The sequence below is a fragment of the Microtetraspora malaysiensis genome (genome assembly GCF_050947145.1).
GTDB classification, from domain to species: Bacteria; Actinomycetota; Actinomycetes; order Streptosporangiales; family Streptosporangiaceae; genus Microtetraspora_A; species Microtetraspora_A malaysiensis.
The window spans coordinates 5,136,618-5,192,664 of the sequence record NZ_CP191998.1 but is presented as its reverse complement, the minus strand read 5'-3'; the positions used below and the strand labels follow the sequence as shown (position 1 = coordinate 5,192,664).

Sequence of the window (56,047 nt, the reverse complement as noted above, 5' to 3'; positions counted from 1 at the left end):
TGCTCTGCCGATGGTCGAGCTCGCCGGCCACCAGGACGGCGAGGTTGAGGAGGTCATGGTGGCCGGCGACGCCCGCGTCAAGCCGGGAGATCTCCAGCAGGTTGCCCACCAATTCCTGCAGCCGCTCGACGGACTCCAGCAGCCTGTCGGCGGTTTCCGCCCAGTCGGTCTCCTCCCGCCCTACGAGCGAATCCTCGATCTCGGCACGCATCGCCGCGAGCGGGTTGCGCAGGTCATGGGATGTGTCCGAGGCGAATCTCAACTGCTCCTGGATCGCCGCCTGAGCCCGCTCCAACGCCTGGTTGGTGGCTCGTGCGAGCTCCTTGAACTCGTCGTCATGGCTCGGCAGCGGAACCCGCTCGCTCAGATTGGAAGGCTGGATCGTGGCGAGTTTCCCGCTGATGTCACGTACCGGCTGCAGGGTCTTGCTCATCATCCGATACGTCACGAGTGCGGTGGCCGCGATCAGCAGGAGTGAACCACCGATGAATCCAGCCAGTACGGGGGCGCTGCCGTAGAGCGGAGGCGGGGGAGCGGCCATCAGGAGCATCAGGCTGGCGAAGACGCAGACCAGCGCCATGACGGTGCTCGCCACGGTGGTCACACGGGTTTTGGCGGAGCAGTTCCGCCACGCTCTCAGGCTGATCATCCCGGAAACGCCCCGGATGTAGCGGTAGAAGGCCTAGCCAGCTGAACAGTAGATGGAGTTCGCTCTATCTCCACGTGCGACCACCTCGGTGACTCAAGATGACGCGTCCGTGTCATTCATCATCGCAGGTCCGCGTACGTGCCTTGCGGCAGCTCCCCGGGTCCGGAGCGACATCGCCGACCTGGTCATACGCCGATGAGAGGGGCGCGGCGGCGGCCTCCACGAGGTCGAACTGCGCGGATGGCGTTGCGGCAGGCACGCCGCTCCAGGCCGCCGGTTCCGGCGTACAGGAGGCCGTGGTCACCCTGACCTGCACCTAATGGCTGGAATCACAAGAATTCAGGGCAAATGTGATCCTAATGTCATAAAGATCAGCCATTGTAGAGGAGTGCGAACGTGGCTCAGTGATCAGGTTAAGCGACGGCTGGGCACGTTTGGCCTGCTCGTACCCTCTATCGCGCAGTGTTCCGTGGGTGCCGCGCTGGCCTGGATCGTCGCCGTTCACCTGCTTGGCCACGACCACCCGCTCTTCGCGCCCATCTCCGTGATGATCTGCGTGGGCGTGGGGCTCGGGCAGCGGCTGCGCAGGGTGGTCGAGCTGGTGCTCGGCGTCAGCCTGGGCGTGGGCATCGGCGACCTCCTGGTGTCCTGGATCGGCTCGGGCCCCTGGCAGATGGCGCTCGTGATCGCGTTGGCGATGACCGTCTCGGGGCTGCTGAACAGCGGCGAGCTGTTCGTGTCGCAGGTGGGGTCGTCCGCGGTGCTGGTCACCATGCTGGTGCCGGGCGCGGACTCCGGCGGGCTGGACCGGATGGCCGACGCGCTCACCGGCGGCATCATCGGCATCGTCGCGGTCGCGCTGCTGCCCGCCAGCCCGGTCACCATCGCGGGCAAGCATCTGTCCGGCGTGCTGGACGCCCTCTCCACTCTGCTGGAGCAGGCCGCGGAGGCGATCGAGAAGGGCGATATGGACCTGGCCGCCGAGGCCCTGGAGTGCGGACGCAGGACCCAGACGGCGGTCGAGGAGTTCGCGGCGGCGCTGGAGAACAGCAGGGAGATCATCAAGATCTCACCGCTGCGCTGGCATCACCGGGCCAGACTGGCCAGGTACGAGACCGCCGCCGTACCGGTGGACCTGGCGCTGCGCAACGCGCGGGTGCTGGCCCGCCGCACGCTCGCGGCGCTGGGGGAGGCCAGCCCGCCGCCGGCCGCGCTGGCCGAGTCGCTGCGCGAGGTCTCGGAGGCGGCGCTGCTGCTCCAGCTCGAACTGGGGGCCGGGCGCGAGCCGATGCTGGCCCGGCAGGCGTTGCTCGCCGTCGCCGCGCGGGAGCGGCCCAAGAACCTGGGCTTCTCCGCGAACGTCGCTCTCGCGCAGCTGCGCTCCATCGCCGTCGATCTGCTCGAGGCGACCGGGATGGATCACGACGCGGCCTCGGCCGCCCTGAGGCCGCTGGACGAGCCGAGCGGCGAGAGCGTGCGCGGCTGAGCCGAGCAGCTGTCGCCACGTCTCGGGTTGGGGTGCCTCTGTGCGCGTGAGGCGTACGGCTGACGGGACGGGCATGGGGTAAGTAGTTGCATGGGTCTTCCGGGGAGGAGGGAAGGCGAATGCAGAGCAAGGCCGAACAGATGCTGGGCGGCCTGCTGCGCGCCAGCCATTTGACGACGATAGAAGACCTGCCTGACCTGCTCGCCGAGCACGCGGCGCTCGTCGGCTTCTCCCAGACCATGATCTATGTGCCTGACCTGCAGCAGGAGTTCCTGTTGCCGCTGCCGGGCCAACTGGACGTACGCGGCAGGCCGCTCGACCCCCTTCGCATCGACGCCACGGTGGCAGGGCGCGCTTTTCGCGATCTCGACGTCGTCGCGGCCCCGCAGGTTCCCGACCTGATCGCCGGCGGGCAGGTGATCGCGGCCGTCGCCCCGGAACAGCGGCGGCTGTGGGTGCCCATGTTGGACGGCGCCGAGCGGATCGGCGTGCTCGGGGTCACCGTGCCCACGGACAACGAGACGAACCGGTGGCGGGCCAAGCGGCTGGGCACCCTGATGGCGCTGTTCGTGGTGACGAAACGCGACCGCAGCGACGCGTACGCGTGCCTGGTGCGCGCCCGTCCGATGGCTCTGTCGGCCGAGGTGCTGTGGAACCTGATGCCCGCCTCGACCTTCGCGAACGACCGGGTGGTGATCAGTGCCTCCCTGGAGCCGGCCTATGACGTGGGTGGCGACACCTTCGACTACGCCATGAGAGGAGACCTCGCGTACCTGTCCATCTTCGATGCCATGGGTCATGACACCGCGGCCGGATTGACCGCGAGTATCGCCGTGGGCTCGTACCGCAACGGCCGCCGGCGTGGTCTCGGCCTGCTCGAGACCAGCGAGTTGATCGACGAAGCCATCGACGACCAGTTCGGCGGCGACCGCTTCGCCACCGGCGTCCTCGCCTTGCTGGACACCAGGACCGGCTGGCTCGCCTGGATCAACCGGGGGCACCCCCCACCCCTGGTCCTGAGGAAGGGGCGGCAGGTCGCCACTTTGGGCGAGGCCCCGCCGTTGCCGCCGATGGGCCTGCAGCTGGGCGTGTCCGGCGGGATCAACCGCTACCACCTTGAGCCCGGCGACCGGCTGTTGTTCTACACCGACGGCATCATCGAGGCCCGTAGCCCCGAAGGGGAACCGTTCGGTATCGACCGCTTCACCAACTTCGTCCTTCGCTGGGAGGCTGACGGCGTGTCGGCCCCGGAGACCGGGCGACGGCTCATTCGTAGCGTTCTGGACCACCAGCACGGCGTGCTTCAGGATGACGCGACAGTGATGCTCGTCGAGTGGCGCACCGAGCGGCACCAGAAGTTCGCGCTGTGACCGTACGAGAAGCCCGGACGGCGGCGCGTTCAGCCGTGACTTCTGGCCAGGGCGTCGCGGAGCAACGTCCTGGCAGGCGTGCACGATCCGCGTGGGCGGGAGCAGTCGGGCGTTCGGGGCGACATGACGTTCGGAGCGACAGTGGGACCGTCGGATCCTGGCTAGGATCAGATCATCTTTGCCTGCTCTGATGGGGGATGGTGACCGAGCACACGCGGCCGGAAGGCCGCCCGCGCAGTTCACTGGCGGCGGCTGCGGTGACGCTGTCCCAGCTGGGGCGGCTGCGCGACCTGCCGGTGATCCTCATGCTGGCATGGATCGGCTGGCTGGCCATCCCGTGGCCGTTCGGCGGCCCCGGCCAGGCTCGTGGTACGGCCGACCAGCGCCTCAGCGCGGGAGATCAGCGCCTCGACGCGGGAACATCCCCAGATCGTACGAGCGGTGCCGACGCCGATGCTGATCCGGTCGCCGATCCTGGTGCGCCGGCCGGTGACGGCCCGGGCGCCGCTGTCGCGACGGGCTGGTCGCTGCCCGCGCCGCCCGCTCAGCTGCGGATCCTGGTCAAGCCGGAACGGCGTCCCGCGGTTTCGGCCGCGCCGAAGGCGAACCTGTCGAATGCACGGGAACCGGACCCGCAGGAGCCGAGCGCGGCGCGACTGATCGCCAGGGAGCGGGCACGCATCGCGGCGGAGGTGCACGATGTCGCCGGGCACGGTCTCGCCACCATCGCCATGCAGGCCGGGGTGGCCCTGCTCATGCTGGACGAGCGGCCGGACCAGGTCCGCGAGTCCCTTGAGGCGATCCGTGCCACCAGCACGAGGGCCCTCGACCAGCTGCGTTCCGCGCTCGACCTCATCGATCCCGTCGCGCCGGATCACGACCTGCCCCGACTGATCGACGAGATGCGGACGGCGGGGCTGCCCGTGGAGCTGCGACCGGTGGAGCCGGAGGTTCCCGCCCACCTTCAGGACACCGTCTACCGGGTCGTACGCGAGTCGTTGACCAACGTCGTGCGGCACGCCGGACCGACCACGGCCCTGGTCAGCGCCGCCACGGAACCGGGCGAGTTCGTCCTGGAGATCGCCGACGGCGGGCGCGGTCCGCTCGGAACGGCCGAGGGCCGAGGGCTGGCCGGGATGCGGGTACGCGTGACCGACGCCGGCGGCGTGTTCGGCGCGGGCCCCGGTGACGGCGGCGGCTTCCGTGTCGTGGCCCGTTTCCCCTTGCCTGCGGAGACCGTGTCCGCGGAGACCCTGCCTGCGGAGACCGTGTGACCACGGGAACGCCGCATGGCGCGGCCGCACCGTCCGTCGACGGCAGCCGTGTGGGCCCGTCGGCGGATCGGGTCAAGGTGGCGCTGGCCGATGATCAGGCGGTCGTGCGCATGGGGTTGCGGGCGCTCATCGACCGCGAGCCCGACCTGGAGTTCGCCGGTGAGGCGGCGGACGGTGCGGCGGCGCTCCGGCTGCTGCGCGAGACCCGTCCCGACGTCCTGCTGCTCGACATCCGCATGACCGGCATGGACGGCATCGCCACGCTGCGCGCGATCGCCGCCGACCCCGACCTCAACGGCACCCGGGTGGTCGTGGTCACCACCTTCGAGATCGACGAGTACGTGTTCGCCGCGTTGCAGGCCGGGGCCAGCGGGTTCCTGCTGAAGGACAGCGCCCCGGAGGAGCTCGCCCACGCGATCAGGGTCGTCGCCTCGGGCGAGGCGCTGCTCTCCCCGTCCGTCACCAAGAAGGTCATCGGCCGGTTCGGCCGCCACGACGCCGCTCCGGTCGAGGGCTTGGACATGCTCACGCCGAGGGAACGCGAGATGGTCGCGTGGGTCGCCACCGGCCGATCGAACGCGGAGATCGCCAAAGAGCTGGTCATCAGCCCCGACACGGTGCGCACCCACGTCAGCCGGGCCATGGTGAAGCTCCGTGCCCGAGACCGCGCCCAGCTGGTCGTCTTCGCGGTCAGGTCCGGGCTGACGGTTCCTTGAGAAAGCCCGCGTACGCGCGCTGCTCCACCTGTGCCTCGATCTGCTTCACCGTGTCCAGCCCCACTCCGACCATGATGAGGATGGTCGTCCCGCCGAACGGGAAGCTCTGCTGAGTCGCCGGATCGCGTAGCAGCACGAACGCGATGATCGGGATCAGTGCCAGTGCGCCGAGATAGAGCGCGCCCGGCGCGGTCAGCCGCGAGAGCGTGTACCGCAGATACTCGGCCGTGGGCCGGCCGGGCCGTACGCCGGGGACGAAGCCGCCGTATCGCTTCATGCTGTCGGCCACCTCCATCGGGTCGAAGGTGATCGACACGTAGAAGTAGGTGAATCCCACGATCAGCAGAAGATACGTCGTCACGTAGATCGGGTGGTCGCCCGAGACGAGATAGCGCGCGATCCACTCGGACACCGGCCCGGTGCCGCCGGTCACCTGGGTCGCCAGCTGCGGGAGGAAGAGCATCGACGAGGTGAAGATGACGGGCACGATCCCGGCCTGGTTGACCTTCAGCGGGAGGTAGGTCGAGGTGCCGCCGTACATCCTGCGCCCGACCATCCGCTTGGCGTACTGGACCGGGATCCGCCGCTGTGCCTGCTCCATGAACACCACCGCCGCCACCAGGAAGACACCCGCGACCAGCATCACGGACAGCGCGAAGGGGTTGAGCCGGAAAATGTTCGAAACGTAGGAGGGGAACGCGGCCACCACCTGGGTGAAAATCAGGATGGACATGCCGTTCCCGATGCCCCTGTCGGTGATCAGCTCGCCCAGCCACATGATCACGGCGGTCCCCGCCACCATGGTGGCCACGATCACCACAACCATCAACGGGCCCTGGTCGTGCAGCAGACGACGGTTGCAGGTCGGGAAGATGCCGCCCGAGCGGGCCAGGGACACGACCGTGGCCGCCTGGAGGAGCGCCAGCGCCATCGTCAGGTAACGGGTGTACTGGGTGACCTTCGCCTGGCCTTGTCGTCCCTCCTTCTTGAGCGCCTCCAGGCGCGGGATCATCACGGCGAGCAGCTGCATGACGATGCCCGCGGTGATGTACGGCACGATCCCGAGGGCGAACACCGACAGTTTCAACATCGCCCCGCCGCTGAAAAGTTGCAGCATGTCGACGATCCCGCCCCGGCTGCGGCCGAGGCACTCCTGCACCGCGAGGACGTTCACGCCGGGCGCCGGGAGGATCTGCCCGAACCGGAACAACACGATCAGCGCGAGGGTAAAAAAGATCTTCTTCCGGACGTCGGGAACCCGGAAGGCACGGATGAGCACGGTCAGCATGCGCCGAGTGTGGCCGCGGGGACGGCGGCGGGGCATCCGCTCACCGGCGGCTTCGTCCTACGCGGATCCGCGTACGTGTCGAGCCTCCGGGTAGGCGCCATTGGTGGGTACCGCCGACCTCCGTTCGCTGTCCGCCGACGTCCAGGCGCTTCCGCTGCTCACCTTCGGCCACGGTACGGCCTCCCGGGCCCAGATCGCCGACCTCCTCCACGGCGTCGACGCGGAGGCCGTCGTGGACGTGCGTACCGCGCCGGGGAGCCGCCGCGTCCCCGACGTGGGCAGGCAGGAGCTCTCCGCCTGGCTGCCGGAGGAGGGCATCGGCTACCGGTGGGAGAGCCGGCTCGGCGGGTTCCGCCGGCCGGCTCCGGACTCGCCCGACACGTTCTGGCGGAACGACTCCTTCCGGGGGTACGCCGGCTACAGCCGCGGACCGGAGTTCCACGCCGCACTGAAGGACCTCCTGGACCAGGCGGCGGCCGGCCGTACCGCGATCATGTGCAGCGAGGCCGTCTGGTGGCGCTGCCACCGGCGGATCATCGCCGACTACGCCGTGCTGGTCCACCACGTCCCCGTCCTGCACCTGGCCCATGACGGGCGGCTCGCCGAGCACCGGCCGACCGAGGGCGCGCGCCTTCTCGACGACGGGCTGCTCGTCTACGACGCCGCCTGACCCACGGCCGCCGTACGGCCCGCGGTGGCGCGCAGCGTGTCTGCGGGCAGGTCGCACGGCCATCCTCCGAACGGGGGATGCCGGACGACGTGATGGGCGATGCCGCGCGACTCGCCCCGGCGCGAACCTTGAGGCATGGAAGCCATCGAGGTGACAGACCTGCACAAAACGTACGGAAACACACGTGCCGTGGACGGGGTGACGTTCACGGTCCGGGCCGGTGAGACGTTCGGCCTCGTCGGCCACAACGGCGCCGGCAAGACGACGACCGTCGAGTGCCTGATCGGGCTCAAGCGACCCGACACGGGCACGGTGCGGGTGCTCGGTGAGGACCCGGCACGCAGGCGGCAGGCCCTGGCCCAGCGGATCGGGGCGCAACTGCAGGAGAGCTCGCTGCCCGAGCGGATCAAGGTTGCCGAGGCGCTGCGCATGTTCGGCACCTTCTACCGCAAGGGGGCCGACTGGCGGCAGGTGATGGAGCGCTGGAGCCTGGGGCCGCTGGCGAGGAAAGCGTTCGGCGACCTGTCCGGCGGACAGAAGCAGCGGCTGATGCTCGCGCTCGCGCTGGTCGGCGACCCCGAGGTGGTCGTGCTCGACGAGCTGACCACGGGTCTGGACCCGATCGCCCGCCGCGAGACCTGGCGACTGGTCGGTGACCTGAAGGCGGTGGGCACCACCGTCGTACTGGTCAGCCACTACTTCGACGAGACCGAGGCGCTCTGCGACAGGGTCGCCGTTTTCGCCCGTGGCCGCGTGGTGGCCATGGGCACGCCGGACGACATCATCGCCCGAACCGGGACCGCCTCGCTGGAAGAGGCCTACTTCGCCCTGGAGGGTGCGGACCGATGAAAGCGTTCACCGCTCTGGCGGCCACCGAGCTCAGGCTGCTGTTCCGCGACCCCGCCTCGCTGTTCTTCATGATGGCCTTCCCGCTCATGCTGCTGGTGCTCAAGCGCGGCGACAGCGGCGCGGTCCCCGGGTACCTCGCGATGATCGTCGCCATCGGGGGGATGGGCGCGTTGCCGGGCATCGTGGCGTCCTATCGCGAGCGCAAGGTGCTCAAGCGGCTGGCCGCCACGCCGATCTCTCCCGTCCTGCTGCTCGGCGCCCAACTGGTGGCGCAGGTCGCCGCGGGCCTGGCGGGATCGGTGCTGCTGGTGGTCGCGGCGATCGCGGTTTTCGGCGCGGAGGCACCCGGCAACGTCCTCCTGCTGGCCGCCGCCTTCCTGCTCTGCTCGGTGATGGTCTGCTCACTCGGCTTCGTGATCGCGGCCGTCGTACGCAACACCAGAGGCGCGAGCCTGATCGGCATGCTGGTCATGTTCCCGATGATCTTCTTGGCGGGCGCGGCCGTGCCCAGGACGGCCCTGCCCGACTCACTGCGCCGGATCGGCGACTTCCTGCCTCTGACCCCGGGTGTGGAAGCCCTCGGCGACGCCTGGTCCGGCTCCGCCGCGGTCTTCCCCCTGCTGATCCTGACCGGGATAATCGTGGCGGCCACGGCGGTCGCCGCCGCGCTCTTCCGATGGGAGTGAGAGCGTGAACATCTGGGAGGCGCGCTGGTTGCGCGCCTTCCATCTGCTTTATTACGCCTGCCTGGCGCTCGGACTGATCCTTTCGTTCGAGGAGAACACGGCCCCCGACCCGCTGGCGGTGGGGATCCTCGCGTTGATGGCCGGCTGGCACGGCTTCTTCGTCGTCCGGCGGCCGCATCTGCTTGGGCGGCTCAACCCGATGGCGGTCCACCTTGTGGTGATCTGCGCGCTCTATGTCGCGCTGGTGGTGCGGGATCGGTCCTTCGATGTGGTGATCTTCGGGCTGATGCCCCAGCCGTACCTGATGCTGGCCAGGCCCTGGTCCTACGTGGGGGCGGTGGCGACAGTTCTCAGCACGTTCGCCGCCCGAGGCCATCTGGGTGAGCCCAACGCCTTCTGGCAGCTCGTCGGGAGTTCCGGTCTGGTGGTGGCGATCGGGGCGTTCGTGGACTACGTGTCCAGGCAGAGCGCGCAGAACAGAATGCTCGGGGTCCTGGAGGAGCGGGCGAGGCTGGCCAGGGAGATCCACGACACCCTCGCGCAGGGGTTGAGCGGGATCATCACCCAGCTGGAGGCGGCCGAGCAGGCGATGCCCGATCCGCACGCCGTACGGAAGAGGGTCGCGCTGGCCAAGGAGCTGGCGCGCGAGAACCTGCAGGAGGCGCGGCGCTCGGTCGACGCGCTGCGGCCGGGCCCTCTCGCCGACGCGGGGCTCGACGCGGCACTCGCGGATGTGGCCGGACGGTGGTCGCGGACATCGGGGGTGACGGCGACCGTGTCCGTGGAAGGCACCCCCCGGCCGCTGTCCGGCGAGGTGGGAACAACCCTGTTGCGGGCGGCGCAGGAAGGGTTGTCGAACGCGGCCAAGCACGCTCGGGCGGGCAGGGTGGCGATCACGCTGACCTACATGGACGACGAGGTGACGCTGGACGTGTTCGACGACGGATCGGGCTTCGACCCCGCGGCGCGGAGCGCGGGTTACGGGCTGGCGGCCATGCGTGAGCGGGCCGGCAGCGTGGGGGGCACGCTGACGGTGGAGTCCTCCCCGGGAGAAGGGACGGCCTTATGCCTGCGCATCCCCTCAGACTGATGATCGTCGATGATCACCCGGTGGTCCGTGACGGGCTGCGCGGCATGTTCGACCACGTGGCGGACATCGAGGTGGTGGCGGAGGCGTCCGACGGGTTCGAGGCGTTGGTCATGGCCAGGCGGGCGCGGCCGCACGTGGTGCTGATGGATCTCCGCATGCCCGGTCTGGACGGTGTCGGCGCGATCCAGCGGCTCCGGGTGGACCACCCGGAGATCAAAGTGATCGTGTTGACCACGTACGACACGGACGCGGACGTGACGCGGGCCATGGCCGCCGGGGTGGCGGGCTACCTGCTGAAGGACGCGCCACGGGAGGAACTGCACAGGGCGGTCCGTACGGCCGCCGCCGGCGGAGCGGTCCTGGCCCCGTCGATCGCGTCCGCCCTCATCGGCAGGCCCTCGACCCCGGAGCCGAGCCGACGCGAGCTGGAGGTGCTGCGCCTGGTGGCGCGGGGCTCGGCGAACAAGGAGATCGCCAGAGCCCTGCTGATCAGCGAGACGACGGTGAAGACGCATCTGAAGCACGTCTTCGCCAAGCTCGGTGTCGACAGCAGGGCCGCGGCGGTCGTCGTGGCCATGGAGCGAGGACTCATTTAGACGCTCGCGGCGGTTGAACACCGTGAGCCGGACGGTGGGGAGTCAGCCGGTGCTCGGCAGAGCCCGGGCGGCTCGCCTCCCGACCAGCAACAACAAGCCGACGGTGGCGAGCATGCCGACGGCGATGACCGGCACCAGGGCCGGGAAGCCGAACTCGCCGGCCAGCAGGCCGAACAGCGGCGGGCCGAGCAGTGACCCGAGGCTGCCCGCCTGGGCGATCACGCCGTTGCCGACGTCCGCGTGGTCGAGTCGTTCCAGCATCAGGGGGAGGGCGGCGAACGCGAGAGCGCCCACATATCCGTTCACCAGGGAGATGGCCCCCGCGCCGGTCAGCGCGGCGGCCGGCGGGGCGTCGCCGCCGAACAGGAGCCAGCCGGCCGGTACGGCGAGCAGGCCGAACAGCGCCAAGACGCCGACCGGCGCGCCCCGGCGCAGCAGCACTCCCACGGCCAGCCCGCCGAGCGCGCTGAGCAGCGAGATCACCGAGGTCATGGCGCCCGCGGCGGCGGCCGAGCGTCCCTGCTGGTCGATGAGGAGCGTGGGCAGCAGCACGATCACCGGAATGGTCACCAGCGCGGTGAGGCAAAAGGACGCGGCGAGCACCGACGGCCAGGTCAGCGCCCGCGCCCGGGGGACCGGCCCGGCCGCGGCCTGCCGCCCGGCCCCGCGCGGCAGCCGCGTCCAGACGAGCGGCGCCATCACGAACGTCAGGCCGGCGAGCACCGCGATCCAGCCGCGCCAGCCCAGAACCGAGCCGAGCGCGCCCCCGCCGAGCGTGCTCGCTCCGAGGCCCACCGGGACGAAGGTGGCCCAGATCGACAGGGCCGTGCCGCGGTCCCGCTCCCCGGCGAGACGGAGGATCAGCACCGGGCAGGAGATGGTGACCAGGAGGTATCCGATGCCTTCGGCGCCCCGGACGGCCAGCATCCAGGCGAAGTCGCCGGCCGCCGTGCTCACCGCGCTCGCCGCCGCGATCAGGACCAACCCGGCGACCAGTGATCGATCGGCGCCGAAGCGGCGGACCAGGTATCCGGCAGGCAGGCCCGCGACGGCTCCCACGCCGGTGACAGCCGAGATCACCCAGCCCAGTTGCGACAGCGACAGCCCGAGCTGCTCCGCCACCACCGGCCCGACCGAGGCGAACTTGCCGAAGCTCATCGCCGCGACGACCCCGCCGAGGTAGACGATGACGATGGTCACCCACTGCGAGCGCTGCCGGATGCGCTCGCCCGGCTCCGTTGGGTCTGACGCCGGCCGAGGATCCACAGGCTCTCCTTCGCACATGACGTCGCGACGGCTCGGGCGGGGTGGCCGGACCCGGGTTTCCCGGCCGCGGGGAACGGCCGATGCCCAGGGCGCCGGATGTCTGCCCAGCGTCCACTAAATCAGGCTTCGGCGTATTTTTCTGGAGCTTTCCAAGGTTCGAATATCGCGGCGCCTTCGGCGATGGTCAACCCGGTTTGCCGACGGATGTCGGCAGCTGCGCCCGGATGGCCGCGAGCCGATCTCCGGCAGCCGATCGTCTTCGTTCCGGCAGTCCACTCGCCGGCTTGCGGCTCACCTCGTGGAGTTTCCGCGACCAGGGCGTTCCGTGCGCCAGGGACACTGCTCGGACCATGACTCGCGTTCCTGGCCTGAGCTGAGCGGCGATCATTCGTTGGGCGGCCATCGCCGGTATGGCCCGTCGCCCTACCCGAGGAGGCCCCGCCCAACGCCGGCCGCGCTACGTCTGCAGCTGACTGATCATCATCCGCCTAAAGGCTGGATCGCCTGGCCTGCCAACCCTTTAGATGAAGTCGGTGATCGGCTGGAACTGGTGAGGTGTGGCAAGGGGGCCGGTGAAGTAGACGGAGTCGATGTCTCCGGTCATGGCGGCAAATAGGAACTGGCTGCAGGAAAGGGAGTGACTCTCCCATTCGGGGCCGCGTCCTTCGTTCAGCATGACGGTCCAGTCGTCCGGGGCCTGGCCAGGATGGACGAGCCAGTAGAGGAAGTGGCCGCTCCCTTCGCAGAAGGCCCAGGGCAGGACGCGTGCCCCGTCGTCGTCGAGTTCTGTGGGCTTGGGCTCGAGCTTCCAGAGGTAGGCCAGTACCTCGTCGCACTCCTTGATCACGAACGCCAAGTCCAGGTCGCGGTCGTGGTGGCACCCAGGTTCGAGGAGCCAGAAAGTCTCATCGAAGACTCCAGCGCCGTACATGTCAGCGAGTTGCTTGTAGTCATTGGGCAGCGGTGTGCCGAGCTCGTTCTCTACAGCCTCCCAGTTCCGAGACTGTGGCGTGGCTCGCCGGGAGATGAGCTCGGTGATCTGGGAGACAGCGGAAGGCATGAGAACACTCCTGCAATGAGGCAGATCGGCAGGTAAACACCGCCGGGAAAAACCAGATCGCACCATGATACGAGGGGTAACGACGAGGCCACGGCACCCGACCGCCCTGGCGACAAATCGGACCACCGTCGTGCTACCACGCCGATCAGCAAACTGTCTTCTCAAAAACGTTCTAAGGGCTGATTGGCAAATTCCGCGATCGCATGCCGCAGATCGGATGGAGCCCGCCCGAAAGCGCCTCCCACTCCTGCTGTTCGCAGAGATGAGCACCGAATCAGACGTTGGGACCGGTGCAGCCCGCGCCGGTCCTGCGGCTTCCGGTTCGGCTCCAGCCGAACCGGGGATCGCAGGCACCACCCGGCGCCCGTTCGCCAATTCGAGGTCAGGGTCACTCGCCGGCCGGGATGGCTGGAGGTGCAGCCATGTCCCGGCGTCCCTGCCTCGACTGCGGCACGCCGACCTGCGCCTGCACGAACTGCGCCGAGCACGAGGGCCGGGTGTGCGGATGGTCCGGCACACCCGACAACCCCAGCGCCGCCGGGCACATCATCCCGAGGTCGAAGGGCGGCACGAACGACCCCGCGACCTACCGGCCCGAGTGCCGCCGCTGCAACAGTGCGAAGGGCGCCCGATGGCGAGGAGGAGGGGTAAAGATCTTGAGGATATTCCAGGAACAACGTGCGCGCGGTAATCGATTTCACCGCCGGAACAGGAAAACCGGCGGGAGTGCGACCTGTGTCAGGAGCGGGACTTTCGGCGTGACCGTATCACCCGCTGCCGAGCAGTCGCGATCGCGAATATAGCTGCTGAACGTGGCGATAAAAGGGTGCGGCGGGCGTGAATGATCCCCATAAGTGCCCTCCAATATGGTGCGTTCGCAGGTCAGCGAGCCTTCCGCGGCTCCGATAAATCCCGTGAAAGGTAGTGGACAGTTCTAAATCGTGGCGCTATTGAATTGATGAGGGCGCCCACCCCCGCGCTCTCGATGCGATTTTTACGCAGCCCATATCCGGGCTTCCCCCACCCCCCACAAAGGAGTCACGAGAGTGAATCCCAAAGTCAGGCCGGGCGTCGTCGCCGTACTGGCGGCGGCCATGGCCGCCACCTCGCTCGCGACCAGCCCCGGGGCCTCGGCCGCGCGGACATCGTCGGCCACGAACGGATGGAGCCCGGTCGGACCCACGTCGACCTCTTCCGCCCTCGACCCCACGCCGGCCTTCAACCCGCCGAGCTCCGACGAGCGCAAGCGGGCGATCAGCAGCGCGGGCGGCGCGCTCCTCACCGACGCGGCGGCGCTGCACACCTCCTCCGACGACACGTTCCAGCTCGAACGCTCGGTCGCCGGCAGCCAGGGCCTCCAGTACCTGACCTACCGGAGGACACACCGGGGCCTGCCGGTGTACGGCGGCGACGTCGTGGTGGCGACCGACAAGTCGGGCCAGATCGTCCAGGCGGTCACGACCGGCCAGCGCTCCACCCTCAAGATCGACCCCACGACCTCGGTCACCGCGAGCGAGGCCGCGACCAAGGCCAGGGCCAAGCTGTCCGTCGTCGAAAGCGTCGGCGAGCCCACCCTCCTCGTGCACGCGGTCGGCGAGCGGCCCCGCCTCGCCTGGGAGGTCGTGGTCACCGGCGCCACCGGCAAGGGCCCGAGCGTGCAGCACGTCTACGTGGACGCAGGGGACGGCTCGGTCTTCGACGCCTGGGACGAGGTGAAGGGCGGCACCGGCAACAGCAACTACAACGGCCCGGTGACGTTCAACACGTCCGGGTCCGGCTCGTCGTACTCGATGACCGACCCGACGCGGCCCGGGCTCCGGTGCGGCGGCCAGAGCGGCACCGCGTACACCAAGGCTTCCGACGCCTGGGGCAACGGGTCGGGCACCGACCTGGAGACCGCCTGCGTCGACGCGATGTTCGCGGCGCAGAAGGAATGGGACATGTTGCGCGACTGGCTCGGGCGCAACGGTTTCAACGGCTCCGGCGGCGCCTTCCCGGCCCGGGTCGGGCTCAGCGACGTCAACGCGTACTGGAACGGCAGCTACACGAATTTCGGCCGCAACTCGTCGAACACCAGGCAGGCGACCGCGATCGACGTGGTCGCCCACGAGTACGGCCACGCCATCTTCAAGTACTCCGGCAGCTCCCAGCAGAGCAGCGACCCCGAGGAGGCCGGGTTGACCGAGTCGACCGGCGACATCTTCGGCGCGCTGACCGAGCACTACGCGAACGAGCTCGCGCCGTACGACACGCCGGACTATCTGGTCGGCGAGGAAGTCAACATCGTCGGCAGCGGGCCGATCCGCAACATGTACGACCCGAGCGCCCTCGGCGACCCCAACTGCTACGGACCCTGGATCAGGATGATTCCGAATCCGTCCATGGCGGCCGCCCCGCAGAACCACTGGTTCTACCTCCTCGCCGAGGGCAGCAACCCGGGCGGCGGCAAGCCGGCCAGCCCGACCTGTAACAGCTCTACGGTGACGGGCATCGGCATCCAGAAGGCCGGCAAGATCTTCCAGGCCGGCCTGAACATGAAGACGATCCCGTGGACATACGCCAAGGCGCGGGTGGCCACGCTGAAAGCCGCCAAGCCGCTCTTCCCGGGAAGCTGCGTCGAGTTCAACGCGACCAAGGCCGCCTGGACGGCGGTCAGCGTGCCCGCGCAAGCCGGTGAACCGATCTGCACGGTCGCCCCGCGGTAACGACGTCACGGTTCACGTGAGCGGTGGCCGGCGACAAGGAGCCGACCATCGCTCATTCGTGCAAGGCGAGAAGTCACGCTCCACGTGAGATGCGTCGTCCTTTGTCGCGACGACGTCCCGGCGCGGGTGCATCTCCGGCCATCCGCCCTTGGCCGGCACGGGGGAGCGGCGGCGCGGCAGGGGCCGGGGTTCATTCCTGCGTTCAGCGACCGGAGCGGTCAGTGAGCCAGCGGGCGGCGAACAGACCGGAGGCCGCGGTGAGGACCGCGGCGGCGACGACGGTGGCGTTGAGGCCGAGCGCGTCGGCGAGGACGCCTGCGACGAGGGCGCCCGCCGCGTAGCCGATGTCGCGCCAGAACCGGTACGTGCCCAGCGCGTTGGCCCGCCAGGAGGGGTGGGCATGGTCGGAGACGGAAGCGATGAGGGCGGGATAGACCATGGCGGTCCCGATGCCGAGGGCGACGGCGGAGAGGATCCCGGCGAGCAGCGGATGGTCCAGCAAGGCGAGGGCGAGGACGAAACCGGCGGCCTGGACGAGCATGCCGGCCACGATGAGCGGCTTGCGGCCGACGCGGTCGGCGAGGTGGCCGGTGTAAATCTGCCCGAAGCCCCACAGCAGGGGGTAGAGGCCCTTGATCAGGCCGACGGCGGCCAGGCCCAGGCCGTGGTCGGTGAACAGCAGGGGGAAGACGCCCCAGGTCAGACCGTCATTGAGGTTGTTGACCAGTCCGGCCTGGCAGGCGCCGCGCAGGGATCGGTCGCGCCAGGAGGTCCGGGCGAAGGTCTGTCCCAGTCCGGCGCCCCGGCCGCCGGGCGGGGGCGTGGGGTGCTGCGCGAGTTCGAGTGCCATGTGGGCGGCGGTGTCCCGGACGACGACGGAGAGAGCGAGGCCCGCGGCGACGAAGAGGACGCCGACGAGTTCGGGGGCGGGGCGCAGGCCGTAGCCGGTGGCGAGGTAGCCGGTGAGCAGAGCGGTGCCGCCCACGGAGACGTATCCGGCGGCCTCGTTCAGGCCGGTGGCGAGCCCCCGACGGGCGGGGCCGACGAGGTCGATCTTCATGTTGACGGTCATCGACCAGGTCAGGCCCTGGTTGATGCCGAGCAGGACGTTCGCGGCGACGATCCAGCCCCAGCCCGGCGCCCAGGCGAGGGCGAAGGGGACCGGAACGCCGATCAGCCACCCCGCCATGAGGAGCTGTTTACGGCGGAATCGGGCCGTCAGGGCGCCCGCGGCCAGGTTGGTGAACGCCTTGGTGAGGCCGAACGCGATGATGAAGGAGAAGACGGCCAGGTCGCTGGTCACCCCGAAGACCTCGGTGCCGATGAGCGGGACCGTGGTGCGCTCCAGGCCGACCAAGCCGCCGACGCAGGCGTTGACGATCACGAGCAGGGTGAACTGCAGCCAGTTCTCGCGCAGGCCCAGCCGGACGGGCCGGGGCGGCGCCGACGTACGAGATGTGCTGCTCATGAGTGCGTGGTCTCCGTGTCGTAGGCGAGGTTCGGCGATATTCCATGGATTTATGGAGTACCATATTCCATGGAATAGTGGAGAATGGCACCGCCTGGGTGTGCGGACTGAGTGAAGGGTCCGCGTTCATGACGGTCGCGCCCCGCAGGGATTGGTTGGGAGTGGAGGAGGCCATGCCGGACACGGCTGCGAAGGCCCGGTTGTACGACGCGTTCGCGGCCAGCGGGAAGGCGCTGGCCAATGGAAAGCGTCTGGAACTGCTCGACCTGCTCGCCCAGGGCGAGCGCACGGTCGACGCGCTGGCGAAGGCGGCCGGGCTGAATCTCACAACGGCGTCGGCCCATCTGCAGACACTCAAGCAGGCCGGGTTCGTCGCCACCCGCCGCGAGGGCGCGCGTGTCTACTACCGCCTCGCGGGCGACGACGTGGCTCAGCTCCTCGCCCTGCTACGCAAGGTCGCCGACCGTCACCAGGCCGCCGTCCCGGCCGCCCGGGACGCATACCTCGGCCACGACGGCGGCCGCGAGGTCAGCCGCGAAGAGCTGCGCGCCCGCGTGGAAGCGGGGGAGGCCATGCTCCTGGATGTGCGCCCGGTGGAGGAATATCTGGCCGGTCACATCCCCGGAGCCGTCTCCATCCCCGTCGAGGAGCTCGCCGACCGCATCGGCGAGCTCTCCGAGGACACCGAGATCGTCGTCTACTGCCGAGGTGAGTACTGCGTGTTCGCCTACGACGCCGTCCGCCTGCTGAGAGACCGTGGCCGACGCGCGATCCGCCTCAACGACGGCATGCTGGAGTGGCGGCTGGCGGCCCTCCCCGTGGCCATCGAGGAGTCGGCATGACGCACAACACGCCGTCGCATGCCGGGCTGACCGGCGGACCGGTCTACCTGGACTACAACGCCACCACACCGGTCGATCCCCGCGTCGCCGAGGCGATGCTGCCCCACCTGACGCGGTTTTTCGGCAACCCCTCCAGCGACCACCGCTACAGTGTCGAGCCCCGCTCCGCGCTGGCCCACGCCCGCGCTCAGGTGGCCGCGCTGATCGGGGCGCGCGCGGACGAGATCGTGTTCACCGCCTCCGGATCCGAGGCCGATCTGCTCGCGCTTCGCGGTGCGGTCCTGGCCTCCGGCCGGCGCCGGCCACATGTGATCACCCAGGTCACCGAGCATCCGGCCGTGCTCGAGTCCTGCCGCGCCCTGCAACGGCTGCACAATGCCCGAGTGACGCTGCTGCCCGTCGACGGCGACGGCCTGGTCGACCCGGCCGCGCTCACCGAAGCCCTCGATGAGGACACCGTGCTGGTGTCGGTCATGGCCGCGAACAACGAGACCGGCGCCCTGCAGCCCATCGGCGAACTCGCCGCCCGCACCCGCGCGCACGGGGCGCTGTTCCATTGCGACGCCGCTCAGACAGCCGGGAAGATCCCCCTCGACGTCACGGCGTTGGGGGTAGATCTCCTCACCCTCGTGGGGCACAAGATGTACGCCCCGAAGGGAGTCGCCGCCCTGTACGTGCGCGACGGCGTACGCCTGGAGCCGGTCGTCTACGGCGGCGGGCAGGAACGCGGGCTCCGGGCCGGGACCGAGAATGTCGCCTTCGCCGTCGCGCTCGGCGCGGCAGCCCAACTGGCGGCCGACGAGCTCGCCGACGGCGCCGCGGTCCGGATCGAAGCGCTGCGCGACGATCTGCACCGCCGGCTGGCCGAAGGACTGCCCGGCCGCGTACGGCTCAACGGGCCGCGGCAGGAACGCCTGCCGAACACGCTCAACATCAGCATCGACGGCGTCGCCGGACACCGACTCCTCGCCGCCGCCCCCGGCGTCGCCGCGTCCACCGGCTCGGCCTGCCACAGCGGGGCCCACACCCCGTCACCTGTGCTGACCGCCATGGGCCTGGACGCCGGCCGGGCTCTCGGGGCGGTGCGGCTGTCCCTGGGCCGCTGGACCACAGGCGACGACATCGCGAAGGCGGCCACCGCGCTGACCGACGCGGCCTCGGCCCGCGCTGGGGCCACCGCGAGCGCCCGGGACTCCACCCCGCGCGACGCCGACATCACCGTCGACGGCACCGGCCTTCTCTGCGTCACCCTTCTGCTGAAGCTGCGCGACCGCATCCAGGGCGCCGCGCCCGGGACCGTGGTGCACATCATCGCCACCGACCCGGTGGCCCCGCTCGACCTGCCCGCATGGTGCCACATGACCGGCCACCACTACCTCGGCCCCGTTCCCGGCGACGATCGTCCGGTTTACGCCGTCCGTCTCGCCTCGTCAGAACGGCGGACCCGGCCTGACCGGCCGTGGCATCGGCACGAGTCCGGCGGATGACCGGGGGCCGGCCGGCCCCCTGAAGTCACTCGTACGATCCGGGCCACGGTTCGGACGCCCGCATACGGTCAGGCGCTCGGCCGGGTCATGGGCGGCGCCCGCTCGTCCCCGGGCGCCGCGCGACTGCGCCCCGCCTTCCCGGCCGACCGTCGGCGAATCGCCGTTCGTGGTCTAGCGGGAGGGCGGGGCGCTCTCTTGCCTGTCCTGGTGGGCCAGGGCCGCATGCCGGGTCGGGCAGTAGGCCCGGGGCGGGTTAGGTGAGGTTGAGGTCGATGACCTGGTAGAAGGCGTTGCCGGTATCGGCGACCTCCCAGACCGCCAGGAGCACGTGGTAGCCCTTGCGGTCGTTCGGCAGTGTGACCTGGTGGACGGTCGGGTTGTCCGGCATGAGGCTGTCACTCGCCCAGTACGGCTGGCCCGTGTTCAGGATCGTCATGATCGGGTCGGGGTCGAACTGTGCCCGCGCCAGGGGCTTCTTCGGATCCCAGCTGCTGCTGGTGAAGAAGTAGTTCCAGCGGCGGGTCTTGTGCGGCGCGTGCATATGCCAGGTGACTTCCAGTTGCTGGCCCGCGCGCACCGGGTGCTTCGTCCAGTCATCCCGCGGCTCGTCGAGCGAGGCGGCGAAGTCGAGTCCAGCGCTCGCGATCTTGCCGTCGACCGGGGGCGTGTTGTTGGGGACGTCGTCCGGGGCGTCGGGGTCGCGGAGGCCGCCCTGCAGAGCCGGGAAGAACTTCCCCGCCTCCAGGGCGGCGGCCTGCCAGGGTTCGAGATGGATACCGGCCCTGGACGGCGGGCTGGTCACGTTTCCGTGCCGTGCTGATTGTCCTCCGGGCATGCTTCCCCCTGAGTGGTGGGCAGAGTGTCTCTCGAGATCCGCTACCCACAGTAGTTGTACGATTACCCAGACTTTTGGGCAAGAAAGTCGGCCTCGCCGCTGTAACGGGATGCTCTGGTCGCTGCGATGGGGCCGTGGCCCTGCCGGCCGGTCCGCGACGACGGGCATGCTCGTGCTGCTGGAGCGGCGGACGCCGGCCGAACGGGTGGAGTACCGCCTCTGGATACGGTGTGCCCGCTTGCGGACTGCAAGTGGTTTCGAGATCGGGGAGAGCGCATGTCGAGGAACACGCAGACCGTCGAGGCCTACCTGGACGGCTTCCGCAAGGGCGATCACGCGCAGATCCTGTCCTGCCTCACCGACGACATCGAATGGACCGTCTTCGGCGCCTTCCACCTTACGGGCAAGCAGGCGTACGACGAGGCCATCGAGGGGCCCGGCTTCGCCGGACCGCCCACGCTCGAGGTGGTCCGCATGGTGGAGCAGGGCGACGTGGTCATGGCGGAGCTCACCGGTTCCGCGGTGCGCGACACGGGCGAGGTCATGCGGATGTCGATGGCCGAGGTGTTCGTCATGCGGGACGGAAAGATCGCCGAGCGCCGGGCCTGGGTGATCGAGCTGAAGGAGAACGACTACCGCTGAGCCGCATCGGAGCCGTACGGGCGCGGCGCGCGGTTCTCGGCGACGGCCTTCGGACGTCGTCGGCTCCGCCCCGCGTCGACGCCCGTCGCCGCCATGGAGAGGTCGCCGCATGTTCCTCCCGCCGTCCGGCGGCCTAGGGCGGCGCCGGGGAGGTGCCTCTCTGCCTTACCTCGGGGGTAATCGACGTGCCGTGCCCGAGTCCGGAAGGCTTGCGGGATGAGTACCCGTGACGTCGTGGAAGAGTTGCTGCGCCGGATCGCCGAGGGCGATCACGACCGCACGGCGGAGCTGTTCGCCGAGCCGATCGACTGGCGGCTCTCCTGGCCCGCCGAGGGGCATCCAGCGGTTCCGTGGATCCGGCCCCGGTCCAGCCGGGCGGATGTGGCCGACCATTTCCGGTCGCTGGAGGCCCACCACGTGCCCGAGCTGAACGGCACGTCCGTGACGCGGATCCTGGTCGACGGGGCGCACGCCGTCGTGCTCGGAGAGCTCGCGCAGACGGTGCGGGGTGGCGACATCGCGTACACCTCGCCGTTCGCGCTGCACCTCACCGTCGAAGACGGGTTCGTCACCCGCTATCACATTTACGAGGACAGTCTTACGGTCGCACGAGTCCACAGCGCGCACACGTGATCGCGGTCCGGAGCGTCGGCGTCGGCGAGGAGCCTCGCCGGACCTGCGCGGATGCGGCGCACAGGACTCGGCGGTGGGATCCCACCGCACGGTGGCGGCGGGAACGCGGGTGGGCGGTTCACCTCACATTGCGAAGACCAGCCGGGCGGGGATCTGGCCGGAGAGGATCTCCTCGACGGCCTGGTTGATCCCTTCCAGGTCGCGGGTCTCGTACTTGACCGTCGTGCGGCCGGCCGCGTGCAGCCGGAAGACCTCGGCGAGGTCGGCGCGGGTGCCGACGATGGACCCGATCACGCTGATGCCGCCGAGCACCGTCTCGAAGACGGGCAGGGGCATCACGTTGTCCTGGGGCAGGGAGACCAGCACGAGGCGGCCGCCCCGGCGTAGGGACGCGTGCGCCTGCTGCAGGACCCGGGGGTCGGCGGCGAGGACGACGGCCACGTCCGCGCCGCCGAGGTCGCGGATCGCGGCGACCGGGTCGGAGGTCTTGGCGTTGACGACGTGGGTGGCGCCGAGCTCGCGGGCGAGGTGGAGCTTGTCGTCGGTGACGTCGACCGCGATGGTGTCGGCGCCGAAGATCTGCGCGTACTGCTGGGCCAGATGCCCCAGTCCGCCGATGCCGAAGATCGCCGCGCGTTCCGTGGGGCGCAGCCCGGAGACCTTGACGGCCTTGTACGTGGTCACACCGGCGCAGGTCAGGGGAGCGGCGTCGAACGAGTTGACCTCCGGAGGCACGGGGACCACGTGGCTCGCGTAGGCCGCGACGTATTCGGCATGGCAGCCGTTGACGCTGTAGCCGGTGTTCAGCTGCGACTCGCAGAGGGTCTCCCGCCCGCTCAGGCAGTAGTCGCACATGCCGCACGCATAGCCCAGCCACGGGACCGCCACCCGCTCGCCGACGGCGCGGCCGGTGACGGCGGCTCCGACCCGCTCGATCACGCCGACGCCCTCATGGCCGGGTGTGAACGGCAGGGTGGGCTTGATCGGCCAGTCACCGTGTGCGGCGTGGATGTCGGTGTGGCACAGTCCGCTGGCCTCGAGCCGGACCAGCACCTGGCCGGGCTGGAGCTCTGGAATCGGAAGATCGCGGATCTCGATCGGACGGTCGAACCCGGTGACCAATGACGCACGCATTGTCCAACCTCCTCGCGTCGGGCTTTCAGCATCCAGCCTGCGATGTACCCGCGGGGAGGGGCCTATGGGCCCCGTCGGCGGGCCGAAGGGCCCACCCGGATCCGCGACCCACGATCCCGCGCCACCCGGCTCATATGTCTGTGGTCTCGATCGGCGACCGAACGCCGGGTGGACGCTGCGACGGTGCCGTTCGGCCAGGTGGGGAGCGCCTCCTCGGGCCCGCCCCGGGCCGTCTCACGGCCAGGCGCGGAGCGCGATCTCGGCGACCCGATCAAGTTCGGCGCGCGTGACACCGTCGCGCGCGGCCTGGGCGAGCCCGGTGAGAGCGGACATGGTGTAGCGGCCGAGAGCGCGCGGGTCGATGCCGGCGGGGAGGCGGCCGGCGGCGATGTCGGTGCGGATCTTGACCGAGAACGCGTCGACCTTGCTGTCGCGTATCCGCCTGAGGTGCTCGATGACCTCAGTGCTGGTGGTGCCGGCGTCCCCGCTGACGATGAGGCATCCGGTCGGGAGATCGCGGCGGGTGTAGCGTTCCGGCGCCTCGGCGAACACCCGAGCCGCGGCGCCCTTGGCGGTGGGTTCGTCGGCGAGGGCGCGGTCGATGAATCCGCCGTACCTCTCGTCGTAGACCCGCAGCGCCTCCGTGAACAGCTGCTGCTTGTCGCCGAAGGCGCTGTAGAGGCTGGGGGCGCCGATGCCGAGCTCATCGGTGAGGTCCCGCACCGAGGTGGCCTCGTAGCCGCGTCGCCAGAACAGCCGGATGGCCTTGTCCAGTGCCGCGTCCCGGTCGAACGAGCGGGGACGTCCCCGTGCCGCTGTCACCATGACCCAATTTTATAGCGATCGATAGAAAAGGTGCTATGTTCATTTCTGTAATGATCGCTAGAAAAATGGGGTTCTGTCATGGGTTCGTTGGCGGGGAAGACCGCGTTGGTGACCGGCGCGGGGAGGGGGATCGGCCGGGCGATCGCGTTGCGGTTGGCGCGCGACGGTGCCCGGGTGGGGGCGCACTACGGCAGCAGTGCCGACGGTGCGGCCCAGACGGTCGCCGCGATCACGGATACGGGCGGTGACGCGTTCGCGATCCAGACCGCCCTCGGGACGCCGGGGGACGCGGCGGCGTTGTGGGCCGCCTTCGACGAGCACGCCGACGGGGTGGACATCCTGGTCAACAACGCCGGGATCCTCGGCGGACGCATGCCGTACGCCGATGTGGACGAGGCGATCTACGACCAGATCTTCGCGATCAACACCAAGGCGCCGTTCTTTGTGATCCGGCACGGTCTGTCGCGGCTGCGGGACGGGGGGCGGATCGTCAACATCTCGACCCGGTTCACCCACGGTGCCCGGAACCCGGAGCTGGCGGCGTACGCGATGTCGAAGGCCGCGCTCGACTCGCTCACGGCGACGCTGGCCAAGGAGCTCGGCCCGCGCGGGATCACCGTGAACGCGGTCGGGCCGGGCGCGACCGACACGGACATGAACGCCGCCCGGTTGTCGACCGAGGAAGGCCGGGCCGCGATCGCCGCGCTGTCGCCGCTGAACCGGGTGGCCCAGGCCGCCGACATCGCCGACATCGTGGCGTTCCTGGCGTCCGATGACGCCCGCTGGGTGACCGGGCAGTGGATCGATGGCAGTGGCGGGTCGATGCTCTGATGCCGATCGCCGTCATCATCATCGGTTTCGCGATCTTCGCGCAGGGCGCCAGCGAGCTGATGCTCGCCGGGCTGCTGCCCGAGATCGCCTCCGACCTGGGCATCACCATCCCGCAGGCCGGCCTGCTGATCTCCGCGTTCGCGCTCGGCATGCTGGTCGGAGCACCGGTGCTCGCGGTCGTCACACTGCGTTGGCCGCGTCGCCGCGCCATGCTGGCGTTCCTTGCGATCTTCATCCTCGCCCACGTGGCGGGGGCGGTGACCGCGAGTTACGCCATGTTGTTCGCCAGCCGGTTCATCGGCGCCTTCGTCTACGCCGGCTTCTGGGCGGTCGGCGGCAGCACCGCGATGGCGCTGGTGCCGGAGAACCGCCGGGGCCGGGCGATGAGCGTCGTCGCCGGAGGACTGACCGTCGCCACGGTGATCGGCCTCCCGGCGGGGACCTGGATCGGACAACATCTGGGATGGCGGGGAGCGTTCTGGGCTGTCGTCGTGCTGTCCGTCCTGGCCATGGCCGCCGTCCTCGTCAAGGTTCCCGACCTGCGGCCCGACCGGCCGCCGCGGGTCCGCGACGAACTGCGCGGACTGGCCACGCCGCGGCTGTGGCTGTCGTACGCGATGACGGCGGCCTCGACCGCCGCGCTGCTGGGCACCTTCTCCTACCTCGGCGCCATGCTGATCGAGGTCACCGGACTGGACGCGCGCTGGGTGCCGGCGGTGCTGCTCACCTATGGTGTCGGAGCCCTGATCGGGGTCGTGATCGGAGGACGCGCCGCCGACGCCCGGCCGTTGGGGGTGCTGGCTGTCGGTTTCACGGGGGTGCTGGCGACGTCGATTCTCATGGCGTTGACCGCGCGTCACATCGTCCCGGTGGTGATCGTGGTGTTCCTGCTCGGGCTCGCCGGGTTCGGCGCCAACCCGGCTCTCAATTCGCGCGTCTTCGGGCTCGCCCCGGCGGCGCCGACCCTGGCGGTGGCCGGGAACACCGCCGCCTTCAACGTGGGCGTCAGCGTCGGCCCGTGGCTCGGCGGGATCGCGCTCACGGCGGGGCTCGGCTACCCCGCCGTGCCCTGGATCGGCGCCGGCCTCGCCGTACTGGCCCTGGCGCTCCTCGGGGTCGAGGCGATGGTCGGTCTGCGCGGTTCCATGGCGCGTCGTGAAGATCCACGATGCTCGGCCGCCGCCTGACCGCGTGTCCACGGGCGGGTTTCCAGCGCCGTCGGGGCGCTGTGGGCGCAAGGTGCCCCAAAACGGGCAGCGTCAGCGTTGCGACCGAGGCATTCACTGGCCCTGCCGCGCGGGCGCCCCACCCTCGCCCGCCGTCAACTCGTGGAGCCGGCAGCGATGACGCCGACGCCGATGACCCCGACACCAGAGACGCCGACCTTTGCGCACCCTCTCCGGTCACGAATGCCCGCCAAACGGAATATTGCTCACGATGCTCACAAATAGTGCAAGTGCGACTACTTAGAGTTGTATATCGAACGCGTGAACTATATCCTCGCAGAAGGTCGGCCGTCAGACCGGGAGGGGAGGTGCGCAGAGATGATGCTTTCGGGTGGCGTACTGCTGTCGCGCCGACCGGAGGACGCTCCTCAGCCTCTACCGTTCGACGCGCCTTCCACGTCCTCACGTCGGCGGCGCGGGCCCAGGCGGCACACGCCGTTCATCGGATCGGATCGCTTCTCCGGTGACTCCTACGGGGCGGTGCTCCTCGACCGCGCTCGCAGTGCCGGGCTCCTCGATCACGTTGGCGGCTCCGGCAGCCGCGAAGGAGCCGCTCATCCCGCCCCACACGACCCGGCGCGCCCCGAGGGGCGAACTGCGCGACGCGGTCAGCCGGACGCCACGGTGCGCTCTGACGGGCGAGGTGGGCGACGCGGTGAGCCGGAGACGGCGCACTCCTGGGCTCGGCGGCTGCTCGGCCTTCCGGACGCGGCAGAAGAGCAGAAGCCTGACGGCGGGGAGGGGTCGCAGCGCCTCGGCAGCGATGGCGGTGCCCTTTCCGGTCGGGACGAGCTACCGCGGCCCGGGTGCGACCGTGGTGACCTGTCGGCCTGGGATGGGATCTGGCAGGGCCGCCGCCCCACCCTCCACGAGTCATCGTCGAACGGATCCCAGCGTGCAGGTCGGGACGATCGGCAGCGGAACGTGGGTCGGCGTGGTGGTGACCGGTGGGCCGGTGGCGATGCCGCCGCCGATGGCTGGGGCGCTGATGGCCGGGGTGTCGGTGATGCTGGCCCGGCCGCTGGTCGGGATGGCCAGGACGCTGTTGGCCGAGGCGCTGCCACCAACCGCCGAAAGGCTGGTGCAGGCAGCGCTGGCAGTGATGGCCAGGACGGTGCGGGCCCGGATGCTGCTGGTGGTGATAGCCGGGTAGCGGACTGGCCCGATCTGAATCTGGCCGGACGCGACGTCATCGAGTTGCTGGCTCGTGCCGAGCGGCTGGCCGCGGCTGCGGGAAAGGTGCTGGGCCGAACCGAGACCGAGGCTGGAGCCGAGGCCGAGGCTGGAGCTGGGGCCGGTGCCGGTGTTGGCGCAGGGGCCGAGACCCGGGCTGGAGCCGGTGTTAACGCCGGTGCTGGGGCAGGGGCTGGCGCAGTGACTGGGACCGGTGCCGAGACTGGTGCCGAGGTTGAGGTGGTGATGGCGGAGATCGTCGCGTTGGCGCGGGCGATCGATCTGGCCGAAGCCGCGATCGCCGCCCGTCTTCCGATAGCCGAAGCCGGGAAGGGCCACCACCTGTTCGGGCGGCGGTCGATCGGAGCATGGCTGGCAGCAGCCACCGGCTCTCGCACCGCCCGCGCCGGGGAACGCGTCACACTCTCCCGGCAACTCCCGCGCCTGCCCCGCACCGCCCGCTTGTTCGCGTCGGGTCGTCTGTCGTTCGGGTATGCGGCGACGATCGCGTCCGCCACCCGCCACCTGGACGACGCGGAAACCGAACTGGCGGAACCGATCCTGGTCCAGTTGGCACAAGCGTCGGCGTCCACGGTGGAGGACGTGGCCCGCGCCGGCCACACCATCATCGAGACGATCGACCCGGACGGGAGGCTGGCGCGGGCGGCGGCCAAGACCGAACGCCAGCACCTGACGATCTCCGACACCGCCGATGGGATGGGCCGCCTGCGCGGGCTGCTCGACCCAGAGCTGAAGATGCAGCTGAAAACCTGGCTGGAACCGCTGGCGGTGAAGACCGACAGCACCGACCTGCGCAACCACGGCCGCCGCATGGCCGACGCCCTCGCCATCCGACTGTCGCAGGGCGGCAGGCGCACCGTGATGCACGTATCGGTCACCGAGCAGACCCTGACCGGCCAATCAGAAGACCCAGCGTATTTGGAAGACGGCACGGCTATCCCGGCCGAGGATGCGCGCAGGATGGCCTACACCGCCGAACTACGGCGAGTGCTCCGCGACGCCGACGGCATCGTGAAGGATTTCGGGCGGGCACGCCGGCTGGCCTCGGCCGACCAGCGGGAAGCGATCCTGGCCATGTATCGGACCTGCTGCCGCGAAGGCTGTGACGTCCCCGCCTACCTGGCCGAGATCGACCACATCGAACCCTGGTACCCGACCGGCCGCACCGACCTAGACAACCTCGCACCGCTGTGCGCGGCGGACAACAAGTGGAAGTCCCGCCACCCCGACCGGGTAGAAGTGATCAATCAAGGCGACGGGACCGTCTCGATGCGCTTCCACCGGTATTCCAAGCTCCGCCCCCGACGCTGGACCGACAGACAGTGACCAACCACCACTGAACAACAATTCCCGCGATCCGTGGTCAGTGACCCGCGACCCGCGACCGGCGAGCCGCGAACAGCGAGCCATGACCCGCCTGCCGCGATCCGCGATCCGCGATCCGTGAACGGCGCTTCCGTAACCCCCGATCCGTGATCGGTATTTGGCGATCATGGCGCTGGCGGCGGTGCCGATGGTGGTCTATGAGCGCGTGAAGCGGTGGAGTTCGCGGCCGGGGCGCCAAAGGTCGATGACCATGACAGATCCTTCGGTCCGCGTCAATGCGACCTCACGGATGTCGGCCGTGAAGAAATGTGAATCACAGAAAGCGTCGGGACCGAAGCCGCGCGCGGCCAACATCGGCGTGAGCTGGTCCCGGTCGGTCACCTCGACCGCGTAGCCGGACAGTTTCGTGTCACCTGGCGAGGCGGCGGAATCGTCGGCGTTGAGGAGAACAGGAGGACCGTGCAGAGCAAATCGTGGATCACGCCGCAGGTCGCGGGCCTTCAATGCGCCGGGCATCGATCCGAACCACAGTTCGTCACCGATGATGTAGGCCTCGATGCCGCTGACTCGCGGTGCGCCGTTCCTGCGCAGGGTCGCGATGGTCTTGTGCTTGTGCGCCTCGAACGAGTCCCGGACGCGGGCGGCGAACTCCGGCGCCGACTCGGTGACTTCACGCCAGTTGGCCATACGACCTCCCGTTACACGATCTTGGGCAACCTGCCCAGCCTGTCACCCGGGACCGACAAAACGGAGTCACTCCCTGGCGCAGCTCTTCCAGCGCCTGGTATGCCCCGGCGAGCGCCTCAGCTTGCTCAGCCCGGCTAGCCCGTCCAGCCCGCTCGTTCCGGCGAGCCGGCCCGCCGCCACAGCGGCGAGCCGGGGAGGGGTCTCGCTCACCGGCCAAGCTGGCCGCCGGTACGGCCGAGCCGGCAAGAAATCGCAGCATGCTGTAAATATGCAGTGGACTTAAAATTTGCACTAGAGTCCATGCATGCGGGAAGGACTGCGGGAGCGTAAGAAGCGGCAGACCCGGCAGCGCATCTCGGAGGTGGCCATCGGCCTGTTCGTGGAGCGCGGCTTCGACCGGGTCACGATCGCCGAGGTCGCGGCGGCGGCGGACGTGTCGGTCAACACCGTTTACAACTACTTCGAGTCCAAGGAGGACCTGGTCCTGCCGCCGGAGGAGGCGTCCCCGCAGCGGCTGGCCGACATCGTGCGGGAGCGGCCTCCGGGCCGGTCCGCGGCGGGCGCGGTGCTGGTACGGCTGCGCCAGGAGATACGCGACCGCGAGCGCAGGGTCGGGCTGAGCGCGGGATTCGGGCGCGTCCTGCAGATGATGCGGGCCGCCCCCACGCTGACCGCCCGCCTGGAGGACCTCGGCCGCCAGATGACCGACGCGCTGGCGGTCGTGCTGGCCGAGGAGACCGGCGCGGCCGAGGACGATCCGCTGCCGCGCCTGGTCGCCTGGCACATCGGCTGCCTGCACGCGTTCGTGTACGCCGAGATCGGCCGGCGCACGACGGCGGGGGAGAGTCCCGACGCGATCGCCGCCGCCGTGCTGGACCTGCTGGACGTCGCCGAGGATCTGCTCGGCGAGCGCGTCCTCGCCTACGCCGTACGAAAGGGATGACCGTGTTCAGGGTGACGATCAGAGGGAAGTTCGCGGGGCTCGACGACGCCGGCCGGGCGGCCGTGATGGTGGCGGGCGGAGCGGCCTACAGCGAGGCGGGGACGTTCACCCACGACGCGAGCGTGTCCGTCTTCACCTTCCGCTGCCAGGTGCCCGCCGGTCCGGACGACGGTGAGGACGAGGCGGCTCTGGGGGCGATGGTCGCCCTGGACGCGCACGGGCACCCGTACGAGATCCTGAAGATCGCGGTGACGGACATGCGCGACATCAAGATCCGCCACCGATCCCGCGGATCCTCGTAAACCGGGAAGACGGTACGCGCCCGTGGGTTGGGGGCGTGCCCGTCATGGAGGGCGAGTCGTCTGGGTGAGGATCTGCTCGGCGTGGCCGGTCTGGGATGTGGAGCGCGTCGGATGTGATGACGACGTTCGTCAAGTTCAGGCCAGTCAGCAGGGGCGTGCGAGATGAGGGAGGGGGTCGCCGCGCCGCGGCGGGGGTGCACCGGACGGTCCCGTCGCGGGTTTCCAGCTTCGGTCGGGTGGCGGGTCTTGGCGACGCATTCCCGGCCAGCCCGGAATCGTCGCCCGGCGTGGGCGAGCAGAACTGCGCCATGCCGATCGACGCCGACGAGGTGCTCGGCGCGCCGCTCTCCGTGCCGGAGGAGATCACGTGGACCAGCCGTGATCTCCTCTGGCACGGAGACGTGGCCCGTCGCGGAGGGCGAGAGCGCGCATTCCCCGAGGTGGGCGACGTTGTTCTCGGTACTCGAACCGGGTGATTACTCGAACCGGGTGATCCGGTCGGTGCCGGCAATAGCGGTTGATATTCGAACCGGATGATCCGGTCAAGGCCGCGGGTGTCGGCAAACCGGTTGAACGAGTGAGTGCTCGCTCATTAAGCTCACTCGCATGACCAGAAGGCGAAGGGTGCCGGCCATGGCACCCGACGACCGCCGCGCCGCGCTCATCGCCGCCACGCTCCCTCTGCTCCGCGAGCACGGCACCGCGATCAGCACCCGCCAGATCGCCGAGGCCGCGGGTGTGGCCGAGGGCACGATCTTCGGCGTCTTCCCCGACAAGGCCTCGCTGTTGCGGGCAGCGCTGATGAGCGCGTTCGACCCGCAGCCGGCGGTGGACGCCCTGGCCGCCATCGCCACGAAGGCCGGGCTACGCACGCGGCTGCGTGAGGCGGTCACGACGCTGCGGACCGGGATGTGCGCCAACGCCAACCTCATGGCCGCGCCCAGGGAGCTGATGGCCGAGGACGCCGAGTTCCGCGAGCGGATGATCGACGGCCGGAGTCGGATGCTGGCCGGGCTCGCCGCCCTGATCGAGCCGGACCGCGACCGGCTGCGCCGCTCCCCGGAGGCCACGGCACAGCTGCTGCTCCTGCTGATAGTGGCGAGTGTGCACCGCGGCTTCGGCCAGCAGGGAGGCGAGTTCGGAGAGTTCGGAGAGATGGACGACGAGGAGATCGTCTCCGACCTGCTTGACGGGCTGCTCGTGCGGCCTTCCCCCACCCCTTCCACAGAAAGCCTCTCTTGATGCTGCTCCGTCTTCTGCGGGTCCAGCTCAGGCCGTACGGGAAAGAGATCACGCTCGTCGTCCTCTTCCAGTTCGTGCAGACGCTGGCCACGCTCTACCTCCCCACACTCAACGCCGACATCATCGATGACGGCGTGGTCAAGGGCGACACCGGAACCATCATGCGCATCGGGCTGGTGATGCTCGGTGTGACGCTCATCCAGATCGCCTGCTCGATCGTGGCCGTGTACTTCGGCGCACGGACCTCGATGGCGCTGGGCAGGGACCTGCGGGCCGCGATCTTCCGCCGGGTGCAGGACTTCTCCGCCCAGGAGGTCAACAAGTTCGGCTCGCCGTCTCTGATCACCAGAACCACCAACGATGTGCAGCAGGTCCAGTTGCTCGTGCTGATGACCTTCACGATGATGGTGGCCGCGCCGATCATGTGCGTCGGCGGCATCGTGCTGGCGCTGCGCCAGGACGCGGCGCTGTCGTCGCTGCTGCTCGTCGTGCTGCCCGTGATGATCGTCATCGTGGGCGTGGTCGTGATGTTGATGCGCCCGCTCTTCCGCACGATGCAGGAGCGCATCGACCGGATCAACCAGGTGCTGCGCGAGCAGATCACCGGCATCCGGGTCATCAGGGCCTTCGTCCGCGACCGGCACGAGCGCGAACGCTTCGGCGTGGCCAACGGCCAGCTGACCGACGTGTCGCTGCGGGTCGGGCGGCTGATGGCGCTGATGTTCCCCACGGTCATGCTGGTGGTGAACCTGTCCAGCGTCGCCGTGGTGTGGTTCGGCGGCCACCGCATCGCCGACGGGGCCATGCAGGTGGGCGCGCTGACCGCGGTCATCTCCTACCTGATGCAGATCCTCATGTCGGTGATGATGGCGATGTTCATGTTCATGATGATCCCGCGGGCGGAGGTCTGTGCCGAGCGCATCAAGGAGGTGCTCGACACCGAGCCGACCGTCCACCCGCCGTCGAGCCCCGTCACGCCGGAAAGACGCCTCGGCGAGCTGGAGTTGCGGTCCGTGGGCTTCCGCTATCCGGGCGCGGAGGAGCCGGTGCTGAGCGACGTGAGCCTCGTGGCGCGGCCCGGCCGTACCACCGCGATCATCGGCAGCACGGGCAGCGGCAAGACGACGCTGCTCAACCTCATCCCCCGGCTGTTCGACGCCACCGCCGGCGAGGTGCTCGTCGACGGCGTCGACGTACGCGACCTCGACCCGGCCGTGCTTTCCCGGGCGGTCAGCCTGGTCCCGCAGTCGCCCTACCTCTTCACCGGCACCGTCGCCTCCAACCTGAGGTACGGCAGGCCGGACGCGACCGACGAGGAGCTGTGGGAAGCCCTTGAGGTGGCCCAGGCCCGCGAGTTCGTCGAGGCGATGCCCGGAGGCCTGGAGGAGCCGATCTCCCAGGGTGGCACGAACGTCTCCGGTGGCCAGCGCCAGCGCCTGGCCATCGCCAGGACACTGGTGCACCGGCCCGAGATCTACCTGTTCGACGACTCCTTCTCCGCCCTCGACTACGCCACCGACGCCCGGCTGCGGGCCGCGCTGGCGGAGCAGATCACCGACGCCACGATCGTCATCGTGGCCCAGCGAGTGAACACGATCCGTGACGCCGACCGCATCCTCGTGCTCGACGACGGCCGTGTGGTGGGCAGCGGCGACCACGCTGAGCTCATGACCACCTGCCCGACGTATCGCGAGATCGTGCTGTCCCAGCTCACCGAACAGGAGGCCGCAGCATGACCGCGCAGGTCGAGGCCGACAAGGAGAGATCATGACGACGCAGGCGCCCGCGCGCCGCCCACAGCCCGGCTTCGGCCCGGGCAGGATGATGGGCGGGCCGGCCGAGAAGGCACTCGATTTCGGCGGCACGTTCCGCCGCCTGCTGCGGATGCTGCGCCCCGAGCGGGCGCTCCTGACCGTCGTCCTCGCTCTCGGCACGGTCAGCGTCGCGCTGACGGTGACGGGTCCCAAGATCCTCGGCCACGCCACGGACCTGATCTTCTCCGGCATCATCGGGGCGCAGCTGCCCGCGGGGATCACCAAGGAGCAGGCCGTGGCGGGGCTGCGCGCGCGGGGCCAGGGCACGTTCGCCGACATGGTCTCGTCCATGAGCGTGGTGCCCGGCCACGGCATCGACTTCACCGCGCTGGCCCAGGTGCTGGGCTGGGTGCTGGCGATCTATCTACTGGCGGCGCTGCTCGGCATCGTGCAGTTCCGGCTGACCACGACGGTCGTGCAGCGGGCGGCGTTCCGGCTGCGCGAGCGGATCGAGGCCAAGCTGGCCCGGCTGCCGCTGAGCTACTTCGACGGACAGCCGCGCGGCGAGATCCTCAGCCGCGCCACCAACGACACCGACAACATCGCCCAGACGCTGCAGCAGACGATGAGCCAGCTCATCTCGGCGCTGCTGACGGTCGTGGGGGTGCTGGTGATGATGTTCTGGATCTCGCCGGTCCTGGCGCTCATCGCGTTGGTCTCGGTGCCGCTGTCGGTCTACGTCACCACGGTCATCGGCAAGCGTTCGCAGCCGCAGTTCATCAAGCAGTGGTCGTCGACGGGCAAGCTCAACGGCCACATCGAGGAGATGTACGGCGGGCACACGCTGGTCAAGGTGTTCGGCCGGCAGAAGGAGGCCGCCGAGACCTTCGCCGAGCACAACGAGGCGCTGTTCACCTCCAGCTTCCGGGCCCAGTTCATCTCCGGGATCATCCAGCCGGCGATGATGTTCATCGGCAACCTGAACTACGTGCTGGTCGCGGTGGTGGGCGGGTTCAAGGTGGCCTCGGGCTCGATCTCGCTGGGCGACGTGCAGGCCTTCATCCAGTACTCGCGGCAGTTCAGCCAGCCGCTGACCCAGGTGGCCGGCATGGCGAACCTGGTGCAGTCGGGCGTCGCGTCGGCCGAGCGGGTCTTCGAGCTGCTGGAGGCTCCGGAGCAGTCCGCGGAGTCCGACGAGCCCGCGCGGCCCGCGCAGGTCAGGGGCCGCGTGGCGTTCGAGAACGTGTCCTTCCGCTACGCGCCGGACCGGCCGCTGATCGAGAACCTGTCGCTGACCGTGGAGCCCGGTCAGACCGTGGCCATCGTCGGTCCCACGGGAGCGGGCAAGACGACGCTGGTCAACCTCATCATGCGCTTCTACGAGGTGACCGGCGGCCGCATCACGCTCGACGGCGTCGACATCGCCGAGATGTCCAGGGAGGAGCTGCGCGCCAACATGGGCATGGTGTTGCAGGACACCTGGCTGTTCGGCGGGACGATCGCGGAGAACATCGGCTACGGGGCGGAAGGCGCCACGCGCGAACGGATCGAAGCCGCCGCGGAGGCCGCGCATGTGGACCGCATCGCGCACACGCTGCCCGACGGCTACGACACGGTGATCGACGAGGAGGGCGCGTCGGTCAGCGCGGGCGAGAAGCAGCTGATCACGATCGCCCGGGCGTTCCTGTCCGAGCCGGCGATCCTGATCCTGGACGAGGCGACCAGCTCGGTCGACACCCGGACCGAGGTGCTCATCCAGCGGGCGATGAGCTCGCTCCGCGAGGGGCGCACCAGCTTTGTGATCGCCCACCGGCTGTCCACGATCCGGGACGCGAGCCTGATCCTGGTCATGGAGAACGGGCAGATCGTCGAGCAGGGCACGCACGAGTCGCTGCTGGCCGCGGACGGCGCCTACGCCCAGCTGTACTCGGCCCAGTTCGCCCAGGCCGTCGCGGAGGTGGATTAGCTCTCGCACCGCCGTCCCGGCCCGGCGAGCTGCTCGCCGGGCCGGGGCGTGCGGTCGCGGGGCCCGCTGCGCGTCCACTCGGCGCCACCTACCGCGTACCGGGTGCTCGCGGCGTCCGGAGCATCTGACCGGAGCGCCGACCAGCGGCGGTGCGGAACGTGGCCGCGTAGGATGTGACGGAAGCTCAGCGGTCGGCCTATACCGATTCCTTGCGGGACAAGACCCGATCTGAGCAGGCCGAGCCGCCCTGCTGGTGAATAATATGCAGCTCGCCGGGGGCCGCCATGTGTTCTCGCCCGCTCCTTCGCCATCTCGCGCTCAGCGGGGTGACCGTCGTCACCTCCATGACCGCCGCGGTCGGCCTGGCCGTGCCCTCGTCGCACAACGGAGCCTGGCCACGGTCGGTCTTCTCCAGACGGCCCAGCCCGGACAACTCCCGCATCTACGTGGTGCTGCAGAAATCCGACGCGGTCGACGTGATCGACACCAAGACGATGTCGGTGGTCAAGACTCTGCGCATCGGGCAGTATCCGATGGCGTTGGTCTATGTGGCCCGCGCGAGTCGTGGTTCCGGTGCGAACCTGAGCCGGCAGGGGCTGGGCATGCCTGTCGTGAACCTTCCGATTGACGTGCGAGGAGGTCCCGGGTCCGGAACGGCGAACATCCGGTCCGTTCCCGGACTCGATGAGATCGTCGTCGACGTGCGGGGGCTTCCCCCGCACCGGCCGTTCACCGTGTACGCCGTCCGTGGCACGAGCGAAACCGCGATTCTGTCAGCGAAGAGTGACGGCATGGGTGCCATCCCGGAAGCGCTCGCCTACGTTCATTTCTTCGCCAACCATTACGACAAGCTCGTTCTTCGTCCCGCGTCGTCTCGGTGAGCCCCGTTCCCAGAGCCGCTGAAACCCGGCCGGCGAGTGTCACCACTCCCGGGCGGCGACCAACTCTTCGATGTCCGCCTCCGCGAAGCCGTATGCCGACGCCACAAAATGGAAGTCCACGGCGATCACATCTCGGGCGACGGTCTCGATTTCGCTGCCGGCCGCGCCGAACTCCTCCTCCAGTTCGTTGAACTCCTCTGTCGCGGACTCCGTGAGCACGTACAGCGCCGTGAGATCCGACGGCCGCTCGGCCTCGATCCGCTCGGCCTCGATCCGCTCGCACAGCCTGAGCAGGATCGTCTTCCCCTTGTCGACGAGGTGATCCGGGTAGTAGTCGTCGTCGGACATGCCACTGAGAAAGGCGTAGTCGGCCACCTGGGGGTTTGAGAGCGACACCGAGATCTCCTGTTCCTGTCGGCGGTTCGGGGGTTCGGCGGTTCGATACTGCACGAGCCCACCGACAATTCCTGCCGGTCCTCGCGGACAACAGATGGAGAGCGGTGCCGATCTCCTCAACCTGCTTACCCGCGCCGAAAAGCGGCGGCGTCGGACATGAAGCCACCGGGTCGGCGTACGGAGCGCCCGGCTCGACCGGGACGCGGCTTCGCATGGCCCGATGATTGATCGACGCCGGCGAACCTACCGGCCGGACGGGCGCACCAGTCCCGTCTCGTACGCGAAGACCGCGGCCTGGGTCCGGTCCCGCAGGCCCAGCTTGACCCTCGAGGCGATCCGCCGGATCCTGAACGCTCTGGGGTTCACCGTTGATGCTCGCGCCCCATGCGCCTCCGCCATTTCCGGTCCTCATCAGGGTCTTCCCCTGCGCCTGTGCGGGATCCAAGAAGAACGCGTAGCCGCTACCGCTGTACGGCGGGCAGCCCGGGCCGCCCGCCGTACGACTGGGTCACCTAGCAGGAGGTGACCCAGTTGTGAGACATGACGTTGTCGTTGAGGGACTGACCGTAACCAGACTTACTGGAACCACCTCCGTTAAAGGTCTCGCGCCCCAGCGGAAGGTCGTCCCAGTGGTTGCCGGTCGCCAGGCAGCGCCAGGCGCCCGTGTAATTAAGCCCGTAATAGACTCTGACGTCGTCGGCCCCGCCTGGGAAACCGTTGTTGAACATCTGAGAAGCCTGGTTCCCCATGTTCACCCAGGCGCCGCCTCCGTTTTTGCAGTCACGCCAGTCGTCGTCGTTTCCTGCCCACCTGCAGTATTTGCCGACCCCGTAGGGGTGCTCGGCAGCGTAGAAGTATCCGTCGGCAGCGGTGAGATTCTCCGGAGTGACCGCGTTCTCGGTCGAGCCGTCCGCGGGAACGCTGGATGAGGTGGGGGCGGTGTCGTCGGCCCAGGCTTGGCCAGTTGTCAGAACGGTGGCCAGGCCGGCGATGGCCAGGCCTACCGCCACGGAGTTGATACCACGCATGATGATCCTTTCTCAGGGTTGACAGTTGTTGGTGTCACGGGGATGCGGTGATCGTCCGTGCTCGCGGAAGGGCGGAGAGCGCCAGACGATGCCAGGTCACCAGCTCTTCGCGATATTCGGCTTGGAGTCGCTGCTCGTGGTGCCGGTCGAGGCTGTGCACCGTTGCGGACAGGCCTGTCCGCTGGGCGCAGGTGGCTTCGGTCACGGCGATCCGGCGCCACCGGGCTTCCGTCCCGCTCTGGCGGGATTCGTCGAGGGCGGCCCGTATCTCGCCGGGAGATCCGAACGCCTGGCCCTGGGTTCGCATGCAGTCCGCCCAGCCGGCCATGGCCGTGGCGAAGGCGGGGTCGCCGCTGACGGCTTCGTACTTGACCGCCCGTAGGTTTGCCTTGATCTCCTTGACGCGGAACCACGTCCGGGCATCGCCGTACAACTGCTGCTGCGCTTGCGACGTGCAGCCGCGCGCGCTGTGACGTACGCGGCCGCCCGATGGAAGCGTCGCCTCGAACTGCCCGTCGGTCAGGCGGCCGTGGATGGCGGTGAGCCAGGCCTGTCGCCGATCCAGCGGAAGGCTCATACCGTGGACCCGGTTGGGATGGGGCGAACTCTTGCCCGAGACGGCGGTGCCGTATCCGTGAACTCGAGCCACGTTCACGTCATCCAGGACGTAGGGAAAGTCCGGGGCTCGGTCGTCTTCGACGACCCAATAGGCGAAACCTCCTTGCTGCATGCACTGCTTGATGAGGAGCTGTTCCGCGTCATGCAACAGGGCCCCTTCTCGCAGGGTGAGATCACGAGGGCTGATGAGGGTCGACGCAGGGACCGCAGCCCCCGAGCCGGCGGCGACCGCCGCGAGAACACTCCCGAAGGCCAGACACCGCTTCCACCACGAGGACGGCTTCATCGGCCCAGCAGCGGCCGAGGGTCCGGGTGTCTTCGAGTCATGGACGCGACCTTTCGGTATGAGGGAATGCGCGGGAGGCCAACCGGCCGAGGGCGGCGGGTTGAGCGTCGCACTGCAGGTCGGCGGGCTTGCGGTTCTCAGTTTTGGCGCGCGGCACGCCGGCGATCCAGTCACCGCCGCCCCGGCCGGCCCACACCGTCGCCCGGGTCCGCAGCGCGGCGACGTCGGCGGCGGCCACCCCGGCGCTGCCGAACAGGACGATGTCCGCGACGTCCAGGCCGGCCGCGGCACGGGCGCAGACCACACTCCCGTAGGAGTGGCACAGCAGCGAGATCCGCGCGCCGGGCCGGGCCACCCGCAACCCCCGGACGAACGCGCGAAGACCGGGGGCGGCCTCATCCGCGCGGCCGGGCGTCAGCGCCGCCAAGCTCACCATGCTGGGCGTCCGATAGCCCATCCAGGCGATGACCGCGGACCGCGCACCGAGCTCCCGCGCCAGTCGCGCCGCGCCACCGTGCAGGCGCCCGTACTTGTCGAGGTTGGTGTCGGCGCCGGGAACCAGCACGGCGATCCGCTCCGCCGTCGACAGGTCGCCGTAGACCTCGGCCGTTCGGCCCCCGTCGCGGCCGTCGAAGAACAGGAACTGCCGGGCCGGATCCGCCAGGGCCCCCAGCATCACGGCCCGCCACCGGTCGCCGTGACCGGCGGCCGTCCGCTCGGCCGCCCGGATGGCCGCCCGGCTGGTGGCATACCGCCCGGCCAAAGCCGGGGGAGTCACGGCCCGCGGCGGAGCCCAGGCGGCGGAGACGGCGGGGACGGGCGCGGGGACGGCCGCGGAGCGGGCCGCGCCCGACATCGGCACCGCCACCGAGCCGGCGACGAGCGCGGCGAGCAGGGCACGGCGCAGGCGGCTCCCGCGCGAGTTGGGCGCCATGGGGGATGGTCCTTCCGTAGCGGATCTCTCTCGTATGTCAGGACCCGAAGTTATGGACCACCCCTCCTGGCCGGCGTCCCGCCAGGGAGCGAACTTCTCGCGTAGCTCTGAAGTACTACGAGTAGGGGCTCCTGCCGTCGCCGGTAGGCCGTCAGGCGGCGCCGGGACTCGAACTCGCGGGGAAGCGCGCGTGCGGGACGACCATCGGGGTGAACGTCCGCGGGTCGGGCACGATGTCGCAGGCCAGTCCGAAGACGTCCGCGACGAGCCCCGAGGTCAGCACCTCGGCCGGTGGACCTTCGGCGACCACCTGTCCGCGGTGCATCACGACCAGATGGGAGGCGAACCGGGCGGCCTGGTTGAGGTCGTGGAGCACGGCGACGATGGTCTTGCCCTCGTCGTGCAGCTCCCGGCAGAGCTCCAGCAACTCGTACTGGTAGGCGATGTCGAGAAAGGTGGTCGGCTCGTCGAGGAGCAGCAGGTCCGTCTGCTGTGCCAGGACCATGGCGATCCAGGCGCGCTGGCGCTGGCCCCCGGACAGCTCGCTCACCCGCGCCTCCGCGAGATCGGCCAGGCCGGTGCGGTCGAGCGCGAACCCGATCGCCATGTCGTCGTCCGGTGACCACTGGCGGAGCAGCGTGTGATGCGGAAAGCGGCCACGCCGCACCAGGTCTCGCACGGTGATTCCGTCGGGCGCGACCGGGGTCTGCGGCAGGAGCGCCATGTGGCGGGCGGCCTCCTTCCCCCGGTATGTCCAGAGGTCCTTGCCGTGGAGCAGTACGCGTCCACCGGCCGGCTTCAGCCCGCGGGCCAGCGCCTTGATCAGCGTTGACTTGCCACACCCATTGGGGCCGATGATCATGGTGAAGGCGCCGTGCGGGATGTCGAGGCTGACCTCGCGCACGATCGGGGCACCGCCGTAGGAGAGTGTCACTCCCCGTACGCTCAGCCCATTCCCGCCCGGTTCGACTGGGGTGTTCACAGGCGTCCCTTTCTCCATTCGCGGACCAGCAGACAGCCGAGGTAGGTCCCGCCGATCGCCAGCGTGTAGATGCCGACCGGCAGGTTCACCGGGAGGGGCAGCTGCTGCGCGGCGAGATCTGCCAGCACCAGCAGCAGGGCGCCGACCAGCGCGGCCAGGGTCAGATGGGGGCCCGGCCGGCCGGTGACCCGTTTGGCGATCTGCGGGGCGGTCAGCGAGATGAATGCGATAGGGCCGGCGACGGAGACGGCGCCGGCGGAGAGGACGATCGACAGCGTGACGGCCCAGGCCCGGGTGGATCTCGGTCCGGCCCCGAGCGCCCCGGCGAGTTCGTCGCCCATCTCGCCGATATCCAGGCGCCCGGCGATGAGCGCGACCAACGGCACCGCGACAAGGAGCACCACCCAGATCGTGACCGCGTGACTCCAGGACCGGGCCGCCAGGCTGCCGTTGACGTACGCGGTGAGCACGGCGGCCTTGTCCCGCTCCACGGCGTACACCACGTACTGCGTGAACGCCGTGGCGATCGAGAAGACGCCGATGCCGGCCACGATGAGACGCCCGGGACTGCGGAACCCGGTCCCGGTCGACACGTAGACCAGCGCCATCGCGGCCGCGGCGCCGGCCAGGGCGCCGACGGGCACCGGCAGCACGCCGGGCAGGTACAGCGCGACGACCGCGGCGCCCGCCCCGGCGCCGGCGGCGAGTCCGATCACGTCGGGACTGCCGAGCGGATTGCGGGTGACGGTCTGGAACAGCGCGCCGGAGAGCCCGAGCGCGGCCCCGGTACCGACGGCCACGACGAGGCGCGGCCCACGCAGCCGTCCCAGTACGAACGCCTGCGTGCCGTCCGCGCCTCCGATGAGAGCACCGGGAAGATCGGTGACCGGGATGCCGAGCCGCCCCAGTGACAGCGTGGCGACGGCGGCCACGGCGACGAGGACGACCGTGCCGATCGCGACGACCACGGAGACGCGCGCGACCGGGATGGCCACGGCGCGTCCGATCGTGACGAAGCCGCGCGGGGGCGTGGTGCGGTTTCCGGTCATGTGGCGCCCCTCATCCTGCGCACCGTGAGAAGCAGCGCCGGGGCTCCGATGAACGCGGTCACGACGCCCACCATCAGTTCCTGCGGCCGCAACACCAGGCGGCCCACCACGTCGGCGAGAAGCAACAGCGCGGGACCGATGACGGCGGAGAACGCGATCTGGACCCGGAAATCCAGGCCGGCCAGCGCTCTGACCATGTGGGGTACGGCCAGGCCGACGAAGGCGATGGGGCCGACCGCCGCGGTCGCCGCCGTGCTCAGCAGCACGGCGGCGAGAAGTCCCCCCGAACGCGTCACGGCCGGGTTGGCGCCGAGCGCCGACGCGGACTCGTCGCCGAGCGCGAGCGTGTTGAGGCCCGAGCCGAGCAGCACCGCGACGACGAGACCGGCGACGGCGGGCGGGAGCACCGAGACGAAGACGTCGAAGTTCCTGCCGCCCAGAGCGCCGACCACCCAGTAGCGGTAGCTGTCGAAGACCTGCGGCTTGCTCAACGCCACCGCCTGCACGTACGCCCCGAGAACCGCCGAGACCACGGCCCCGGCGAGGACGAGCCGCACCGGGCCGCCGGCGGATCCTGCCGCTCCGATGACGTGGACGAGCACTCCGGCGGTGAGCGCCCCGGCCAGCGCCCACCAGACGGCGGCCCACTGGCCGGACGCGCCCAGGAAGGCCGTGGCGGTGACGATCCCGGCGGACGCGCCGGCCGTGATGCCGAGGAGGCCGGGGTCGGCGAGCGGGTTCCTGGTCACGCCCTGCATGAGCGTGCCCGCGACGGCGAGGCAGAGCCCGGCCAGGAGGCCGAGTGCCGTACGCGGATAGCGGCTCTCCACGACGACGGCGATCTCGGGGGCCGCGGTGCCGTTCAGTACGGCGAACACCTGGGAGAACGAGGTCGGGTGGCTGCCGAACGCGACGCTCGCGAGGGTCGCCAGGGCGAGCACGACCAGGGCGAGGAACAGGAAGGACAACCGCCGCGCGCGGACGGCGCGATTCGCGTCGGTCGCGCGCGGACGGGACAGGGAGCCGGTGGACATGGGCGACGGGCCGTCCGCGCGCTCAGCGGCCGAGGGTGGCCACGGCCTTGTCGATCATCGGCAGGTACCGATCGATCACCCACGGAACGGTGAGCGGGTTGATGATCGACGACGCGGTGACGAACGAGTTGTCGTCGCTGGACACGACACCGCCGCGCTTGACCGCCGGGATCGCGGCGTACAGCTTCTGCGCCTCGATCTCCTTGCGGGTCTTGTCGTCGGTGTAGAAGGTGAAGATCAGATCGCTGTTCGCGAGCTTCGGCGCGTTCTCCAGGCCGATCAGGGCGGAGGCGGTGCCCTTGGTCTCCTCGAAGGAGCTCACCACCGGGTCGACCGTGAGTCCCAGTGACGAGACCATGTCGACCCGCTGTTCCCCCGGCAGGAACACGCCGAGCGTGCCGGGGCCGGCGGTGTAGATGTAGGAGAAGGTCACGTCCTTGTACTGCGGGCGCGACGCGGCCGCGTCGGCGAGCTGCCGATTGATCTGCGCGATCAGCGTGTCGCCGTCGGCGGGCCGGCCCAGCGCCTTGGCGATGGTCTGGATCTGCTCGTCCCACTTCGTCGTCCACGGCTCGCCCGGGTAGGCGACGGTGGGCGCGATGTCCTTGAGGATGTCGTACTGCTCCTTGGTGATGCCGGACCAGGGGGCCAGGATCACGTCCGGGTGGAGTTCGACGATCGTGTCGAAGTCGATGTCCTCGCCGCCGTCGAACTGCTTCGGCAGCGTGCCGCCGGCCTTGGTCACCGCCTCATGGATCCACGGCAGGTAGCCGGTCTTGTCGCTGCCCCACGCGTAGCTCTCGATGCCCACCGGTGTGTGACCCAGCGCGATCGCGGTCTCGGCCGAGCCCTGTCCGAGGGTGACGATCCGTTCCGGCTTCTGGTTGATCGTCGCCTGGCCGAGCGCGCTGTCGATCGTGACAGGGAAGGCGGCGCCCGCGGCTTTCGCCGGTTCGGGGGTGGGCTTCTCATCGGTCGACGAGCAGGCGCCGAGGGCGAGGACGGCCACGGCGGCGATCGTCGAGACGGTGAGCGCGTGGCGGCGCACACGGGTGAACGAGAACGGCATCGAAGTTCCTTGTGTTCTGCGAACTGCGCGGGTCGTGTTTTCCCCCGCGGGGGAGGCGGAGATATGCGCCCCCGGAATGAGCCCAGGCGGGAAACCGTGCAGGTCGCCACCAGAGGTGCGCACTTAGGTGAGGCTAACCTAACCAATATGGCGATCGCAATCTACCTATCGCTGACCGGGCTATTGCCTGGCGCCCGTTTCGCCGCGTGCGGCTTCGGTCCGCCGCGCGCAGAGACCGGGAAGGTACGCGAACGCATGGTTTTTCATGACCAGCCACGGACTGTGGCCAAGCGAAGGCGTCGAACGGGCCCTGCCAGATTGGGTTCGTCGGGCCGGGCGCGAGCGAAGGACGGCGTCCGGAACGCCATCCAGACGAAAGTCGTGCCGATGTCCGCGGGTCCCGACTCGACGACACAGGGCCATGAGCACATCGACCTGCGGCGGTTCAGCATCCGGGATATCCCAACGATCGCGGGCCGGTACGCCGCCGGATACACAGGCATCCATAGGCATCGACAGGCATACATAGGAGGAAGAAGTGGCGGCGCGGAGTATTCGATCTGCCGGCGTGCACGCGGCGGCGGCTCTGCTGTCGGTGACGCTGCTCGCCGGCTGCGGCGGCAACACGACCACCGCAGTGGAGCGTGAAGGCGCGGGTGCCCCCAAACCGGCGGCGACTCCCACGAGCACCGATGCCGAGTACGCCGGCGCGTGTCCGACGGGAGGCAACGCCAAGCGGTTCGCGAAGACCCGCTTCGCGCTGCACGCGGGTCTCGCGCTGGGCGCTTTTCATCGCTACATCTACAAGCCCCTGCGCGCCGGCGGCTTCCAGACCGGGGCGGAGAAGCGGAAACGCACGTTCGTCAAGGCGGCGGTGGCCGGTGCTTTCGCCCTTCATCAGCTGAAGGTCGCCAAGGGGTTCGCCGTGGCCAATCCGACGCTGTGCAAGTCCGTCGAGGGGGTCACCGGCCACTTCACCCACCTCACGGACAAGCTGAAGAGCGGCACCGCCACATCGGCGGACCTCGACGCCAGCAAGAGCTCCATGGACGCCCTCCAGGGTCACGCCGGGCAGACGGGCTACCCGTTCAAGGAGCAGAACGTCAGCATCCCCGGCGCCGCCTGACCGGCCCAGGGGACGCGGCCGCTCGCGGCCGGCCACCATGGCCGGATCGATGAGACGGGAGAGCAGAAGAGCTCCTGGGTGACATGCCCAGGGGCTCTTCTGCCACTTCGCTGAAACCACCGGACGCGAAGCGGATTCGCGGACGGCGGCCCGAACCCGTGGCGTGAGAGGTGGATCAATGAATGTGGATGTGGTCCTGCCCTGCCTGGACGAGGCCGGAGCGCTGCCCTGGGTGATCGGCCGCCTCCCGCCGGGGTTCCGCGCCATCGTGGTGGACAACGGCTCGTCCGACGGGTCGGCGGAGATCGCCCGCTCACTCGGGGCCGTCGTTGTGGCGGAACCCCGGCGCGGCTTCGGCGCGGCCTGCCGCCGGGGCCTGATCGCGGCCACCACGGACGTGGTGTGCTTCTGTGACTGCGACGCCACCCTGGACCCCCGGCAGCTCCCTCGGGTGGCCGGGCCGGTCCTCCAGGGAGACGCGGATCTGGTGCTCGGGCGCCGACGGCCCGTCGCCAGGGGCGCGTGGCCGCTGCCCGCGCGGCTCGCCAACCGTGAACTCGCCCGGCTCGTACGGCGCCGCACCGGCGTGCGCGTACACGATCTCGGGCCGATGCGGGCGGCCCGGCGCGCGGAGCTTCTCGCGCTGAACCTGGCCGACCGGCGGTCCGGGTACTCGCTGGAGATGCTGGTGCGCGCCGCCGACGCCGGCTGGCGGGTGAGTGAGACCGACGTGGACTACCGTCCGCGCATCGGCCGCTCGAAGGTCACCGGGACCGCGCGCGGTTACTGGCAGGCCGTGCGCGACATGCGTAAGGTGCTCGCCCGGTGAGGGCAGGGGGCGGGCGCGGCATGCGCATGACCTTGCTGGTCATCGCGAAGGAACCGTTGCCCGGCCGGGTCAAGACCCGGCTGGTGCCGCCGTACACCTTCGAGCAGGCCGCTCAGCTGGCCGAGGCGGCGTTGTCCGACACGCTCGCGGTGGTGCTCACGGTTCCCGCGTGCCGCCGTGTCCTGATTCTGGAGGGACGGCCCGGGCCGTGGCTGCCGGACGGCTTCGACGTGATCCCGCAGAGTGGTGGCACGCTCGACGAGCGGCTCGCCTCGGCGTTCGCCGCGGTTCGGGGGCCGGCGCTGCTGATCGGCATGGATACCCCGCAGGTGGCACCGGAACTGCTCGCGGTCGAATGGGACGGCGTCGACGCGTGGTTCGGGCCCGCCGCGGACGGCGGGTTCTGGGCGCTCGGCCTGCGCGTGCCGGATCCGGATCTCGTGCGCGGCGTTCCCGTCTCCACGCCGGACACCGGCGCCGCGCAGCTCCTGAGGTTGCGCGCGGCCGGACTTCGGGTGGCCGTGCTGCCGCTCCTGCGGGACGTCGACACCGCCGAGGACGCCGCCGCGGTGGCCGCCCTCGCGCCGGGTACCCGTTTCGCCGCCTGCCTGGCCCGGATCGCCGCAGGGCAGGGCGATCGCCCGTGAGCTTCGGAGCGGAGGCGGGATCGCCGCTCGCACGAGGTCCGTACGTCTGGGAGACGGGCGCGCGCGTCGCCCGCCGCTTCGCCGCGGTGGCGGGGCTCGCGGCGATCGCGGTGTTCCTGTGGACCGCCGCGCGCCGCCTGGACTATCCGTACGCGCTCGAGTGGCTGGAGGGCAACTCCCTGGTCGAGGTGTGGCGGCTCCGCGCCGGGCTGCCGCTGTACTCCGCCCCGACCGTCGACTATGTGCCGGACGGTTATCCGCCGCTGTACTTCGTCATCTCGGCGGGGCCCGCCGCTCTCCTGGGAGTGTCCTACCTGCCGCTCCGGCTGGTGTCGTCGCTCGCGTCGGTGGCCTGCTTCGTGGTGCTCGCCCGGCTTGTCCAGCGGGAGACCGGCGATCTCGCCGCCGGAGTCGCGGCGGCGGGGTTGTTCGCCGCGACCTACTTCGCGGCCGGCGCGTGGTTCGATCTCGCCCGGGTGGACTCGCTGTTCCTCGCCTTCAGTCTGGCGGGGCTGTACGGCGCCCGTTGGATGCGCCGGACGCGCGGCGCGGTGGTGTCGGGGGCGCTGCTCGCCGCGGCGTTTCTCACCAAGCAGACCGCGCTCGCCGAGGTGGTGGCGGTCACCGCGGTGCTGCTCTGTGGCCCCGCCCGCCGCCTGGCGGTGATCATGTCGGGGACGTTCGCGGGCGCGGTCGCGCTGGTCACGCTCATCTGGGGTACGGCAAGCCGGGGCTGGTATGTGTTCTACGTCTTCGAACTGCTCGGTCAGCATCCCTGGGAGCGGGGAGCGTGGGCCGGGTTCTGGACCTGGTACCTGTTTCCGATCATGGGGGTCGCCCTCGGAGCGGCGCTGCTCGCGGTGGGGAGGGTCACCCCGGTCGTCGGCGCGGGCTGCCTCGCCCTGATGGCGGAGGGCTATGCGGGCCTGCTGCACACGGGCGGTGCGGTCAACACCATGCTCCCCGCGTTCGCGGCGGTGGCGCTGCTCGCCGGCGTCGCGATGGGCGGTCCCCGTCCGGGGTGGCGCCGCGCCGTGGCCGGTGCGCTGGTCCTGCTGCAGATCGTCTTCCTGGCCGCGACGACGTTCGCCCCGGTCCGGATGGTCCCCACCGCCGCGGACCGGCGCGTGGGCGACGCGCTGGTCGCGTGGGTGCGGGGGTTCGGGGGCCGGGTGGCGGTCTTCTCCGATCCCGGTCTCGGCATCGCGGCCGGGCTGCCGCCGGTGGCCCACCGGGGGGCCGTCTACGACGTCCTGCGCGGCACGAGCGCCGCCGCCAAGGCGTCGCTGCGCCGGTCCATCGCGCGGGCGATTGACGAACGGCGGTTCGCGGCGATCGTCGTCGAGCAGCCTGAGGACCTCAAAGGTTTCCCGGTCGGCCTGGCCCGGGCCTACCGCCGCTGCCCCGGAACGCTGCTCGCGGGCGTTCCGCGACAGGTGTTCCGTCCGGTGACCGTGCCCCGAGTACGGCCGGCCGAGCTGTGGCTCCCCGTCGGCGGCGCGTCCTGCGCGGAGGCCTTCCACCGGCTCGCGGTGGACCTGACCCGGTACGCCGGAGCGTAATCGCGTCGATACAATATGCGAAGGGGGTATGTCTGGACATTTCCAGTGGACCGGTGTTCGTGCGCGAACACCGGCGGGCGCCGACGCGGGGGTGGTGATCCGGTGCCAGATCAGCCAGGCAATGAGCACGGACGCAAGGGCGGCGAGTCCGTGTGGCGGAGGGGTGGCGCGTGGTTGGGATCGCATCCACCGCCCGGGCCGTTCCGGCCGGACTTCTGGCGCAGTCCGCTGCGCGGTTCCTGGTTGACCTCGGTGTTCGGTCTAGTCCTGCTGTTCGGCATCCCGATCATCGCGATCACCGGCCTGCTGTCGTACGCCGCGTACAACCCGTGGCTGCCCGGCAACGACACGACACCGGAGAGCGGCCTGCTCGGGTTCTATTTCTTCGACTGGCCGACCTGGCCCGCGTGGCTGTACCGGGTCACGCAGGGAGCCCACGTCATCCTCGGGCTGACGCTCATCCCCGTGCTGCTGGCCAAGCTGTGGTCGGTCATCCCCAAACTGTTCACGTGGCCGCCGGCCCGCTCTTTGGCCATGGCCGTCGAACGCGCCAGCCTGCTGCTGCTCGTCGGCGGCGCGGTGTTCGAGTTCGTGACCGGAGTGCTCAACATCCAGCTCTTCTACACCGTGTTCCCGTTCTCCTTCTATCCGGCGCACCTGTACGGCGCGTGGATCTTCATCGCGGCATTCGCCGTCCACGTCGCGCTCAAGCTGCCGCGGATGGTCAGCGCACTGCGGTCACGGAGCCTGCGCCGCGAACTCCGCACCGGCCTGGACGGCACAAGGCCGGAGCCGCCCGACCCCGACGGCCTGGTGGCCACCCGTCCCGCGGAGCCCAGCCTCTCCCGGCGCGGTCTGCTCGGCTTCGTCGGCGGCGGCTCCCTGCTGATCTTCGGTCTGTCCGTGGGGCAGACACTGGACGGGCCGCTGCGCCGCACCGCCCTGCTCGCCCCGCATGGACGCATGTACGGTCTGGGGCCGAACGACTTCCAGGTGAACAAGTCCGCGTCCGCCATGGGTGTCAACCCGATGAGCACCGGTCTCGGCTGGCGGCTGGAACTGGCCGGGACCGACCTGCGGCTGTCACGCGCGGAACTGCTGGCGCTGCCGCAGTACACCTACGCGCTGCCCATCGCGTGCGTGGAGGGCTGGTCGACCCAGCAGACCTGGACCGGCCCGCGCCTCGCCGACCTCGCCCGGCTCGCGGGGGCGGTCCCGGGCCGCGTCGAGGTCTACGTGGAGTCGCTGGAACGCGGCGGCGCGTTCTCCGAGGCGTCGCTGAGCGCCCGGCAGGTGGCCGACCACCGCTCCCTGCTGGCGTTGCGGGTCAACGGTGCGGATCTCTCCCTCGACCACGGCTATCCAGCCCGGATCATCGTCCCGAACGCGCCCGGCGTGCACAACACCAAGTGGGTGCGCAGGCTCACCTTCCGGCCTCCGAGCGGGTGACGGCGATGGTCTCCCGGGTGCGTTCCCTGCGGCAGTGGGCCGTCGGCCGTTACGGCGCCGACCCGCTGCACCTGCTCGCGCTGCTCGCCTGCTTCGCGCTGGCCGGCTACGCCGCGAGCCGCGTCGTCGTGGCCGGCATCTGGGTGGGCTTCGTCGTGTGGTTCGTCGGTGCGGCGATCATCCATGACCTTGTGCTCTATCCTCTGTACGCCGTCGCCGACATCGCCGTGCGGTGGCGACCCTGGCGTCGTGTGCGGCCGTCGGCCGTGCTCTCCCACCCGCCGCCGTGGATCAACTACCTGCGCGTTCCCCTCGCCCTGTCGGCGCTCTTGCTGCTTGTCTGGTTCCCGCTGATCCTCCGCCTGTCCCAGGACGGGTACCGGAGGTCGGTGGCGCTGGACACGACCCCCTTCCTGGGACGGTGGCTCCTGGTGACCGGCCTGCTCTTCGCCGGATCGGCGCTGGCCTACGCCGTCAGGCTGCGCCGACGGGCGCCGGGGGAGGGGAGCGGCCCCGGCTCACGACCGGACGACCCACCCGGCCCCGGACAGGGGTGACCGGCCGTCCGACACGCAAACCAACCGGACGAGGTGCCTGTGTGAGCACGCGAGCGATCAGCGACTACGCCTTGCTGTCGGACTGCCGGTCAGCGGCCCTGGTCTCGTCGGACGGCTCGGTCGACTGGCTGTGCTCTCCCCGCTTCGACAGCCCGGCGATCTTCGCCCGGTTGCTGGACGAGAACGCCGGACACTGGTCCGTCGGCCCGGCCTGCCCGGCTGAGATCACCCGCAGGTACCTGGACGACACCCTCGTGGTCGAGACGACCTTCCGCACCGCGACCGGGACCGCGGTGCTCCGCGACACGCTCGCCCTCGGCCGCCGGGAACGCGGGCACGCGCTCGGCGTGGCCTCGCCGAGCGCCCTCCTCCGTGAGGTGTCCTGCGTCGAGGGGCAGGTGCCGATCACCGTGGACTTCGCCCCCCGGCCCGAGTTCGGGCTCATCCGGCCTCTGATGGAACCGGTGCGCGGCGGGCTGGTGGCGCGAGGAGGAGCGCAGGTGCTGACCCTGTCGTGCCCGGTCGAACTGCACGTGCGCGACGCCACCGCGCGGGCCACGGTCACCCTGCGCGCCGGACAGCGGCTCGGCCTCGCCCTGCGCACCGGGCCGGTCTGGGAGCCGGCCCCGCCGTGCTGGCGCCCCGGGCGCGTCCACCGCCGGATCGGGGACACGGCGCGGGGCTGGCGCTCCTGGTCCCGTGAGCACGCGCGCTACCAGGGCCCTTGGCGGGAACTGGTCGGGCACAGCGGGCGGGTGTTGCGCGCGCTGACCTTCGCTCCCACCGGCGCCATCGTCGCCGCGGCGACCACCTCGCTGCCCGAGTGCGTCGGCGGCGAGCGGAACTGGGACTACCGCTACACCTGGGTACGGGATGCCAGCCTCACCCTTCAGGCGCTCGCCACCGCCGCGTGCGAGAAGGAGGAGACCGCGTTCTTCTCCTTCCTCGCCGGTGCCGCGGCCGGTCTGCTCGACCGCGACACCGACCTGCCGATCATGTACGGCGTGGGCGGAGAACGCGATCTGAGTGAGAGGACCCTGCCGCACCTGACCGGGTGGCGCGGCAGCGCCCCGGTGCGGATCGGCAACGACGCCTGGCGGCAGCGTCAGCTCGACGTCTACGGCGAACTGCTCGACGCGGCCTACGAGCTTTCCCCCAGCCGGTTCGACCCGCTCACGCGCTCTTTCCTGCTCGGCGCGGCCGAATCGGCCGCGCGCCGCTGGCAGGAACCCGACCAGGGCATGTGGGAGATCCGCGGCCCGAGCCGGCATTTCCTGCATTCGAAACTCATGTGCTGGGTCGCCCTGGACCGGGCCGTCGCCCTGGCCCCGGTTCTCGGCGCCACCGACAGGGTGCCCTTCTGGGAAGACACGCGCGAGCGGATCCGGGCGGCGATCCTCACCCGGGGCTGGAACGAGGACGTGGGCGCGTTCACCCAGGTACTCGACGGGACGGATCTGGACGCGTCGGCGCTGATGCTCCCGCTGGTGGGGTTCCTGTCCGGCGACGATCCGCGGGTGCGGTCGACTGTGGAAGCCGTCGCGACGCGGCTGGCGGACCGGCGTGGGCTGGTGCTCCGCTACCGTACCCGCGACGGGCTCACCGGCCCCGAGGGGACGTTTCTGCTGTGCACCTTCTGGCTCGCCCACGCGCTGGCTCTCACCGGGCAGACCGGACGCGGCGAACGGGTGTTCCGTACCGCGGCCTCGTACGCCAACGACGTCGGCTTGCTGGCCGAGGAGGTGGACCAGGTCACCGGGGAACCGATCGGGAACTTCCCCCAGGCGTTCAGCCACATCGGCCTGATCAACGCCGCCCGGGCGATCGGCGCCGGCGGCCGGCCGCCGTGCCCGTGACGGGCGGTTCAGCCGAGTGGCGCGGTGGCGAACTCCCTCATCCCGGCCGCGAAGCCGACGCGGGCGCGGAATCCGAGCTCCGCCGCCGCCCGGTCCGGCGAGGCGACGATGTGCCGCACGTCGCCCAGCCGGTACTCACCGGTGATCACGGGTTCGGGGCCGCCGCGTTCCGCGGCGAGCGCGGCCGCCAGCTCCCCGACGGTGTGCGGTTCTCCGCTGGCGATGTTGTACGCGGCCAACGCGCCGGGCGCCCCGGCGTCGAGCGCGACGGTGTTCGCGCGGGCGACATCACGCACGTGGACGAAGTCACGCAACTGCCCGCCGTCCTCGAACACCGCCGGCGCCCGCCTCGCCTCCAGCGCGGATCGGAAGATCGCGGCCACTCCGGAGTACGGAGTGTCCCTGGGCATCCGCGGACCGTACACATTGTGGTAGCGCAGCGCGACCGCCGTGCCGCCGGTCTCACGTGCCCAGTTCGCGGCCAGGTGCTCCTGGGAGACCTTGGTGGTCGCGTAGACACCGCGCGGGTCCAGGGGCGCGTCCTCGCCGATGGCGGCCGGGGTCAGCGCGGCGCCGCAGCGCGGACAGCGTGGATCGAAGAACCCGGCCGCCAGATCCCGTACGGCGCGGGGTCCCGGCCGCACCCTGCCGTGCGCGGCGCAGTCATAGGCGCCCTCGCCGTAGACGACCATCGACGAGGCGAGGACCAGCCGCGCGACGCGGCGCCGCGCCATCGCGGCCAGCAGCGCGGCGGTGCCGTACGTGTTCACGGAGACGTAGGAGGGCATGTCCGCGATGTCCACGCCGAGCCCGACCTTGGCCGCCAGATGCACGACCGCGTCCACGCCGTCCGTCGCGCGGTCCAGCGCGTCCGCGTCCCGGATGTCCGCGCCGTCGCGCACGTCGAAGCCGGACGTGTCATGACCGGCCTCGACAAGGATCTCGGCGACGTGGCTTCCGATGAAGCCGGCCGCTCCGGTGACCAGAATTCTCACTCGCCGAGAGTAACCGGCCGCCCACTCCCGCGCCCGCTTCACGATCCCGCGTACGTGGCGCGACCGCCCGGCGAGGTCTCGCGGCGTTCGGCTGAGCGCCTCCGTCGAGCTGCCGCCGCACGAGGTGGACAATCTGTACAGCGTAACCGCGCGACCGCTCGACAAACATGGCAGATCGAATAGCGACTTTCGGGTTTCTTGCGCAGCTCCTTTCGCATGCGTTCCCATATGCGAAGTCCGCCCGTTTTGCGGGGGAAGGCACCCAGTCATTGGAGGAGATCGTGAGCATCCAGCAGACCCTCACCGACCAGGAACGCCTGGCCGAACTCAACCTCGACGAGCTGCAGCAGCTCGTGGGCCTGGTTTCCTACGACGACTCCACCGACCCCTTCCCGGTGACCGGATGGGACGCCATCGAATGGGTGGTGGGCAACGCCACGCAGTCGGCGCACTACTTCCAGTCCGCCCTGGGCATGGAGCTGGTGGCGTACTCCGGCCCGGTGACCGGCAACCGCGACCACCACGCGTACGTGCTCAGGAGCGGGGCCATCCGGTTCGTCATCAAGGGCGGGGTCGCCCCGGACAGCCCGCTGCACGACCACCACCGCGCGCACGGGGACGGGGTCATCGACATCGCGCTCGAGGTGCCCGACGTGGACCGCTGCGTCGAGCACGCCCGCGCTCAGGGCGCGACCGTGATCGAGGAGCCGCACGACGTCACCGACGAGCACGGCACGATCCGGATCGCGGCCATCGCCACCTACGGCGAGACCCGCCACAGCCTGGTGGACCGTTCGCGCTATGACGGCCCGTACCGGCCCGGCTATGTGGAGCGGACCTCCTCCTACGTCAAGCGCGCGGGCGCGCCGAAGCGGCTCTTCCAGGCGCTCGACCACGTCGTGGGCAACGTCGAGCTGGGCCGCATGGACGAGTGGGTGGACTTCTACCGCCGCGTGATGGGCTTCACCAACATGGCCGAGTTCATCGGCGACGACATCGCCACCGAGTACTCGGCCCTGATGTCGAAGGTCGTGGCCAACGGCAACCACCGGGTGAAGTTCCCGCTGAACGAGCCGGCCATCGCCAAGAAGAAGAGCCAGATCGACGAGTACCTGGAGTTCTACCGGGGGCCGGGCGCCCAGCACCTCGCCCTGGCCACCAACGACATCCTGCACACGGTCGACCTCCTGAGGGAGGAGGGCGTCGAGTTCCTCGACACCCCGGACTCCTACTACGAGGACCCGGAGCTGCGGGCCCGCATCGGCGAGGTACGCGTCCCGGTCGAGGAGCTGCAGAAGCGCGGCATCCTCGTGGACCGCGACGAGGACGGCTACCTCCTGCAGATCTTCACCAAGCCGATCGGCGACCGTCCCACGGTCTTCTTCGAGTTCATCGAGCGGCACGGCTCCCTCGGCTTCGGCAAGGGCAACTTCAAGGCGCTGTTCGAGGCGCTGGAGCGTGAGCAGGACCGGCGCGGCAACCTCTAGCGATCCGGGTCGTCACGCCCGAGGGCGTGACGGCCGCCCGGCCGCGGTGCGCCGATCACCACCAGACCCTCTACCGAAGCAGGAACAGGATATGAAGCATCTGCTCGCCCGGTTCGAGAACCGGGCACCGGAGATCGTTTTCGAGTGGCAAGATCCCGAGACCCCGGCCAGGGGATGGGTGGTGATCAACTCGCTCAGGGGAGGCGCCGCGGGCGGCGGAACCCGCATGCGCCCCGGGCTCGACCGCGACGAGGTCGTGTCGCTGGCCAAGACGATGGAGATCAAGTTCACCGTCTCCGGGCCCCGGATCGGCGGGGCCAAGTCCGGCATCGACTTCGACCCGCGCGACCCCCGTAAGAACGACGTGCTGCGCCGCTGGTACAAGGCGGTCACCCCGCTGCTGAAGACGTACTACGGCACCGGCGGCGACCTCAACGTGGACGAGGTGCGCGAGGTCGTGCCCATCACGGAGAGCCACGGCCTGTGGCACCCGCAGGAGGGCGTGGTCCGGGGCCACTACGACGCCACCGACCGGGAGCTCGTGCGGCGGGTCGGACGGCTCCGCCTCGGCGTGGGCAAGGTCGTGGAGGACGCCCACTACACCCCCGCCCCCGCCGGGCGCTCCGGCGGCTACGCGATCGCCGACCTCATCACCGGGTGGGGCGTGGCCGAGTCGGTGCGGCACTACTACGCCGTCTACGGCGGCGACATCGCGGGCAAGCGCGTCATCGTCCAGGGCTGGGGCAACGTCGGCGCCGCGGCCGCCTACTACGCGGCCCAGGCCGGCGCGCGGGTGGTCGGCGTGATCGACCGCAACGGCGGGATCCTCAACCCCGCCGGGTACGGCCTCGACGAGGTGCGCGAGCTGTTCCTCGCCAAGGACGGCAACACCCTGAGCGCCCCCGGCATGATGCCGCACGAGGCGATCGACGCCGCCGTCTGGGACGCCGGCGCGGAGGTCTTCCTGCCCTGCGCGGCGTCCCGGCTCGTCACCCGCGAGCAGGTGGACCGCATGGCGGCGCGCGGCCTGGAGGTGATCGCGTGCGGCGCCAACGTGCCGTTCGCCGACACCGAGATCTTCTACGGCCCGACGTACGAGCACGCCGACAAGAGCGTCGCGGTCGTGCCCGACTTCATCGCCAACAGCGGCATGGCCCGCACCTTCGCCCTCCTGATGCGGGAGGGTGTGGACGTCTCCGACGAGGCGATCTTCTCCGACGTGTCGGCCACCATCGAGTCGGCGATCAGGAAGTGCCACGAGCGCTCGCCGGAGCCCACCGGGGTGGCGAGCACCGCGTTCGAGATCGCCCTCGAACAGCTCACCTGACCCTCCCCACACGTACGCGCGGGAGCGCGGTGGCGATCGCCACCGCGCTCCCGTCTTTTGCAAGTTCGGCTACCTGCGGTCCAAGCTGCTGACCTTCCGGCTGGACGGTCGCCGAGGGCGGCCCCAGGGGGCCCGTGAGGCGACGTCCGCCTGACTCGATCATGACGATGCTGTCAGGTGGAAGGTAAAAAATTATCTGTCCTATTTATTGCTGTATGTCGGATTAGGTAGCTTTAGGGCGATGTCGCGGTAGGTGACGCCAACGTCGTCGTTACCGTGCCGCGACCTCATACCAGGACCGCGCGTGACCGGTGGGACCCCCACCGGGACGGCGCGCGGCCGCCGAGTCCGCCACGCGCGGAGCCGGGGACCCACTCCCGGGGTGAATCGACACGCCGAGCGGCGTGCCGTAGGGCACCTCCCAGCCCGAACCCGTCAGCTAACCCGGTAGGCGGTGTGGAAGGAAGGAGGACCCTTCATGCCCGAGCATCGGTCTACCCCTCGTCCGAAGCCCCCAGGCCGGACCTGTCACGGCACGCGCGGCGCCCTCGCCTGACGCGCTGCCGGTAGGCGCCGCCTGACGGCCCCGAGGACCCCCATCCTCGCGCCCGGTCTTCAGGCTCGCCTCGTCGACCTCGCCTTTCCGCGCCGCTCTCGCACTTTCACCCCCCGGGCTCCCGCCTGCCCGAACCCCGGACGCTCTTACCGTTCCGGCGGGTCGCGCAGGCAGTCGGCGGTCATCGGCTCACGGTGACCCGGACCCCGCCACGGGTCGCGAAGAGCGGGCGCGACGGCACCCGTGTGCCCCCGCACACCACCGATCCCACTCCCCAGGCAGTTCCCTCGATTGCCCCCCGTAGGAGAAACCTGATGTCTCTTCGTCGTAACCTTCG

56 protein-coding genes and 1 riboswitch (2 of these 57 only partly in view) are annotated in these 56,047 nt (G+C 70.1%); of the genes, 36 read left to right on the top strand and 20 right to left on the bottom strand.

Features of this window, described 5'->3' with window-relative positions; all coding sequences use genetic code 11:
• A protein-coding gene (locus tag ACQP1V_RS24640) for a sensor histidine kinase (protein ID WP_433412120.1) crosses the window boundary here: on the bottom strand, positions 1–649 show its 5' portion. Its footprint begins 398 nt before the window's first position; the window shows 649 of its 1,047 coding nt (coding positions 1–649); its start codon is at positions 647–649; the stop codon falls past the left edge of the window.
• A gap of 469 nt (positions 650–1,118) precedes the next feature.
• Here ACQP1V_RS24640 and ACQP1V_RS24635 point away from each other — a divergent pair, with 469 nt between their 5' ends.
• From ACQP1V_RS24635 to ACQP1V_RS24620, 4 genes are all read left to right on the top strand, one after another.
• Complete coding sequence (locus ACQP1V_RS24635) at positions 1,119–2,135, top strand: FUSC family protein (RefSeq protein ID WP_387417037.1); 1,017 nt, start codon at positions 1,119–1,121, stop codon at positions 2,133–2,135.
• A 119-nt stretch (positions 2,136–2,254) separates the two neighbouring features.
• Positions 2,255–3,505 carry a PP2C family protein-serine/threonine phosphatase gene (locus ACQP1V_RS24630; protein ID WP_433412118.1) on the top strand — a complete coding sequence of 417 codons (1,251 nt, stop codon included), beginning with the start codon at positions 2,255–2,257 and terminating at the stop codon, positions 3,503–3,505.
• A 200-nt stretch (positions 3,506–3,705) separates the two neighbouring features.
• Positions 3,706–4,779, top strand: a complete 1,074-nt coding sequence (locus ACQP1V_RS24625; RefSeq protein WP_433412116.1) for a sensor histidine kinase — start codon at positions 3,706–3,708, stop codon at positions 4,777–4,779.
• Between the two features lie 50 nt (positions 4,780–4,829).
• Positions 4,830–5,495 (top strand): response regulator, encoded by a 666-nt coding sequence (locus tag ACQP1V_RS24620; RefSeq protein ID WP_281196266.1) that lies wholly within the window; start codon positions 4,830–4,832, stop codon positions 5,493–5,495.
• Here ACQP1V_RS24620 and secY read toward each other — a convergent pair.
• Positions 5,470–6,783 (bottom strand): preprotein translocase subunit SecY, encoded by a 1,314-nt coding sequence (gene secY, locus ACQP1V_RS24615; RefSeq protein WP_433412114.1) that lies wholly within the window; start codon positions 6,781–6,783, stop codon positions 5,470–5,472. The genes ACQP1V_RS24620 and secY overlap by 26 nt on opposite strands.
• 103 nt (positions 6,784–6,886) lie before the next feature.
• On the opposite strand from secY, the gene ACQP1V_RS24610 reads away from it, so the two are divergent.
• A complete protein-coding gene (locus ACQP1V_RS24610; protein WP_433412112.1) occupies positions 6,887–7,453 on the top strand; it encodes a DUF488 domain-containing protein in 567 nt (188 codons plus the stop codon).
• On the opposite strand, the gene ACQP1V_RS24605 is transcribed toward ACQP1V_RS24610, so the two are convergent.
• Complete coding sequence (locus ACQP1V_RS24605; protein ID WP_387417033.1) at positions 7,438–7,590, bottom strand: hypothetical protein; 153 nt, start codon at positions 7,588–7,590, stop codon at positions 7,438–7,440. The genes ACQP1V_RS24610 and ACQP1V_RS24605 overlap by 16 nt on opposite strands.
• Here ACQP1V_RS24605 and ACQP1V_RS24600 point away from each other — a divergent pair.
• From ACQP1V_RS24600 to ACQP1V_RS24585, 4 genes are read left to right on the top strand one after another with little or no spacing between them, the layout of a single operon-like run.
• Positions 7,589–8,302 (top strand): ABC transporter ATP-binding protein, encoded by a 714-nt coding sequence (locus tag ACQP1V_RS24600; protein WP_387417032.1) that lies wholly within the window; start codon positions 7,589–7,591, stop codon positions 8,300–8,302. The two genes, ACQP1V_RS24605 and ACQP1V_RS24600, sit on opposite strands and share 2 nt — an antisense overlap.
• Positions 8,299–8,988 carry an ABC transporter permease gene (locus tag ACQP1V_RS24595; RefSeq protein WP_433412109.1) on the top strand — a complete coding sequence of 230 codons (690 nt, stop codon included), beginning with the start codon at positions 8,299–8,301 and terminating at the stop codon, positions 8,986–8,988. The genes ACQP1V_RS24600 and ACQP1V_RS24595 overlap by 4 nt, the downstream gene beginning before the upstream one ends.
• A gap of 4 nt (positions 8,989–8,992) precedes the next feature.
• Positions 8,993–10,078 carry a sensor histidine kinase gene (locus ACQP1V_RS24590; RefSeq protein WP_433412107.1) on the top strand — a complete coding sequence of 362 codons (1,086 nt, stop codon included), beginning with the start codon at positions 8,993–8,995 and terminating at the stop codon, positions 10,076–10,078.
• Positions 10,078–10,674 (top strand): response regulator, encoded by a 597-nt coding sequence (locus tag ACQP1V_RS24585; RefSeq protein WP_387417029.1) that lies wholly within the window; start codon positions 10,078–10,080, stop codon positions 10,672–10,674. Before ACQP1V_RS24590 ends, ACQP1V_RS24585 begins: the two co-directional genes overlap by 1 nt.
• Before the next feature lie 42 nt (positions 10,675–10,716).
• Here ACQP1V_RS24585 and ACQP1V_RS24580 read toward each other — a convergent pair whose 3' ends face one another.
• Positions 10,717–11,940, bottom strand: coding sequence for an MFS transporter (locus tag ACQP1V_RS24580; RefSeq protein WP_433412105.1), 1,224 nt, complete (start codon positions 11,938–11,940; stop codon positions 10,717–10,719).
• A gap of 520 nt (positions 11,941–12,460) precedes the next feature.
• Positions 12,461–13,000 carry a hypothetical protein gene (locus tag ACQP1V_RS24575; protein ID WP_433412103.1) on the bottom strand — a complete coding sequence of 180 codons (540 nt, stop codon included), beginning with the start codon at positions 12,998–13,000 and terminating at the stop codon, positions 12,461–12,463.
• A 404-nt stretch (positions 13,001–13,404) separates the two neighbouring features.
• Here ACQP1V_RS24575 and ACQP1V_RS24570 point away from each other — a divergent pair, with 404 nt between their 5' ends.
• Both ACQP1V_RS24570 and ACQP1V_RS24565 read left to right on the top strand, forming a co-directional pair.
• Positions 13,405–13,803 (top strand): HNH endonuclease, encoded by a 399-nt coding sequence (locus tag ACQP1V_RS24570; protein WP_433412101.1) that lies wholly within the window; start codon positions 13,405–13,407, stop codon positions 13,801–13,803.
• Between the two features lie 243 nt (positions 13,804–14,046).
• Positions 14,047–15,705, top strand: a complete 1,659-nt coding sequence (locus ACQP1V_RS24565) for a M4 family metallopeptidase (protein WP_433412099.1) — start codon at positions 14,047–14,049, stop codon at positions 15,703–15,705.
• 202 nt (positions 15,706–15,907) lie between these two features.
• On the opposite strand, the gene ACQP1V_RS24560 is transcribed toward ACQP1V_RS24565, so the two are convergent.
• A complete protein-coding gene (locus ACQP1V_RS24560; RefSeq protein ID WP_433412097.1) occupies positions 15,908–17,173 on the bottom strand; it encodes an MFS transporter in 1,266 nt (421 codons plus the stop codon).
• Between the two features lie 173 nt (positions 17,174–17,346).
• Between ACQP1V_RS24560 and ACQP1V_RS24555 the strand changes: the two genes are divergently transcribed.
• Both ACQP1V_RS24555 and ACQP1V_RS24550 read left to right on the top strand, forming a co-directional pair.
• Entirely contained in the window at positions 17,347–18,015 is a 669-nt protein-coding gene (locus ACQP1V_RS24555; RefSeq protein WP_433412095.1) for an ArsR/SmtB family transcription factor, read from the top strand.
• Positions 18,012–19,502, top strand: coding sequence for a cysteine desulfurase/sulfurtransferase TusA family protein (locus tag ACQP1V_RS24550; RefSeq protein WP_433412093.1), 1,491 nt, complete (start codon positions 18,012–18,014; stop codon positions 19,500–19,502). Before ACQP1V_RS24555 ends, ACQP1V_RS24550 begins: the two co-directional genes overlap by 4 nt.
• Positions 19,503–19,755: 253 nt before the next feature.
• On the opposite strand, the gene ACQP1V_RS24545 is transcribed toward ACQP1V_RS24550, so the two are convergent.
• Entirely contained in the window at positions 19,756–20,304 is a 549-nt protein-coding gene (locus tag ACQP1V_RS24545) for a lytic polysaccharide monooxygenase auxiliary activity family 9 protein (RefSeq protein ID WP_433412091.1), read from the bottom strand.
• Between the two features lie 309 nt (positions 20,305–20,613).
• Between ACQP1V_RS24545 and ACQP1V_RS24540 the strand changes: the two genes are divergently transcribed.
• Together ACQP1V_RS24540 and ACQP1V_RS24535 are read left to right on the top strand one after the other, a co-directional pair.
• Positions 20,614–20,979: a nuclear transport factor 2 family protein gene (locus ACQP1V_RS24540; RefSeq protein ID WP_387417020.1), complete on the top strand. Its 366-nt coding sequence runs from the start codon at positions 20,614–20,616 to the stop codon at positions 20,977–20,979.
• A gap of 216 nt (positions 20,980–21,195) precedes the next feature.
• On the top strand, positions 21,196–21,612 hold the full coding sequence (locus tag ACQP1V_RS24535) for a nuclear transport factor 2 family protein (protein ID WP_067138086.1): 417 nt from the start codon (positions 21,196–21,198) through the stop codon (positions 21,610–21,612).
• A 123-nt stretch (positions 21,613–21,735) separates the two neighbouring features.
• Here ACQP1V_RS24535 and ACQP1V_RS24530 read toward each other — a convergent pair whose 3' ends face one another.
• Both ACQP1V_RS24530 and ACQP1V_RS24525 read right to left on the bottom strand, forming a co-directional pair.
• A complete protein-coding gene (locus ACQP1V_RS24530) occupies positions 21,736–22,746 on the bottom strand; it encodes a zinc-dependent alcohol dehydrogenase (protein WP_433412088.1) in 1,011 nt (336 codons plus the stop codon).
• Positions 22,747–22,980: 234 nt separating this feature from the next.
• Positions 22,981–23,571, bottom strand: coding sequence for a TetR/AcrR family transcriptional regulator (locus tag ACQP1V_RS24525; protein ID WP_433412086.1), 591 nt, complete (start codon positions 23,569–23,571; stop codon positions 22,981–22,983).
• Between the two features lie 78 nt (positions 23,572–23,649).
• Between ACQP1V_RS24525 and ACQP1V_RS24520 the strand changes: the two genes are divergently transcribed.
• From ACQP1V_RS24520 to ACQP1V_RS24505, 4 genes are all read left to right on the top strand, one after another.
• Positions 23,650–24,402, top strand: coding sequence for an SDR family oxidoreductase (locus ACQP1V_RS24520; RefSeq protein WP_433412084.1), 753 nt, complete (start codon positions 23,650–23,652; stop codon positions 24,400–24,402).
• Positions 24,369–25,589: a Cmx/CmrA family chloramphenicol efflux MFS transporter gene (locus ACQP1V_RS24515; RefSeq protein ID WP_433412082.1), complete on the top strand. Its 1,221-nt coding sequence runs from the start codon at positions 24,369–24,371 to the stop codon at positions 25,587–25,589. Before ACQP1V_RS24520 ends, ACQP1V_RS24515 begins: the two co-directional genes overlap by 34 nt.
• A 934-nt stretch (positions 25,590–26,523) precedes the next feature.
• Positions 26,524–26,781 (top strand): hypothetical protein, encoded by a 258-nt coding sequence (locus ACQP1V_RS24510; RefSeq protein ID WP_433412080.1) that lies wholly within the window; start codon positions 26,524–26,526, stop codon positions 26,779–26,781.
• Positions 26,782–27,047: 266 nt separating this feature from the next.
• Positions 27,048–28,148 (top strand): DUF222 domain-containing protein, encoded by a 1,101-nt coding sequence (locus ACQP1V_RS24505; RefSeq protein ID WP_433412078.1) that lies wholly within the window; start codon positions 27,048–27,050, stop codon positions 28,146–28,148.
• A 195-nt stretch (positions 28,149–28,343) separates the two neighbouring features.
• On the opposite strand, the gene ACQP1V_RS24500 is transcribed toward ACQP1V_RS24505, so the two are convergent.
• Positions 28,344–28,835 carry a pyridoxamine 5'-phosphate oxidase family protein gene (locus tag ACQP1V_RS24500; protein WP_433412076.1) on the bottom strand — a complete coding sequence of 164 codons (492 nt, stop codon included), beginning with the start codon at positions 28,833–28,835 and terminating at the stop codon, positions 28,344–28,346.
• Between the two features lie 304 nt (positions 28,836–29,139).
• Between ACQP1V_RS24500 and ACQP1V_RS24495 the strand changes: the two genes are divergently transcribed.
• The 7 genes from ACQP1V_RS24495 to ACQP1V_RS24465 all read left to right on the top strand — a co-directional run bounded on the left by ACQP1V_RS24495 (position 29,140) and on the right by ACQP1V_RS24465 (position 35,923).
• A complete protein-coding gene (locus ACQP1V_RS24495; RefSeq protein WP_433412074.1) occupies positions 29,140–29,778 on the top strand; it encodes a TetR/AcrR family transcriptional regulator in 639 nt (212 codons plus the stop codon).
• An 11-nt stretch (positions 29,779–29,789) separates the two neighbouring features.
• On the top strand, positions 29,790–30,080 hold the full coding sequence (locus ACQP1V_RS24490) for a DUF6204 family protein (RefSeq protein ID WP_433412072.1): 291 nt from the start codon (positions 29,790–29,792) through the stop codon (positions 30,078–30,080).
• A gap of 236 nt (positions 30,081–30,316) precedes the next feature.
• A complete protein-coding gene (locus tag ACQP1V_RS24485; RefSeq protein WP_433412070.1) occupies positions 30,317–30,556 on the top strand; it encodes a hypothetical protein in 240 nt (79 codons plus the stop codon).
• A 157-nt stretch (positions 30,557–30,713) separates the two neighbouring features.
• Positions 30,714–31,322, top strand: a complete 609-nt coding sequence (locus ACQP1V_RS24480) for a TetR/AcrR family transcriptional regulator (RefSeq protein WP_433412068.1) — start codon at positions 30,714–30,716, stop codon at positions 31,320–31,322.
• A complete protein-coding gene (locus tag ACQP1V_RS24475; protein WP_387417008.1) occupies positions 31,322–33,058 on the top strand; it encodes an ABC transporter ATP-binding protein in 1,737 nt (578 codons plus the stop codon). The genes ACQP1V_RS24480 and ACQP1V_RS24475 overlap by 1 nt, the downstream gene beginning before the upstream one ends.
• Before the next feature lie 31 nt (positions 33,059–33,089).
• Complete coding sequence (locus tag ACQP1V_RS24470; RefSeq protein ID WP_433412066.1) at positions 33,090–35,042, top strand: ABC transporter ATP-binding protein; 1,953 nt, start codon at positions 33,090–33,092, stop codon at positions 35,040–35,042.
• 326 nt (positions 35,043–35,368) lie between these two features.
• Complete coding sequence (locus ACQP1V_RS24465; protein ID WP_433412064.1) at positions 35,369–35,923, top strand: hypothetical protein; 555 nt, start codon at positions 35,369–35,371, stop codon at positions 35,921–35,923.
• Between the two features lie 39 nt (positions 35,924–35,962).
• On the opposite strand, the gene ACQP1V_RS24460 is transcribed toward ACQP1V_RS24465, so the two are convergent.
• From ACQP1V_RS24460 to ACQP1V_RS24420, 9 genes are all read right to left on the bottom strand, one after another.
• Positions 35,963–36,298, bottom strand: coding sequence for a DUF5713 family protein (locus ACQP1V_RS24460; protein ID WP_433412062.1), 336 nt, complete (start codon positions 36,296–36,298; stop codon positions 35,963–35,965).
• Between the two features lie 264 nt (positions 36,299–36,562).
• Entirely contained in the window at positions 36,563–36,685 is a 123-nt protein-coding gene (locus tag ACQP1V_RS24455; protein ID WP_387417005.1) for a hypothetical protein, read from the bottom strand.
• Positions 36,686–36,831: 146 nt separating this feature from the next.
• Positions 36,832–37,347, bottom strand: coding sequence for a hypothetical protein (locus ACQP1V_RS24450; RefSeq protein WP_433412060.1), 516 nt, complete (start codon positions 37,345–37,347; stop codon positions 36,832–36,834).
• A 34-nt stretch (positions 37,348–37,381) separates the two neighbouring features.
• Entirely contained in the window at positions 37,382–38,113 is a 732-nt protein-coding gene (locus tag ACQP1V_RS24445) for a hypothetical protein (protein ID WP_433412058.1), read from the bottom strand.
• Positions 38,114–38,288: 175 nt separating this feature from the next.
• The gene (locus ACQP1V_RS24440; RefSeq protein ID WP_433412056.1) at positions 38,289–39,185 is read right to left on the bottom strand and encodes an alpha/beta hydrolase; all 897 of its coding nucleotides are present in this window, start codon (positions 39,183–39,185) and stop codon (positions 38,289–38,291) included.
• A 151-nt stretch (positions 39,186–39,336) separates the two neighbouring features.
• Positions 39,337–40,185, bottom strand: coding sequence for an ABC transporter ATP-binding protein (locus ACQP1V_RS24435; RefSeq protein WP_433412054.1), 849 nt, complete (start codon positions 40,183–40,185; stop codon positions 39,337–39,339).
• Positions 40,164–41,216, bottom strand: coding sequence for a FecCD family ABC transporter permease (locus tag ACQP1V_RS24430; RefSeq protein WP_433412052.1), 1,053 nt, complete (start codon positions 41,214–41,216; stop codon positions 40,164–40,166). The genes ACQP1V_RS24435 and ACQP1V_RS24430 overlap by 22 nt, the downstream gene beginning before the upstream one ends.
• Positions 41,213–42,250: a FecCD family ABC transporter permease gene (locus ACQP1V_RS24425; protein ID WP_433412050.1), complete on the bottom strand. Its 1,038-nt coding sequence runs from the start codon at positions 42,248–42,250 to the stop codon at positions 41,213–41,215. Before ACQP1V_RS24425 ends, ACQP1V_RS24430 begins: the two co-directional genes overlap by 4 nt.
• 22 nt (positions 42,251–42,272) lie before the next feature.
• Positions 42,273–43,319, bottom strand: a complete 1,047-nt coding sequence (locus tag ACQP1V_RS24420) for an iron-siderophore ABC transporter substrate-binding protein (protein WP_433412048.1) — start codon at positions 43,317–43,319, stop codon at positions 42,273–42,275.
• A gap of 538 nt (positions 43,320–43,857) precedes the next feature.
• On the opposite strand from ACQP1V_RS24420, the gene ACQP1V_RS24415 reads away from it, so the two are divergent.
• From ACQP1V_RS24415 to ACQP1V_RS24385, 7 genes are all read left to right on the top strand, one after another.
• Positions 43,858–44,445 (top strand): hypothetical protein, encoded by a 588-nt coding sequence (locus ACQP1V_RS24415; RefSeq protein ID WP_433412046.1) that lies wholly within the window; start codon positions 43,858–43,860, stop codon positions 44,443–44,445.
• 178 nt (positions 44,446–44,623) lie between these two features.
• Positions 44,624–45,274, top strand: a complete 651-nt coding sequence (locus tag ACQP1V_RS24410; protein WP_433412044.1) for a glycosyltransferase family 2 protein — start codon at positions 44,624–44,626, stop codon at positions 45,272–45,274.
• Positions 45,271–45,921, top strand: a complete 651-nt coding sequence (locus ACQP1V_RS24405) for a TIGR04282 family arsenosugar biosynthesis glycosyltransferase (RefSeq protein WP_433412042.1) — start codon at positions 45,271–45,273, stop codon at positions 45,919–45,921. Before ACQP1V_RS24410 ends, ACQP1V_RS24405 begins: the two co-directional genes overlap by 4 nt.
• A complete protein-coding gene (locus ACQP1V_RS24400) occupies positions 45,918–47,483 on the top strand; it encodes an ArnT family glycosyltransferase (protein WP_433412040.1) in 1,566 nt (521 codons plus the stop codon). Before ACQP1V_RS24405 ends, ACQP1V_RS24400 begins: the two co-directional genes overlap by 4 nt.
• Before the next feature lie 174 nt (positions 47,484–47,657).
• Complete coding sequence (locus tag ACQP1V_RS24395) at positions 47,658–48,932, top strand: molybdopterin-dependent oxidoreductase (protein WP_433412038.1); 1,275 nt, start codon at positions 47,658–47,660, stop codon at positions 48,930–48,932.
• Between the two features lie 17 nt (positions 48,933–48,949).
• Positions 48,950–49,489 carry a hypothetical protein gene (locus ACQP1V_RS24390; RefSeq protein WP_433412036.1) on the top strand — a complete coding sequence of 180 codons (540 nt, stop codon included), beginning with the start codon at positions 48,950–48,952 and terminating at the stop codon, positions 49,487–49,489.
• A gap of 41 nt (positions 49,490–49,530) precedes the next feature.
• A complete protein-coding gene (locus ACQP1V_RS24385; protein WP_433412034.1) occupies positions 49,531–51,345 on the top strand; it encodes a glycoside hydrolase family 15 protein in 1,815 nt (604 codons plus the stop codon).
• Between the two features lie 8 nt (positions 51,346–51,353).
• On the opposite strand, the gene ACQP1V_RS24380 is transcribed toward ACQP1V_RS24385, so the two are convergent.
• A complete protein-coding gene (locus ACQP1V_RS24380) occupies positions 51,354–52,340 on the bottom strand; it encodes an NAD-dependent epimerase/dehydratase family protein (RefSeq protein WP_433412032.1) in 987 nt (328 codons plus the stop codon).
• 281 nt (positions 52,341–52,621) lie between these two features.
• Here ACQP1V_RS24380 and hppD point away from each other — a divergent pair, with 281 nt between their 5' ends.
• The 3 genes from hppD to ACQP1V_RS24365 form a co-directional block, all read left to right on the top strand.
• Positions 52,622–53,827, top strand: a complete 1,206-nt coding sequence (gene hppD, locus ACQP1V_RS24375) for a 4-hydroxyphenylpyruvate dioxygenase (protein ID WP_433412030.1) — start codon at positions 52,622–52,624, stop codon at positions 53,825–53,827.
• Between the two features lie 91 nt (positions 53,828–53,918).
• Entirely contained in the window at positions 53,919–55,154 is a 1,236-nt protein-coding gene (locus ACQP1V_RS24370; protein ID WP_433412028.1) for a Glu/Leu/Phe/Val dehydrogenase dimerization domain-containing protein, read from the top strand.
• Between the two features lie 330 nt (positions 55,155–55,484).
• Positions 55,485–55,623: riboswitch (cyclic di-AMP (ydaO/yuaA leader) on the top strand.
• Positions 55,624–56,024: 401 nt separating this feature from the next.
• Positions 56,025–56,047, top strand: partial view of a glycoside hydrolase family 25 protein gene (locus tag ACQP1V_RS24365; RefSeq protein ID WP_433412026.1) — the 5' portion only. It continues 718 nt past the right edge of the window; 23 of the gene's 741 nt are visible here — the first part of the coding sequence; it begins with the start codon at positions 56,025–56,027; its stop codon lies beyond the right edge, outside the window.

What these genes read in the sequence shown, in the direction of transcription:
- ACQP1V_RS24560 (WP_433412097.1), bottom strand. Translation starts at nt 17,173, where the DNA reads ATGAGCAGCACATCTCGTACGTCGGCGCCGCCCCGGCCCGTCCGGCTG.
- ACQP1V_RS24440 (WP_433412056.1), bottom strand. Translation starts at nt 39,185, where the DNA reads ATGGCGCCCAACTCGCGCGGGAGCCGCCTGCGCCGTGCCCTGCTCGCC.
- ACQP1V_RS24600 (WP_387417032.1), top strand. Translation starts at nt 7,589, where the DNA reads ATGGAAGCCATCGAGGTGACAGACCTGCACAAAACGTACGGAAACACA.
- ACQP1V_RS24370 (WP_433412028.1), top strand. Translation starts at nt 53,919, where the DNA reads ATGAAGCATCTGCTCGCCCGGTTCGAGAACCGGGCACCGGAGATCGTT.
- ACQP1V_RS24570 (WP_433412101.1), top strand. Translation starts at nt 13,405, where the DNA reads ATGGCTGGAGGTGCAGCCATGTCCCGGCGTCCCTGCCTCGACTGCGGC.
- secY (WP_433412114.1), bottom strand. Translation starts at nt 6,783, where the DNA reads ATGCTGACCGTGCTCATCCGTGCCTTCCGGGTTCCCGACGTCCGGAAG.
- ACQP1V_RS24435 (WP_433412054.1), bottom strand. Translation starts at nt 40,185, where the DNA reads ATGGAGAAAGGGACGCCTGTGAACACCCCAGTCGAACCGGGCGGGAAT.
- ACQP1V_RS24520 (WP_433412084.1), top strand. Translation starts at nt 23,650, where the DNA reads ATGGGTTCGTTGGCGGGGAAGACCGCGTTGGTGACCGGCGCGGGGAGG.
- ACQP1V_RS24425 (WP_433412050.1), bottom strand. Translation starts at nt 42,250, where the DNA reads ATGTCCACCGGCTCCCTGTCCCGTCCGCGCGCGACCGACGCGAATCGC.
- ACQP1V_RS24495 (WP_433412074.1), top strand. Translation starts at nt 29,140, where the DNA reads ATGCGGGAAGGACTGCGGGAGCGTAAGAAGCGGCAGACCCGGCAGCGC.
- ACQP1V_RS24530 (WP_433412088.1), bottom strand. Translation starts at nt 22,746, where the DNA reads ATGCGTGCGTCATTGGTCACCGGGTTCGACCGTCCGATCGAGATCCGC.
- ACQP1V_RS24550 (WP_433412093.1), top strand. Translation starts at nt 18,012, where the DNA reads ATGACGCACAACACGCCGTCGCATGCCGGGCTGACCGGCGGACCGGTC.
- ACQP1V_RS24595 (WP_433412109.1), top strand. Translation starts at nt 8,299, where the DNA reads ATGAAAGCGTTCACCGCTCTGGCGGCCACCGAGCTCAGGCTGCTGTTC.
- ACQP1V_RS24505 (WP_433412078.1), top strand. Translation starts at nt 27,048, where the DNA reads ATGGCGGAGATCGTCGCGTTGGCGCGGGCGATCGATCTGGCCGAAGCC.
- ACQP1V_RS24630 (WP_433412118.1), top strand. Translation starts at nt 2,255, where the DNA reads ATGCAGAGCAAGGCCGAACAGATGCTGGGCGGCCTGCTGCGCGCCAGC.
- ACQP1V_RS24410 (WP_433412044.1), top strand. Translation starts at nt 44,624, where the DNA reads ATGAATGTGGATGTGGTCCTGCCCTGCCTGGACGAGGCCGGAGCGCTG.
- ACQP1V_RS24480 (WP_433412068.1), top strand. Translation starts at nt 30,714, where the DNA reads ATGGCACCCGACGACCGCCGCGCCGCGCTCATCGCCGCCACGCTCCCT.
- ACQP1V_RS24420 (WP_433412048.1), bottom strand. Translation starts at nt 43,319, where the DNA reads ATGCCGTTCTCGTTCACCCGTGTGCGCCGCCACGCGCTCACCGTCTCG.
- ACQP1V_RS24575 (WP_433412103.1), bottom strand. Translation starts at nt 13,000, where the DNA reads ATGCCTTCCGCTGTCTCCCAGATCACCGAGCTCATCTCCCGGCGAGCC.
- ACQP1V_RS24470 (WP_433412066.1), top strand. Translation starts at nt 33,090, where the DNA reads ATGACGACGCAGGCGCCCGCGCGCCGCCCACAGCCCGGCTTCGGCCCG.
- ACQP1V_RS24430 (WP_433412052.1), bottom strand. Translation starts at nt 41,216, where the DNA reads ATGACCGGAAACCGCACCACGCCCCCGCGCGGCTTCGTCACGATCGGA.
- ACQP1V_RS24540 (WP_387417020.1), top strand. Translation starts at nt 20,614, where the DNA reads ATGTCGAGGAACACGCAGACCGTCGAGGCCTACCTGGACGGCTTCCGC.
- ACQP1V_RS24555 (WP_433412095.1), top strand. Translation starts at nt 17,347, where the DNA reads ATGCCGGACACGGCTGCGAAGGCCCGGTTGTACGACGCGTTCGCGGCC.
- ACQP1V_RS24475 (WP_387417008.1), top strand. Translation starts at nt 31,322, where the DNA reads ATGCTGCTCCGTCTTCTGCGGGTCCAGCTCAGGCCGTACGGGAAAGAG.
- ACQP1V_RS24450 (WP_433412060.1), bottom strand. Translation starts at nt 37,347, where the DNA reads ATGCGTGGTATCAACTCCGTGGCGGTAGGCCTGGCCATCGCCGGCCTG.
- ACQP1V_RS24605 (WP_387417033.1), bottom strand. Translation starts at nt 7,590, where the DNA reads ATGCCTCAAGGTTCGCGCCGGGGCGAGTCGCGCGGCATCGCCCATCAC.
- ACQP1V_RS24535 (WP_067138086.1), top strand. Translation starts at nt 21,196, where the DNA reads ATGAGTACCCGTGACGTCGTGGAAGAGTTGCTGCGCCGGATCGCCGAG.
- ACQP1V_RS24585 (WP_387417029.1), top strand. Translation starts at nt 10,078, where the DNA reads ATGATCGTCGATGATCACCCGGTGGTCCGTGACGGGCTGCGCGGCATG.
- ACQP1V_RS24525 (WP_433412086.1), bottom strand. Translation starts at nt 23,571, where the DNA reads ATGGTGACAGCGGCACGGGGACGTCCCCGCTCGTTCGACCGGGACGCG.
- ACQP1V_RS24500 (WP_433412076.1), bottom strand. Translation starts at nt 28,835, where the DNA reads ATGGCCAACTGGCGTGAAGTCACCGAGTCGGCGCCGGAGTTCGCCGCC.